57 protein-coding genes and 1 pseudogene (2 of these 58 cut by a window edge) are annotated in these 57,244 nt (G+C 58.6%); 31 read left to right on the top strand and 27 right to left on the bottom strand.

Going from position 1 to position 57,244, the window contains the following annotated elements; all coding sequences use genetic code 11:
* The 5 genes from M8997_RS17765 to M8997_RS17745 all read right to left on the bottom strand — a co-directional run.
* Nucleotides 1-1,115, bottom strand: partial view of a type VI secretion system Vgr family protein gene (locus M8997_RS17765; RefSeq protein WP_250015588.1) — the 5' portion only. Its footprint begins 1,021 nt before the window's first position; 1,115 of the gene's 2,136 nt are visible here — the first part of the coding sequence; the start codon lies at nt 1,113-1,115; its stop codon lies off the left edge, out of view.
* Between the two features lie 403 nt (nt 1,116-1,518).
* Nucleotides 1,519-2,340, bottom strand: coding sequence for a hypothetical protein (locus tag M8997_RS17760; protein WP_250015587.1), 822 nt, complete (start codon nt 2,338-2,340; stop codon nt 1,519-1,521).
* Between the two features lie 10 nt (nt 2,341-2,350).
* Entirely contained in the window at nt 2,351-3,013 is a 663-nt protein-coding gene (locus M8997_RS17755; RefSeq protein WP_250015586.1) for a hypothetical protein, read from the bottom strand.
* A 1-nt stretch (nt 3,014) separates the two neighbouring features.
* Complete coding sequence (locus M8997_RS17750; RefSeq protein ID WP_250015585.1) at nt 3,015-4,037, bottom strand: hypothetical protein; 1,023 nt, start codon at nt 4,035-4,037, stop codon at nt 3,015-3,017.
* Between the two features lie 6 nt (nt 4,038-4,043).
* On the bottom strand, nt 4,044-4,409 hold the full coding sequence (locus M8997_RS17745; protein ID WP_371929599.1) for a PAAR domain-containing protein: 366 nt from the start codon (nt 4,407-4,409) through the stop codon (nt 4,044-4,046).
* Nucleotides 4,410-4,774: 365 nt separating this feature from the next.
* On the opposite strand from M8997_RS17745, the gene M8997_RS17740 reads away from it, so the two are divergent.
* The 3 genes from M8997_RS17740 (at nt 4,775) to M8997_RS17730 (ending at nt 7,643) form a co-directional block, all read left to right on the top strand.
* The gene (locus tag M8997_RS17740; protein ID WP_371929607.1) at nt 4,775-5,665 is read left to right on the top strand and encodes an alpha/beta fold hydrolase; all 891 of its coding nucleotides are present in this window, start codon (nt 4,775-4,777) and stop codon (nt 5,663-5,665) included.
* Nucleotides 5,666-5,851: 186 nt separating this feature from the next.
* Nucleotides 5,852-6,598: a DUF899 family protein gene (locus tag M8997_RS17735; protein WP_250015583.1), complete on the top strand. Its 747-nt coding sequence runs from the start codon at nt 5,852-5,854 to the stop codon at nt 6,596-6,598.
* Between the two features lie 52 nt (nt 6,599-6,650).
* Nucleotides 6,651-7,643, top strand: a complete 993-nt coding sequence (locus M8997_RS17730) for an acetylserotonin O-methyltransferase (RefSeq protein WP_256473361.1) — start codon at nt 6,651-6,653, stop codon at nt 7,641-7,643.
* Between the two features lie 116 nt (nt 7,644-7,759).
* Here M8997_RS17730 and M8997_RS17725 read toward each other — a convergent pair whose 3' ends face one another.
* The 6 genes from M8997_RS17725 to M8997_RS17700 all read right to left on the bottom strand — a co-directional run bounded on the left by M8997_RS17725 (nt 7,760) and on the right by M8997_RS17700 (nt 11,678).
* Nucleotides 7,760-8,221, bottom strand: a complete 462-nt coding sequence (locus tag M8997_RS17725; protein WP_250015578.1) for a cupin domain-containing protein — start codon at nt 8,219-8,221, stop codon at nt 7,760-7,762.
* Nucleotides 8,222-8,274: 53 nt separating this feature from the next.
* Nucleotides 8,275-9,342 carry a sorbosone dehydrogenase family protein gene (locus tag M8997_RS17720; protein WP_371929598.1) on the bottom strand — a complete coding sequence of 356 codons (1,068 nt, stop codon included), beginning with the start codon at nt 9,340-9,342 and terminating at the stop codon, nt 8,275-8,277.
* A 66-nt stretch (nt 9,343-9,408) separates the two neighbouring features.
* Nucleotides 9,409-9,783, bottom strand: coding sequence for a DUF2255 family protein (locus M8997_RS17715; RefSeq protein ID WP_250015576.1), 375 nt, complete (start codon nt 9,781-9,783; stop codon nt 9,409-9,411).
* A gap of 58 nt (nt 9,784-9,841) precedes the next feature.
* Nucleotides 9,842-10,195, bottom strand: a complete 354-nt coding sequence (locus M8997_RS17710; RefSeq protein ID WP_250015574.1) for a cyclophilin-like fold protein — start codon at nt 10,193-10,195, stop codon at nt 9,842-9,844.
* Nucleotides 10,196-10,359: 164 nt separating this feature from the next.
* Nucleotides 10,360-11,139, bottom strand: a complete 780-nt coding sequence (locus tag M8997_RS17705; protein WP_250015572.1) for a carboxymuconolactone decarboxylase family protein — start codon at nt 11,137-11,139, stop codon at nt 10,360-10,362.
* 146 nt (nt 11,140-11,285) lie between these two features.
* Nucleotides 11,286-11,678, bottom strand: coding sequence for a putative quinol monooxygenase (locus tag M8997_RS17700; protein WP_250015569.1), 393 nt, complete (start codon nt 11,676-11,678; stop codon nt 11,286-11,288).
* 132 nt (nt 11,679-11,810) lie between these two features.
* On the opposite strand from M8997_RS17700, the gene M8997_RS17695 reads away from it, so the two are divergent.
* The gene (locus tag M8997_RS17695; protein WP_250015567.1) at nt 11,811-12,698 is read left to right on the top strand and encodes a LysR family transcriptional regulator; all 888 of its coding nucleotides are present in this window, start codon (nt 11,811-11,813) and stop codon (nt 12,696-12,698) included.
* Between the two features lie 96 nt (nt 12,699-12,794).
* Here M8997_RS17695 and M8997_RS17690 read toward each other — a convergent pair whose 3' ends face one another.
* The 4 genes from M8997_RS17690 to M8997_RS17675 form a co-directional block, all read right to left on the bottom strand.
* The gene (locus tag M8997_RS17690; protein WP_250015565.1) at nt 12,795-12,953 is read right to left on the bottom strand and encodes a hypothetical protein; all 159 of its coding nucleotides are present in this window, start codon (nt 12,951-12,953) and stop codon (nt 12,795-12,797) included.
* Nucleotides 12,950-13,240, bottom strand: a complete 291-nt coding sequence (locus tag M8997_RS17685; protein WP_250015563.1) for a hypothetical protein — start codon at nt 13,238-13,240, stop codon at nt 12,950-12,952. The genes M8997_RS17690 and M8997_RS17685 overlap by 4 nt, the downstream gene beginning before the upstream one ends.
* Before the next feature lie 108 nt (nt 13,241-13,348).
* On the bottom strand, nt 13,349-14,275 hold the full coding sequence (locus M8997_RS17680; protein ID WP_250015561.1) for an FAD:protein FMN transferase: 927 nt from the start codon (nt 14,273-14,275) through the stop codon (nt 13,349-13,351).
* A 6-nt stretch (nt 14,276-14,281) separates the two neighbouring features.
* On the bottom strand, nt 14,282-14,896 hold the full coding sequence (locus M8997_RS17675) for an aldo/keto reductase (RefSeq protein ID WP_250015559.1): 615 nt from the start codon (nt 14,894-14,896) through the stop codon (nt 14,282-14,284).
* On the opposite strand from M8997_RS17675, the gene M8997_RS17670 reads away from it, so the two are divergent.
* From M8997_RS17670 to M8997_RS17620, 11 genes and pseudogenes are all read left to right on the top strand, one after another.
* Nucleotides 14,886-15,176: an SDR family oxidoreductase gene (locus tag M8997_RS17670; protein WP_250015557.1), complete on the top strand. Its 291-nt coding sequence runs from the start codon at nt 14,886-14,888 to the stop codon at nt 15,174-15,176. The two genes, M8997_RS17675 and M8997_RS17670, sit on opposite strands and share 11 nt — an antisense overlap.
* 11 nt (nt 15,177-15,187) lie before the next feature.
* A complete protein-coding gene (locus tag M8997_RS17665; protein ID WP_250015555.1) occupies nt 15,188-15,928 on the top strand; it encodes an SDR family oxidoreductase in 741 nt (246 codons plus the stop codon).
* Between the two features lie 239 nt (nt 15,929-16,167).
* Nucleotides 16,168-17,304: a transporter substrate-binding domain-containing protein gene (locus tag M8997_RS17660; protein ID WP_371929606.1), complete on the top strand. Its 1,137-nt coding sequence runs from the start codon at nt 16,168-16,170 to the stop codon at nt 17,302-17,304.
* Nucleotides 17,301-17,882, top strand: a complete 582-nt coding sequence (locus M8997_RS17655; RefSeq protein ID WP_250015552.1) for an ANTAR domain-containing response regulator — start codon at nt 17,301-17,303, stop codon at nt 17,880-17,882. The genes M8997_RS17660 and M8997_RS17655 overlap by 4 nt, the downstream gene beginning before the upstream one ends.
* The gene (locus M8997_RS17650) at nt 17,882-18,730 is read left to right on the top strand and encodes an ABC transporter permease (protein WP_250015551.1); all 849 of its coding nucleotides are present in this window, start codon (nt 17,882-17,884) and stop codon (nt 18,728-18,730) included. Before M8997_RS17655 ends, M8997_RS17650 begins: the two co-directional genes overlap by 1 nt.
* Before the next feature lies 1 nt (nt 18,731).
* Nucleotides 18,732-19,652 carry an ABC transporter permease gene (locus M8997_RS17645; RefSeq protein ID WP_250015550.1) on the top strand — a complete coding sequence of 307 codons (921 nt, stop codon included), beginning with the start codon at nt 18,732-18,734 and terminating at the stop codon, nt 19,650-19,652.
* A 28-nt stretch (nt 19,653-19,680) separates the two neighbouring features.
* Entirely contained in the window at nt 19,681-21,300 is a 1,620-nt protein-coding gene (locus M8997_RS17640) for an ABC transporter substrate-binding protein (RefSeq protein WP_250015549.1), read from the top strand.
* A 68-nt stretch (nt 21,301-21,368) separates the two neighbouring features.
* Nucleotides 21,369-22,313: an acetamidase/formamidase family protein gene (locus tag M8997_RS17635; protein ID WP_250015548.1), complete on the top strand. Its 945-nt coding sequence runs from the start codon at nt 21,369-21,371 to the stop codon at nt 22,311-22,313.
* Nucleotides 22,310-23,992 carry a dipeptide ABC transporter ATP-binding protein gene (locus M8997_RS17630; RefSeq protein WP_250015547.1) on the top strand — a complete coding sequence of 561 codons (1,683 nt, stop codon included), beginning with the start codon at nt 22,310-22,312 and terminating at the stop codon, nt 23,990-23,992. The genes M8997_RS17635 and M8997_RS17630 overlap by 4 nt, the downstream gene beginning before the upstream one ends.
* 159 nt (nt 23,993-24,151) lie before the next feature.
* Nucleotides 24,152-24,364, top strand: a pseudogene (locus M8997_RS17625) (transporter substrate-binding domain-containing protein); the annotation flags it as partial.
* Between the two features lie 397 nt (nt 24,365-24,761).
* A complete protein-coding gene (locus M8997_RS17620; RefSeq protein ID WP_250015546.1) occupies nt 24,762-25,160 on the top strand; it encodes a VOC family protein in 399 nt (132 codons plus the stop codon).
* 62 nt (nt 25,161-25,222) lie between these two features.
* Here the strand turns inward: M8997_RS17620 and M8997_RS17615 are convergent, their stop codons facing one another.
* Nucleotides 25,223-25,786 (bottom strand): class I SAM-dependent methyltransferase, encoded by a 564-nt coding sequence (locus M8997_RS17615; protein ID WP_250015544.1) that lies wholly within the window; start codon nt 25,784-25,786, stop codon nt 25,223-25,225.
* A 93-nt stretch (nt 25,787-25,879) separates the two neighbouring features.
* On the bottom strand, nt 25,880-27,196 hold the full coding sequence (locus M8997_RS17610) for an MFS transporter (protein WP_371929605.1): 1,317 nt from the start codon (nt 27,194-27,196) through the stop codon (nt 25,880-25,882).
* A gap of 164 nt (nt 27,197-27,360) precedes the next feature.
* Here M8997_RS17610 and M8997_RS17605 point away from each other — a divergent pair, with 164 nt between their 5' ends.
* Nucleotides 27,361-28,284, top strand: coding sequence for an AraC family transcriptional regulator (locus M8997_RS17605; protein ID WP_250016034.1), 924 nt, complete (start codon nt 27,361-27,363; stop codon nt 28,282-28,284).
* A 72-nt stretch (nt 28,285-28,356) separates the two neighbouring features.
* Here the strand turns inward: M8997_RS17605 and M8997_RS17600 are convergent, their stop codons facing one another.
* A complete protein-coding gene (locus M8997_RS17600) occupies nt 28,357-29,172 on the bottom strand; it encodes an NAD(P)-dependent oxidoreductase (RefSeq protein ID WP_250015540.1) in 816 nt (271 codons plus the stop codon).
* Nucleotides 29,169-29,624 (bottom strand): MarR family transcriptional regulator, encoded by a 456-nt coding sequence (locus M8997_RS17595; RefSeq protein WP_250015538.1) that lies wholly within the window; start codon nt 29,622-29,624, stop codon nt 29,169-29,171. The genes M8997_RS17600 and M8997_RS17595 overlap by 4 nt, the downstream gene beginning before the upstream one ends.
* A 369-nt stretch (nt 29,625-29,993) precedes the next feature.
* On the opposite strand from M8997_RS17595, the gene M8997_RS17590 reads away from it, so the two are divergent.
* From M8997_RS17590 to M8997_RS17555, 8 genes are all read left to right on the top strand, one after another.
* Nucleotides 29,994-30,464, top strand: coding sequence for a DUF2147 domain-containing protein (locus M8997_RS17590; protein WP_250015536.1), 471 nt, complete (start codon nt 29,994-29,996; stop codon nt 30,462-30,464).
* Between the two features lie 58 nt (nt 30,465-30,522).
* Nucleotides 30,523-31,512: an SDR family oxidoreductase gene (locus M8997_RS17585; protein WP_250015534.1), complete on the top strand. Its 990-nt coding sequence runs from the start codon at nt 30,523-30,525 to the stop codon at nt 31,510-31,512.
* 136 nt (nt 31,513-31,648) lie between these two features.
* Nucleotides 31,649-32,563, top strand: coding sequence for an SDR family oxidoreductase (locus tag M8997_RS17580; RefSeq protein WP_250015532.1), 915 nt, complete (start codon nt 31,649-31,651; stop codon nt 32,561-32,563).
* A 132-nt stretch (nt 32,564-32,695) separates the two neighbouring features.
* Nucleotides 32,696-33,679, top strand: coding sequence for an AraC family transcriptional regulator (locus tag M8997_RS17575; RefSeq protein WP_250015530.1), 984 nt, complete (start codon nt 32,696-32,698; stop codon nt 33,677-33,679).
* 233 nt (nt 33,680-33,912) lie between these two features.
* The gene (locus M8997_RS17570; protein ID WP_250015528.1) at nt 33,913-35,544 is read left to right on the top strand and encodes a class I SAM-dependent methyltransferase; all 1,632 of its coding nucleotides are present in this window, start codon (nt 33,913-33,915) and stop codon (nt 35,542-35,544) included.
* Nucleotides 35,545-36,095: 551 nt separating this feature from the next.
* Nucleotides 36,096-37,169, top strand: a complete 1,074-nt coding sequence (locus M8997_RS17565; protein ID WP_250015526.1) for a porin — start codon at nt 36,096-36,098, stop codon at nt 37,167-37,169.
* Nucleotides 37,170-37,579: 410 nt separating this feature from the next.
* Nucleotides 37,580-38,212, top strand: coding sequence for a DedA family protein (locus tag M8997_RS17560; RefSeq protein WP_250015524.1), 633 nt, complete (start codon nt 37,580-37,582; stop codon nt 38,210-38,212).
* Nucleotides 38,209-39,621 (top strand): HlyD family type I secretion periplasmic adaptor subunit, encoded by a 1,413-nt coding sequence (locus tag M8997_RS17555; protein WP_250015521.1) that lies wholly within the window; start codon nt 38,209-38,211, stop codon nt 39,619-39,621. The genes M8997_RS17560 and M8997_RS17555 overlap by 4 nt, the downstream gene beginning before the upstream one ends.
* A gap of 69 nt (nt 39,622-39,690) precedes the next feature.
* Here the strand turns inward: M8997_RS17555 and M8997_RS17550 are convergent, their stop codons facing one another.
* From M8997_RS17550 to M8997_RS17525, 6 genes are all read right to left on the bottom strand, one after another.
* Nucleotides 39,691-41,952, bottom strand: coding sequence for a molybdopterin cofactor-binding domain-containing protein (locus M8997_RS17550; RefSeq protein WP_250015519.1), 2,262 nt, complete (start codon nt 41,950-41,952; stop codon nt 39,691-39,693).
* Nucleotides 41,924-42,616: an Isoquinoline 1-oxidoreductase subunit gene (locus M8997_RS17545; protein ID WP_250015516.1), complete on the bottom strand. Its 693-nt coding sequence runs from the start codon at nt 42,614-42,616 to the stop codon at nt 41,924-41,926. The genes M8997_RS17550 and M8997_RS17545 overlap by 29 nt, the downstream gene beginning before the upstream one ends.
* Nucleotides 42,613-43,080, bottom strand: coding sequence for a (2Fe-2S)-binding protein (locus M8997_RS17540; protein WP_250015514.1), 468 nt, complete (start codon nt 43,078-43,080; stop codon nt 42,613-42,615). Before M8997_RS17540 ends, M8997_RS17545 begins: the two co-directional genes overlap by 4 nt.
* A 128-nt stretch (nt 43,081-43,208) precedes the next feature.
* Complete coding sequence (locus M8997_RS17535; protein ID WP_250015512.1) at nt 43,209-45,428, bottom strand: xanthine dehydrogenase family protein molybdopterin-binding subunit; 2,220 nt, start codon at nt 45,426-45,428, stop codon at nt 43,209-43,211.
* A 3-nt stretch (nt 45,429-45,431) separates the two neighbouring features.
* On the bottom strand, nt 45,432-45,884 hold the full coding sequence (locus M8997_RS17530) for a (2Fe-2S)-binding protein (protein WP_250015510.1): 453 nt from the start codon (nt 45,882-45,884) through the stop codon (nt 45,432-45,434).
* A gap of 11 nt (nt 45,885-45,895) precedes the next feature.
* Complete coding sequence (locus tag M8997_RS17525) at nt 45,896-46,321, bottom strand: c-type cytochrome (protein ID WP_250015508.1); 426 nt, start codon at nt 46,319-46,321, stop codon at nt 45,896-45,898.
* A 204-nt stretch (nt 46,322-46,525) separates the two neighbouring features.
* On the opposite strand from M8997_RS17525, the gene M8997_RS17520 reads away from it, so the two are divergent.
* From M8997_RS17520 to M8997_RS17495, 6 genes are all read left to right on the top strand, one after another.
* Entirely contained in the window at nt 46,526-46,783 is a 258-nt protein-coding gene (locus M8997_RS17520; RefSeq protein WP_250015506.1) for a hypothetical protein, read from the top strand.
* Nucleotides 46,784-46,908: 125 nt separating this feature from the next.
* Nucleotides 46,909-48,156 (top strand): efflux RND transporter periplasmic adaptor subunit, encoded by a 1,248-nt coding sequence (locus M8997_RS17515; protein WP_371929597.1) that lies wholly within the window; start codon nt 46,909-46,911, stop codon nt 48,154-48,156.
* Between the two features lie 12 nt (nt 48,157-48,168).
* The gene (locus M8997_RS17510) at nt 48,169-51,315 is read left to right on the top strand and encodes an efflux RND transporter permease subunit (RefSeq protein ID WP_250015503.1); all 3,147 of its coding nucleotides are present in this window, start codon (nt 48,169-48,171) and stop codon (nt 51,313-51,315) included.
* A gap of 140 nt (nt 51,316-51,455) precedes the next feature.
* Nucleotides 51,456-52,175 (top strand): response regulator, encoded by a 720-nt coding sequence (locus M8997_RS17505; RefSeq protein ID WP_250015502.1) that lies wholly within the window; start codon nt 51,456-51,458, stop codon nt 52,173-52,175.
* Complete coding sequence (locus tag M8997_RS17500) at nt 52,172-53,686, top strand: ATP-binding protein (protein ID WP_250015501.1); 1,515 nt, start codon at nt 52,172-52,174, stop codon at nt 53,684-53,686. The genes M8997_RS17505 and M8997_RS17500 overlap by 4 nt, the downstream gene beginning before the upstream one ends.
* A gap of 303 nt (nt 53,687-53,989) precedes the next feature.
* Nucleotides 53,990-54,127, top strand: coding sequence for a hypothetical protein (locus M8997_RS17495; RefSeq protein ID WP_250015500.1), 138 nt, complete (start codon nt 53,990-53,992; stop codon nt 54,125-54,127).
* Nucleotides 54,128-54,195: 68 nt separating this feature from the next.
* On the opposite strand, the gene M8997_RS17490 is transcribed toward M8997_RS17495, so the two are convergent.
* Nucleotides 54,196-55,086, bottom strand: coding sequence for a fatty acid desaturase family protein (locus M8997_RS17490; protein ID WP_250015499.1), 891 nt, complete (start codon nt 55,084-55,086; stop codon nt 54,196-54,198).
* A gap of 113 nt (nt 55,087-55,199) precedes the next feature.
* Between M8997_RS17490 and M8997_RS17485 the strand changes: the two genes are divergently transcribed.
* Nucleotides 55,200-56,123, top strand: coding sequence for a LysR substrate-binding domain-containing protein (locus M8997_RS17485; RefSeq protein ID WP_250015497.1), 924 nt, complete (start codon nt 55,200-55,202; stop codon nt 56,121-56,123).
* Between the two features lie 184 nt (nt 56,124-56,307).
* Here the strand turns inward: M8997_RS17485 and M8997_RS17480 are convergent, their stop codons facing one another.
* A protein-coding gene (locus M8997_RS17480; protein WP_371929596.1) for a LysR family transcriptional regulator crosses the window boundary here: on the bottom strand, nt 56,308-57,244 show its 3' portion. Its footprint extends 26 nt past the window's final position; the window shows 937 of its 963 coding nt (coding positions 27-963); the start codon falls outside the window, past its right edge; it ends in the stop codon at nt 56,308-56,310.

The raw sequence follows: 57,244 nt of genomic DNA, 5'->3' as shown, positions 1-57,244 counted from the left end.
AGCGGTACGCGCGAGGGGATCGCCTCGAAGCTATTACGGTATTCCGGTTCCGAGTCGCTCGTTTCGTAGGAGCGGTCCACGATCAGGTGCTCGGCGGAAATAATGACGTGCTCTTCGTATTTCGCGTCGGGATTGGCCGCATCATAGGGCTGGAAGCGTCGTCCCGCTTCAAGCGTGCGCACGTTCGATGTGCCGGTGACACGCTCGTGATCCGCCTCGGTTGCCTGCATCCGCAGCTTCTCAACGCGTTCTACTTCCTCATTGGTTATCGCTTGAGCCGGCCACTCGAATATTTCGCGCTTGTGATTGTCGGGCAGATCGACCAGAGTTGGTGTCGTGCTGCGCGGAATGGTGCCAAACGTCTTGTAGTTCCAGTCCGCGCCTGTCCTGACACCTGGCACATAGGCAAAGCGCCGCGACCATTCGCGGATATGATTGTGATCCGAGCTTCCCTGGGCAAGCCGCACTCTACTCTCGCCCCTTGCTGCAGCCGACGGTTTCAGCCAACCCGAGGCATGATCCGCCACATGCAGCGTGTGCGCTCCATCGTCAAAGCTGAACCACCAATGCAATCCATCCTGTTCGAGACGGCGCATCAGATAGTTGAAATCGCTTTCATTGAACTGGGTTGAGTAATGGATAGGGGGAAGTGGATTGATCACGGCGGAACTATCCGCATGCTTGAGGCCATGCTCCTTCAGTAGGGTATCGAGCACATCGAGACTGGTTTGATCCATCCAGATCCTCGAATCCCGCGTCTGTGACAGCAGCCAGAGACTGGGTCGGAGGATGATATGATAGGAGCGTAGGCTGCGTGTTACTGCCGGTCCTTCGTGCAGTTCGGTCACGATACCACTGAAGGGCCTGTAGATTGACTCTTCCTTGTCTTCGTCCTGGCCAATGTCGACTTCGACACCAACGAGGTGACCGATCAACTCCTCGGGCTTGATCGTCTGTTTGGAGCGCACCGCGATCTCGATCTCGAAGAGCCGGTTAACGCCTTCGCTGATCCGCGCGCGTTCGGGCAGCAGAACGTCCTTGCCCAAAGGTGACGTTATACGCAGTACGCGCGAAGCTTGGACAACTTCCGTGGAAAAGCTGGGCATCTCGTTCATCGGCAACTTCCTGGGCGCATACCGTCGGCCGTTCGGCTGAACCTCAGTTCAGGTTCAGCTGGAACGTGCGGCGACCGTAACTAATACAACTAGAGTTGGCAACCCGGCTCGAAACGATTACAGATTGCCCTTCTGATCTACGTGTTCGGTTCCAACATGTGACGGCGTAGCTTGACGATAACGACCTTCAATTTCGCTGCCTCTGGAAGCAACCGCACCATATTGCGTCCGCACTGTTCTTCTCAGCGTACGATTTCAGCAGAGCCTGTTCCGACCTAAATAATATCTCAGCCGGGCAGGGATTGCCGCATACGATCAGTACGGCTAAGCCGGGCATTGCTGGTGATGGCGCCGACAAGTCTCAACGATATCTATAATGCGATAGGCAAGCCGACGGCAGCATTTACCAGTCTCGCTTAAGCTTATCGAAATCAGGGATGTTGTCGATGTCGATGGCCTCGTCGATAGGTTGTACATCATTCCAATCTACAAATTCAAACCAGCCTCTATCATCGGCTTGAATGTGGTCCGTTAAATCGGAAAACAGCGTTTCCTTCTCGGGTGCCGTCAGGAAATCGTGATGAGCTCGCCACCAACGACGGAAATAGACGACGTCCATATCGAGGCCGAAGAAGAGGGAAGGGGCGGCTTCCTGATTTACGAAGTACACATCCCAGAGATAGTCATCCCATCTGGTGCGCTTGCCGGCAAGCCACTGTTCCTCGGAAGCTTCGACGCGCTGTTTGAATGCCTGGGAGGGTCGGGCAACATGGTCACGGTAAGTGGCGATGAAAGCATCAAACCGGTTGGAGGGTAGACGTGTGGATTTTTTCCCCGATCCTCGCACCCAATCGTGCAGGGTATCCCTCCATTTCAGGTATGGTCCGATATTCTGCTTCTCACGTGGCTGGTCTACCGGAGTAAGGTGCTCCTGCATGGCCGCATGCCAAAGGATCAGACGCTCCGGATCTTCGCCGCCCTTCCGAAGCGCCTCGAGGAAGCCATCGAAAGCTTGAAAGGACAGTTTTTCATCCGCATCCGGGGGAATTGTGGCGCGCACCTCGAAATAGTGCTTTGCCTGAGATTGCATGAAGGCTCGGTTCCGAACCGGCATGCACAGCTCGTCATCAAATTCGACCGCCTGATCGCTGACGACCCAATGCAGTTCGATTTGAAAGGCAAATTCTTTCGTAAGGTACTGCGGATAAGGATAGGGATCAGACATAGTTTTCTCCTCAGAGCCCCGGTCGGATGATACGCAGGAGATCGCCCAGATTGCCGGTGTCGCGCAAGTTGGTAAAATTCAGACAATCGGGATGGTCGCGACCCTTCCACGAGATGGTCTCAGGGGTCCAGCCTATTCTTCGGCTCAATATGTTATTGATCACCAGCCGCTCCTTGCGACTCAGCAACTGCGCGGGATTGCAGCGCGCCCTGTTCATCTTTTCCACGCCGCCTTTCACTCTGTTAAAAGCGCCTTGAAGGCCCTGAATGTGATTGTTAAACCCAACAGTTCCCGGGCCATGGGCTCCGCACATCTGCTCTACCATGCGATTGAGATAACCATGAAAGCCGCCTGATGCACCCGGCAGGCGCTTGTTCTGGTATAGCCCTTCCTTGACATCGCCGGCTGCCTCCTGACACTCCGGCGGGGGATCGCAGGTCGTACACGCGTCAACGGCATCGCCTTGAGCCGCATTCTCTTCTGCACCTTCATTGGCTTGCTCCATCATGGCGGCATCATCGCGGCCAATGCCGGCGATGGCATTGCCGAGCTGGCGCATGCTTTCCTCGCGCTCCTCTCTGCCCGGCGTTACAACATGAGCAGTTCCGACAACTGCTGTACCTATGAGGCCCTCAACAATCCAGGGAATGGCCGGAAGAAACCAAGCAACCATATTATAGCTCCTTCAATTGCTTGGTGGTTTCACGCATAAGAATATCTACCCGTTCGTTGGGGTCAGGACTGGATTTCTGTGCCATGATAAAATCACGTAGTCCCGGCACGGTTTCCAGGTTTCCCTGTGTGAAGAGCTGCATGTAGCACCATTTGCGCAGCTGCGGCTCTCGGGTTACTCGGTATCCGAGAGCCGATTTCAGCCAGACGCGTACCATGGTCTCCAGTTGCTTCTCCGAGATGGCAGAAGCCCTCTCCTTACCGTATTTGCGTAGATATTCGACGGTTCGTGCCGTGAGCCAGTTGAATCGGCTTTGCTCGATATCAGCAACATTTCGTGTATCAAGGGCCAACGGACCAACGGACGCGGTGGCATCCCGCGGCCTGTCGACCCGCTTCAAACCGCCGCCCCACTCCTCATGGGGGGTGAATAGGATGGAGCGGGCCGGGCCGAGGAGGCGTGCACATTGATCCGTCCGTATTGCCGCCGTTACCTGTGCCATAACATTGGCATCGGCATGGCGGAAAGTGACGCGTTCTGGCGCCGTCTCTTCGGACTTGCTGCGAGGAATGAGTATTTGATTGATCGTGCGCAGATGTCGATAAAGGGCGACTTCCGTCAAATCAGCATCGCCGACCCAAAAGACGGCAGCGCGGCTATCTGTGACGATCTGCATTAGAGATGCGAGTTGTACGTTGGGATCGGCAGGTCGTCCAATGACGTCATCTTTCATCCGAACAGAATCTTCGCCGAACGGCTCATAAAGATCATCATCGTTGGGATGGAGGTAATAGAGATCAGCCAGCCAGGGGCCGCCGACCTTCAAGCCATAGTCGTCGCCGCGGTAAAGCGACCGATGCGCTATCGTAGCTGCAGCGAGTCGCGATGGCAGGTCATCAAAGAGGGCTCCTTCCAGGCCAGCATAGACACGCATTTCAGGGTTCGCAGCAAGCCATGACAGAACCTGATCCAGCCGTGCACGACTCTCCGGATTGACTTTGGCTTTCTCGGCTTCTTCCGTCACGCGCGATCAGCTTTTCAAGGAGGGAGATGCTGCTACCGTCGAGCCAGATTGACAGGGGGTGGATTTTGCACCCGCATCGCCGATGAAAACGTTCGGCGATCCCTGTGCGGCCTTACCGCCACAGTCTATAGCATCGCCAATCCGACCAGCCGGTTGTCCATTGATAAATACGGTCGACGAGCCCTTGGCCAGCGCACGGCCGTGAGAGGGCTCTGGACAAGATGAGCACCCATGTGCCTGATAGCTGTCGCCGACACGCATCAGCGGCTTGCCGTTAACAAAGACATTCGGGCTTCCTCCCGTGGCGGCGGAGGGGGGGAAATGGCAGGCATGGCCGGAACCGATATCTCCGCGACGATGGGCTGGCGGCAAGTTGCTGTCTCCTGATCATTCTGAAAACAAAGATCTGCACGAATGAATAGCAACGCTAAACAATCAAACTAGAGTTTGCAACTACTGCTCGACATCTGCCCCTAGCAAGTGAGCTATGGGACGACAGCGGCATCTCGGACAGCCAATCCTTACGTTGTGCGATCGCTCCCGCCAGCGCTTCCTTTGCGTCATCTTCATATCACTGCATCGATGGGCGGGTCCGCTCTCACGGCTGCCGTGCATCCGGCTTTCATTGCCCGCGTCGGAAATCGTTATTCAGTCCAAAGGCCGCAACGGGCGGGGAACTCTAGGGCGCGACTTCGTTTATCGTACCTGGCAAGATAGGCTTCGACCCGGTCGGGGTGCTGACCCTGGAAGAACGATATGTGCGCGCCGCTTTCCGGATACCGGATAGGTTTCAGCAGGTCGGCGAGGTCAATGTTTTCTACCGCGAGGCGGGAGCAAAGGATGCACCGGTCCTTTTGCTGCTGCACGGCTTCCCGACGTCGAGCCACATGTTCCGGGACCTCATACCGCAACTGGCTGACAATTATCATGTGATTGCGCCAGATCTCCCCGGTTTCGGATATACGTCGGCCCCGCCGCGTGGAATGTTCGAATACACATTCGACAACTTGGCTAAGGTCATCGGCGGTTTTGTCGACGCGTTGGGATTGAAAGAATATGCGCTTTACATCTTCGATTATGGTGCGCCGGTAGGGCTGAGGCTTGCAGTTGCTCATCCTGAGCGCGTGACCGCTCTGATCAGTCAGAATGGCAACGCCTACCTCGAGGGGTTCAGCGATGAGTGGGATGCCTGGCGGGCCTATTGGCAGGATGATACGCCGGAAAATCGCGAGGCGTGCCGCTCAGCGCTTTCGGCCGAAGTCATCGAAAACTGGCAGTACCGAACCGGCGCGAACCCACGCCTGCTCAGCCCCGATGGATATATGCTGGACATTGCCCTCATGGCCCGTCCTGGTGCAGAAGAGATCCAGCTGGACCTCATTCACGACTATGCCAGCAATATCGAGCGGTACCCGGAATTCCAGTCGTATTTTCGCGAACATCAACCACCCTTTCTCGCCGTATGGGGCCGGCATGATCCTGCGTTCATACCCGCAGGCGCCGAAGCCTACAAACGTGACCTTCCTGACGGGCAGGTCCATTTCCTGGATACAGGTCATTTTGCGCTCGAAACCCATTCAACGGAGGTCGCAAGTATCATCAGGAGCTTTCTAAGACAGCACCTTTGAAGGGTCCGAGTTGAACCCATCGTTGGGTTAGCCGTTAATGCACCGGAGTTTCGAGACTGGATTGGATCGGCTGTGCTTGTGAACGGCATTGGCATCAGAATGCCGTCACACTTGTAACTCTCACCCTTCGATTTCGTGTTCTAATCTATACTCACGGTTATCTGCAGGTCATAGGAGGAGACGATCATGCCTAGTAGGAAACGTGATAACGGAATTCCAAAGATCGTAGAGCGCGCCACGTTCCAGGCAGAACTGGACGCATTGCGTGTTCGAGAGAAGTCCCACATGAGAGCAGGTGATGCCATCGCGGCCTCCCGCCGCCGACTTCCCATGGTGGCGGTGGACGGGGCGACGCCGCTTGTCGGGGAGCGCGGAACGATGACGCTGCTGGACGCCTTCGAGGGACGCCAGTTGCTCATTGCCTACTACTATATGTGGTTCAACGGCCGACCCGCGCCGGAGCAATGCGAGGGCTGTACCTTCTTCACCGCCCAGGTTCGTGAGCTTTCCCATATCCATTCGCGCGACGTTACCTACGCTACCTTCTGCCAGGGTTCCTATGACGAAAGTGTCCTCTATCGCGACTTCATGGGCTGGAAAATGCCATGGTATTCGGTAGAGATTTCGGCCGACACGCTGCTCGCCGGCCGCCGGCCAGGCATGATGTACCTCATCTGCTATCTCCGGCAGGGATCGGACGTATTCGAGACCTATTGGACGACCCGTCGCGGCGTCGAGGCGATGGACAACACTTACCGCCTGCTCGACCTGGCGGTCTATGGACGGCAGGAGGATTGGGAAGACTCGCCCGCCGGTTGGCCACAGCATTGGGGCGAAAACAACCATCCTTTTCGTCGCGACGGCCGGCCAATCTCTCAATGGCAGCGCTTGGAGGCTGGGCATTCCGATGATCTGGGCACGCGCAGCTCATGACATCGCCTGAGCGATTTCCGCGCGAGCTTGGTGAACCGGTCCGCGAAAGTAGATGATCATGAATTCTGATCGCATCGACAATCTGATGGCGTCCGTGCCTCGCGCTCTGGCGGTTCGCGCCGCGCTGGACCTTGGCATCTTCACCCTGCTCGGAGACAGGGCGATGACCGCCAAAGGCCTTGGAGCAGCGCTCGAGATTGATCCGGATCGTCTGTCACGGCTTCTATACGCATTGGCCAGCATCGATCTTCTCGAGATCAGCGCTGATCAGTTTCGCAACGGGGTCGAAGCCTCTGCCTATCTTGATGCGACCAAGCCGACCTATCGCGGCGCCGATCATGCGCTGCTGCGGGAGCTCTGGGGAGCAGACCTTTTGACGGCCGACTCTCTGCGCCAGAACGGACCCGCCGCCCTGCATGATTTTTCCGACGCGGACCCCGCGGCCGCAGCGGCCTTCAACCGCAAGCTGGCACCTGGTGCGCTGAATTTCGGCCGACAATTGGCGAGCGCAATGGACTTCTCTCGCGTCCGTTCGGTCATAGACATCGGTGGGGGTCCCGGAACAATTCTCGTCGGCCTTCGCGAATCCTGGCCGCATATCGTCGCAACAGTAATGGAGCTAACGACCGTCGCGGCGATAACGGCGGACATCCTGGCGGAATATGGCGCCCGCGACATCGCTGTCGAAGTGGGGGACATATGTGCGGCACCCTCCACCGGCCGACACGATCTGGCGATCCTGAAGGCCGTCGTGCAGGTTCTTCCGCCCGACCGGGCGCGAAGTTCGATTTTGAATGCGGCGCGCTGCCTCACACCCGGGGGTGAGATTATGATTGCGGGATGGGGGGTCGTTGATGATGATCGACTTGGACCGCCCGAGGGAGTCTTTCTGAACCTGACCTTTCTGAACCTCTATCGTCATGGCGAAGCCTATGCCGAAGCTCAGTATCGCGCGTGGATGACAGAAGCCGGATTCAGGGACATTACGAGGTCACGCCTCGGCGACGGCTCTACATTGTTTCGCGCGCACCTTGGTCGCGACTGATCAGGATCCCACGTCGCGACGATTGCAGATCAGGTCATGCTGCAACATCAGTCACACGCGATCGAAGTCGTCGACTCCGGGTTTCGATCAGCGCTTCGGTGTACTATTGCTAATAGCTACGGTGCGAACTCTTCATCTGTGACGAGCTTGCCCCATTCGACGTTCTTGCCGTCCTTCATGTAGGAAATCGCGATGTGGCCCATGCCGGTCTTGTCGGTTGCCCCATGCCAATGATTGACGCCGACCGGAATCCAGACGACATCTCCCGGATTGATCTCCCGCTTTTCACTTCCCTCCTGCTGAACCCACCCCTTGCCCGAAGTGACGATCAGCATCTGGCCGGCGGGATGCGTGTGCCAAGCGGTACGAGCGCCTGGAGCGAAGGTTACATGACCGCCTGTGCCATGCGTGAACTCGTTCGCCGGAAACAGCGAGTTGACGACGACGTGCCCACTGAACAAATTGGCGTCGCCTAGCGCGGATGGTGCCGACGCATTCGGTGTGATCTCGATGGCCTGCGCATGGGCAATCGCCGTCGACAGCGTGACAAGCGATGCGGCTGCAATCAGCTTCTTCATTTCGGTTCCTTTCCCATGGTGGTCGAAGACTTCGGGGGTTGCCGCAGCTGTGGTCATCGCTGCGCAGATAGTCTGACCAGCCGATCCTTTGAAGGTCCTTGCCCTCGTGGAGATCGATTGGTGGTAATGATGAGGAGATCGTCGCCGACCGGCAGCACATGCCGGACACGCTCACCCAGGTTGACTACGGGCTGGAGCGCTCGGTTTTGCCGATCGAGCACATAAAGCCCGCGGCCCTGCAGGGCCGTTACCAGCAGCTCGTTGCCGGCGAAAGCAATCCCCGATGGCGCCCAGGTGTCATCTCCCGAATGGAGGAACGGCTTCTGCATTCCCTCCTGGGCTTCGTCGCCCGAGATGACAGGCCAGCCGTAATTGGCGCCGGGCGTAATCAAATTGATCTCATCGAGAGCGGCCTGACCGTGTTCGGCGACAAACAACTCACCGTCGGCATTCCACGCCAATCCTTGCGCATTGCGGTGGCCATAGGAATAGACAAACGAGCCTTGAAACGGGTTGTCTTCTGGAATGCCGCCGTCGAGCGTCAGGCGGAGAACCTTGCCAGCGAGGCTTTTGAGGTCCTGGGGGCGCTCATAGTTTTCGGTCCAGCCTGTCGTGACATAGAGATGGCCGTCGGGGCCGATGGCAATTCGACCGCCATTGTAAAGCCGGTGGCCAGGAATGGCGTCAACGAGCACAGCGGTTTCACGCCACGTATTCCCGTCAAATTTGGCAGCAACGACCCGGTTGGCTGGCTCCAACCCGGATGAATAGGAATAATAGAAAAAGGCCCGACCGCTGTCGGCGAAATCCGGCGCAAGCGCTATGCCAAGCAGTCCCGCACCGCCTTCGGTTCTCAACGGATCGGTTGTTTCGAGAGCGGACCGCTGAACTTTCCCGTTCTCGATAATCACAACGGACCCGGCTTTTTCGGTGAGGATCAGCCGTTTGCCATCGCGAACAATGTCCCAGGGGTAATCCAGACCATCGGCGAGGACGCTGGACGTCCACGCACTCTCACTATGATTCAGAATTGGCGTAGAGGCATCCTGCGCCATCGAAGAGCCAGGCGCGCAGCTTCCTGCCAGCAAGACCAAAAGAGTTGCGTAAAAGTGCTTAGTCATGCCTGTCCTTCTGTTCTCCGCAATGGGCGTACCCTTGTGCTTCGTCAGCCCGTACGCCGTTGACCCTCAACCCTTTGGGGTAATTTTTACGGTTGCCGCGCGGGCGCGTTCACCGATCATCGGCGCGAGATAGCGGCTCGTGGCGTATTTGCGGCGGTATGCTTCGTCGATGCGATCGTTGAGAGCGCCATCGCCCGGTTCGAAGGCCACTTCCCTGGTCATGCCGGCGGCTGTGATGCGGCCTGCCTTCTGACGGATCGCGGCCTGATACCAGCGCGATTTCTGGCCATTATAGCCGCGAACATAGAGCCCGCCGTCCACGACAACCGACCAGATCCAGGTCAGCGTGCCGTAGGTGGTGCCGTCTTCGCGGAGCGGCGCGATATGCAGGTCGTCGCTTTCAGCTATCTTGTGCAGTTCATCTTCGGGCCATGTGTTCATTGCAAGTACTCCCTGAATTTGGGCGCTTGATCGCGTGTGTCCATGTCCGTCGTGCGCGCTAGTCTTTCGCTTGTTCGACGGTGACTGCGGCAGAGCCGGTAATGCGTAGTGCCTCGATGCCCTGGTCGATATGCCCGAGTTTCACGAGACCGGGCGAATGGCGGAAATCCTTGTGAAACAGAGCAAGATTGCCCCACGGCGCGTAATAGGTGACGTCACCGGCCTTGGGATCGATTCCCGACGGAGCTCCCTGCGTGCTGAGCTTCCGTGGCAAATAGGCGATCTTCTCGGTCGCTGCAAAATCCTCAAGCGTGACAGTCAGCGGCAGCATGGCGATGAAATCGCGCGTTGTAGCATTGTCTTCGAGGGTTGCCGTCACGACCGTCCCGTTGAGCGTGAATCTGACCTTCATGGCTGCCTCATTGGTCTGGGCGTGAGCTGCGTGGGCGACGAGTGTCTGCAGCGTCGCTGCGAAGAGGATTCCGCGAGCAAGTGACACCGCAGCACCCGGCATTGTGCTCGTTCGAGGTATGTTTGAACCAGTCCACGACTTTACCATCCTTTGGCCGCCCCGGATTAGCTGCGGCGCTTTTCAAAGATGGCCTTGGCAACCGGCAGCGCCGACATCGCGTTAGGCCAGCCGGCGTAGAATGCCAGATGGGTGATGACTTCGGCGGCTTGCTCTTCGGTCAGCCCGTTGTCCATGGCTTTGTTCAGGTGGAAGGCGATCTGTTCAACCTGACCGACCGAGATCAGCGCGGCGACCGTGACAAGGCTGCGATCCCGCGGCGCCAGATCGGGGCGCAGCCATAGGTCACGGAAGAGATAGTCGGTCGTGTACTGAACGAGGCCGGGAGCAACGCTGCCGAACTGGTTGCCGACAGTGGTGGCGCGTTGTGCTTCCACCTGTTCGTCCAGCGGCAGAGGCGGAGATTCGACGGCTGCGAGCTGATCCGGGCCGATGCCTCGCTTGGCAAAAGCTTCGCTCACGGGACCGACCGTGGCCATCGCCTTTCCCCAGCCGGAATAATAGGCGAGATGCGTGATCGCCTCCGAAATCTCGGATGGCTTCACGCCGTTCTCAAGCGCCTGATCGGCGTAGTAGGTGAGAGCCGGGGCTTCTCCTCGCGCGATCAGCGCGGCAATCGTAACGAGGCTGCGATCGCGCCGATCGAGACCGGGACGCTGCCAGACGTCGCCGTAGAGGCGTTGCTGCGTGTACTCTTCGAGAGCGGGCGCCACTGAACGAACCTGATCGGGCGAGAAACGGCGGCCTTCGAGATTGGGCTGTTGAGCTCCTGCATCCGAGGCAGTCATCATAACAACTCCCATGAGTGGTGCGATTAGATGTTTCATCCGGGTCTCCTGAAATTCCTGGCCGGCAGTTGCTATGAGAGATACATTCAACTGTGGTCGAACTGGTTTTCGGTGATGGGATCACTCCGGGCCAAAGCTTTGACAGGGGAGATCGCTTCATTACGCACACCCTCCGCTTCTCTCGTTCAACGCTGCCTGGCACTGAGCTGGAAATTGTCTGTGTCGAAAAGCTTGCGGGAGGTGATCATGTCCTTGGTGGTCTCGACATATTTCCTGAAATGCGGAGATTCGCGGTGGGAATCGTAGGCAGCCTCGTCCGTATACATCTCGAAGAACCTGAGGTGGTTGGGTTTGCCTTTGATCGACACCGCGTAGAGCGCAAGGACGCCTGGCTCGACGCGGATGGATGCTTCCATCTCCTCCTTCACGGCAGCCGAGTAGGCGGCCATCTGCGCCGGATCGATTTCCAGCTCCGCGATCCGGATCACCGGACCCTCGGCCTCTTGTGCCATCGCCGGCTGGACGGCAAGCGGAGCGATGATCGAAGCGGCGATGACGAGAAGGCCTTTCAAGCTCATAAAACGGCTCCAATTGCTGCTTTTGGTTTGCGAAGAGGCCAGTGCCTCTTCTGTGTGAGGAGACATATAGACCTTGTCGTTTGTTTCGATTAGACGCTAATATGAGATTGAACTTATACCTAAGGTCAATGAATGCAGCGGGAAGAACTTGGAGACCTGATGGCCTTCCTGGCGGTGGCCGAGGAGAAAAGCTTCACCAAGGCCGCCGCCCGGCTTGGCACGTCCCAGTCATCGCTCAGTTTGATTATTAAACGTCTGGAGGCACGGCTCGGAGTTCGGCTGCTGACCCGAACGACGCGGAGCGTTGCCCCAACGGCTGCGGGAGAACAGTTGTTTTCCACCCTTGCGCCCGCGTTCGGCACTATCGATGCCCAACTATCGGCGCTCAGCGAATTCAGGGACAAGCCGGCGGGAAGCTTCAGGATTACCGCCGGCCAGCATGCAATCGACACCATACTTTGGCCCAAGCTTTCCGCATTCCTCCTCGAGTATCCTGACATCAAGGTCGAACTCATCGCAGAGTCTGCATTGACCGACATCGTGGCCGAGCGCTTCGATGCCGGGGTTCGGCTAGGCGACCAGGTCGAGAAAGACATGATTGCAGTCCGCATCGGGCCGCTGGCGCGAATGATCGTCGTTGGTGCGCCGTCCTGCTTTAGGGACCAGCCGCCGCCGAAGTCGCCGCAGGAACTGACGGCGCACCGCTGCATCAACCTGCGGCTGCCGAGCTATGGCGGATTCTATGCTTGGGAGTTCGAACGAGACGGAGGCGAAATTCGGGTGAGGGTGGACGGTCAGGTGGCATTCAACGGGGTTCCCCAGATTGTGAAAGCTGCCCTGGACGGATATGGCCTCACCTACGTTCACGAAGACGTCGTTCGGGAGTATCTTGATGACGGGCGGCTTGTGCAGGTCCTCGACGATTGGACGCCGCCGTTTCCCGGATACCATCTCTATTACCCCTCGCGCCGGCACCATTCGCCCGCGTTCACCTTGCTGGTCGAGGCATTGAAAGAGTGATCGAACGGCACCAGGTCAGCCTTTCAGTTGACCTCTTTGAGCGTCTTTTTTGAGATTCCGCGAAGGCGCACTCTAAATGCCTTGGGCCTGGCTTACCTACTCCTCCAAACGGCGACGCTTTGCGCCACCGCGGCCAACTTCGCCAGCAGCAACGGCGGCAAGATTGGCGCGAATTTCGGCTTCCGTACTCCTGTTGTGTTTTTTCGCTCGGGCGGCATGGAAGCCGTCACGGATGACGATCGTCATCGCCGTCATCTACGTGCAGCCTGTTCCTTTATCTTCCGGATGGCATCATTGAACCCCTTCGGCGTGCCACTGGAACCAGCCAGCTTGCCGACCTTGACCTGATCGATGCGCTTGCCGATCACGACCTTCGGCACCGCGACGGCGAAGGCGCGCTGCAGCTCGAGAGAGCGGCGAACGTAGGCATGTGGAGTCACGGTCACGGCAGTGATGATACCGTCCTTGAGCCACGCCCTGACGGTGATGTGCGATGGTTGGCCGCCGTAATCTCCTGTCGCCGTGTAGACCCCCGTCGGCATATTGGGCGGGCCTGGCGCTTTGTGCTTCCGCTGCTCCGGCAAGCGTCATCGTCAGGGCGGTCGTCACGAGAATGTTCCTTGTCTGGTGTCGCATCGTGTTTCCTTGTCTCAAGTAAAGACTTCGCCATCGAAGTTGTCCGAAACCTCGACGCGCCCGTCGGCGAACATACGGACAAAGGAGAAGTCGAACGTCGTCATCAGTTGTGTGGGCGAGCCGAAGAACAGTGCCGTAGCGAGCCCGTCGGCAGTTGCCGTGTCGGCCGCGATGGCCCAAGTGGCGATGACATCCATCGTCGGCCGTCCGGTTCGACCATCAAGGACATGATGGAGGCCTTTGCCCCACCGCCGGCGATTTGATGCGGACGCGCAGATCGAGGCATTTCTCAGGTTGGCGACTCCGATCACCATGCTTGGATCGAAAGGATGTTCGAGGCCGACATCGAGTGCGGTGCTTCCGCGATGGCGCATATCCCCGCTGCCATCGACGATGAAGCCTTCGATACCCTCGGATGCGAGAAGCCCGGTGACGAGATCGATGAGGCTCCCTTTACCTACGGCTCCTACATCGACGACGAGCGGAGCTCGTGTCGTTATCGTCCTGCCCGAGCGCATAACGTCCTGGCACCAGACCAGGCGGTGTCTCGATATCAACTCCACCGCATCTTCGTCAGGCGTTAGCGAGTAACTAGCGTCATATCCGAGAAGCTCGAGGTCGCGACCGACGAGCGGATCGACCGCCCGATCCGTCGCGGCATGAAGTTGGTCGTAAATCTCGAACATCGGGACTGCATCAGCCGGGAAGCTGAACGTTCCGCCATCGACAGCTTTCGCAATTCGCGTGACGATGGAGTCATGGGGGAACCGCGAATAGACGCTGTCGAAACGCTCGACCAGATCGAGGATTTGGTCCTTCGTCGCCGGCTCCAGTGGCGCAGGCGTGTCGATCTCCCAGGACGTGCCTATGGCATCGAACTCGAAACGGGAGGTCAGCAGCCCGGCACACGGCGGCCTTGTTTTAGAGCTTGCGCGTGCCAAGCCACTTCACCATTGCCGATCGCGATGATCGAAGAAGCTACTGGCGTTCTCGTCAAGCGAACCAATTGCGGCGACGTCTTCCTGATCGAGCTCGAAGTTGAATATCGAAAAGTTCTCGGCCATCCGCTCTTTGCGCACGGACTTCGGGATAGCCACGATGTTGCGTTGGATCAGCCACCGGAGCACGACCTGCGCGATGCTTTTGCCATGCTTCTTACCAATCGACCCCAAGAGTTCGTTCGTGAACAGCCCGTTCTTTCCCTCCGCGAAAGGACCCCATGCTTCGGGCTGAACGTTGTATTCCTGAAGCAGCTTCTGCGCCTCGTCCTGGTGATGGAACGGATGGATTTCGATCTGATTGACCGCGGGGACGACCTCATTGTGGAGCACGAAATCCAGCAGGCGGTCGGGATAGAAGTTGCCAACGCCGATGGCGCGGACGCGGCCTGCCTTGTACAGCTCTTCCATTGCCCGCCATGCCCCGTAGACGTCGCCGTAAGGCTGGTGGATGAGCCAGAGGTCCAGATAGTCGAGCTGCAGCTTGTTCAAGGAACGTTCGAAAGCGGCCTTGGCACCCTCATAGGTCGCGTCCTCGATCCAGAGCTTGGTCGTGACAAACAATTCGCTTCGATCAATGCCGACAAAGGTGATCGCTGTCGAGTATGGCGACCGCGGCGTTCGTGCCAATGCCGTCGCGCCGGGCGTGATCGAGACAGATATCCTGGAGGGAATTGTAGCCGACAGTCGCACCACCCTGGCGAGCTATGGCCCATCCCATCCACTAGGTCGCGTCGGTCAGCCACAAGACATTGCCGAGATCATCGCCTTCCTCGCCTCTCCAGCTTCTGCCTTCATGACCGGCACCATGGTCATGGCCGATGGCGGCTACACCGCACTGTGAAAGGACTATCGATGCCATCAATTCTCATCATTGGGGCCGAACGTGGCCTTGGTCTCGGCCTCGCCGAAACACTAAACGCCATGGGCTGGGCCGTCACCGGAACTGCACGTGCAGGCGCTGATACAACCGCATTGCAGTCGGTTGCGCGAGTTGCTCATGTGGACGTAACACAGGCGGATCAGGTCAAGGTATTGCGCAGCGAAATTGGAGACTCGTTTGACGTCATCTTTCTGGTCGCAGGCATTTTCGGGCCGCTACACAATTCAGTGACTGAAGCGACGGACGCCGAGTTCTCAGAGATCATGCTGACCAACTGCTTCGGTCCGATCCGGTTGGCGCACCGACTGCTGGACCGCTTGTCTCCTAACGGTACGTTGGCGGTGATGTCATCACACCGTGCCAGTATCACGCTGAATACCGAGCCCGGCTTAAAGCTGGACCTATACCGGGCCAGCAAGGCGGCACTGAATATACTCGCCCGCACCATTCATGCGGATCATCCCGAGCTGACCGTGCTGTCAATCCATCCTGGCTGGGCAGCCACCGCTATGGGCACGCTGGACGGCACCGTCGACGCGGAGATATCCGTCGAGGAAAGTGTAAAAGGTATGGCGCAGGTTCTTACCAACCACGCAGGAACACGACAGAACCTGTATCTGGACTGGCAGGGAAACGTCCTGCCCTGGTCGCCAGGCAGACCCTTAGTGCGGATTGGGCTTTGGTCTCAATATAAACACTCCCCCACGGTTTAACCCACATTGAAATCAAACGAAGGGAGATGCCATGACTCGTATCGAATACCAGTTGCATGCGAGGCCGCGCACCGATCGATTCACACTTGACAAGAATTGCTTGCCCGTATTTTAATCATGCCTGCAGATTGAGCAAATCGTCTGTAATCACATGACTTCGATGGTCGAAGGGCAGTTTCGCCCCATGACGCCCCATCCTTGATGGGATACTGCGTCGTGGGGCTTTTGGTATTGGCAGGCTGATGGACGCGGTAAAAATCGGCATACTCTATTCGACAACCGGCCCGTACGGGGCGATGGGGCGCGAATCGCGTGACGGCGCCGAATTTGCCATCGGAGAGTTGCGCGCTGCGCATGGCAATCTGGTCCAGCCGGTATTCATCGATCCGCATGGCGCAATCCCAGAATATCTCGAAGGCGCGCGTTCAATGCTGCGCGATTCCGATTGTCGCCACATTGTTGGAACGATCACGTCTCTGGCGCGCAAAGAAGTCATTCCGCTCGTGGAAAAACACGACGGTCTGCTTTGGTATATGTGCCCCTATGAGGGCTTCGAGGCCAACGAGAATGTCATCTATACCGGCGCTTGTCCCAATCAGCATCTTATTCCTCTTTTCGAATATCTCCTTCCCCGTTATGGCAAGCGGCCTTACCTCCTCGGCGCCAATTATGTCTGGGGCTGGGAGATGAACAGGCTCTCGCGTGAACTGATCAACGAGTCGGGGGGTGAGATTCTTGGCGAGCGTTATTTGCCATTCGAAGAAACCGCGGTCGAGCGCATCGTCAATGACATCGAACAGCGCAGGCCAAGTTTCGTCCTCAGCAATCTTATTGGTCCGGCAAGCTATGCGTTCCTGAAAGCCTTCAAGCTGCTTGGAGATCGCGACCCGGCCTTCAAGCCCGAAAACTGCCCCGTTGTCAGTTGCGACCTGACGGAATGCGAACTCGGCGAAGTCGGTCGTGGCGTCGCAACGGGACAATTGTCGGTAGCTTCGTACTTCGACAGCCTCAACACACCTGAAAATCTGGCATTCAAGGCGCGCCTCGCAAAGCGCTTCGGAACGGAGCGGCGTATTTCCAATTTCTTCGCCAGCGCTTATTCGGCCGTAAAAATGTGCGGTGAAGCCATCCTGGCCTCCGGAACGGACGACCCGCAAATAGTTCTTCGCCGATTGTCGGGAGCGCCCCTATCGACAGTGCATGGCGATATTCGCATCGATGGCGAAACCAATCATGCAGCGTTGCCATTTCATCTGGGCCGGATCACCACCGACAATGGGTTTGATATCATCGCATCACGGCCCGCAATTGCGGCCGATCCCTATCTAACTGGACGCAGGAAGCGCCCAGCACCAAAATTACGGATCGTGTCATGAGGGAAACGCCGAATTTTACGGGATGGCGCGTCACGGTCTTGCATCGTCCGGAGGCTGCAACAGAGCGGTTATCGCGCCAGCTGAAGCTGTTGGGTTTTCACGTGACAATCCAGTGGACCCCTCTCGATGTCGACGAACTCCCGGACATGATTCTCGTTGATGCGGATCAGGGATGGGACAACCTTCTGCCATGGAGTGGAGCCAGCGCACCCCGGCCAGTTGTCGCACTTCTCGGGTCGGAAGCGCCGGGCCGCATCGCCTGGCTCATGGAACACGGCTCTTGCACAATCATATCCAAGCCGATCACTGCGTCGGCCATCTACCCTGCACTGGTTATGGCAGTGAGCATCCACACGGAGCGTGAAACGGTTCGCAACAGGCTCCTGCATCTCGAAGAGCGTATTCGCCTCCGCCCGTTGGTTCATGCCGCGGTACAGAAAATCATGGCGGCGCGCCAAACTGACGAAGAGCATGCCTACAGCATCTTGCGCAACTGCGCGATGCAGAGACGGCTGCCAATGGAACAGGTCGCCGCCTCGATTATCGGCGGCGCAGAGCCCCTCCCGGAGGCCGGTTGATGGACGTACTAAAAGCCATGTTGCGCCAACCTGCAGCGCTTTTCGGATTCATTGTCGTTGTGACGGTCGTGGCAATGGCGATCGCAGCGCCTCTTATTGCGCCCTATAGCCCTGACAATCAGATGTTCGACGGCCTGACGCTTGAAGGAGCTCCGATGCCGCCGAGCGGCCAATTTCTACTCGGAACCGATACGCTTGGGCGTGATTTGTTTTCTCGGATGCTTTTCGGTGCTCGCACATCTTTGGTCATCGGTCTCGTCGCCAACGGAATCGCCGTCGCGATCGGATTGTTCATCGGTATTCTCTCCGGGTATCTGCGCGGCATCGTTGGCGGGCTACTCATGCGCTTTACAGATTTGATGATGGCATTTCCCGCCCTTCTTCTCGCTATCGTACTCGCGGCATTGCTTCGACCCAGCCTGTGGATCGTCGCGATGGTTATAGCATTGGTGAACTGGGTGCAGGTAGCGCGGATCGTCTATACGGAGACGCGAGGCCTGGTCGAACGGGATTTCATACTCGCAGAACGGTCGCTCGGTGCGGGACATTTGCGCATTTTGTTCATGCACATTCTCCCACATCTGATCCCGACAGCAATTGTCTGGGGAACGCTTGGCATTGCAACGACCGTGCTGCTGGAAGCAACGTTGTCATTTCTCGGCATCGGGGTGCAGCCGCCGCAGCCGTCCTGGGGCAATATCATTTTCGAAAGCCAGAGTTATTTTCAAGCGGCACCGTGGCTTGTGTTCTTTCCTGGCGCGATCATTCTTTTGACGGCACTTTCATTCAATCTCGTCGGCGATGCATTGCGCGACATCCTCGATCCGACGCAGCGAGGGCGCGGTTGATATGGTACTCCTCGTTCTGCGCCGCCTTGTGCAAACCGCGTTGATCTTGCTTGGTGTTGCGGCGATCACGTTCCTGCTGCTTTATGCCCTGCCAGCCGACCCGGCACGGATGATCGCCGGTCGCAGTGCGACCGCACAGACGGTTGCCAATATCCGGCGTGAGCTTGGTCTTGACCAACCATTGCTGGTTCAATTCTGGGCCTATCTGCAGGGTATCGCACATGGTGATCTTGGCCGCTCCTATGCGCAGAAAACAGATGTAGGCTCTTTGATAGCGGCCCGTATCCCAGCCACACTTGTTTTGATGGCGGCAGGCATTCTGCTGGAAGTCGTCCTTGGGCTCACATTCGGCATCATTGCAGCGCTTCGCCGCGGAGGCGTGATCGACAGGGCCGTCATGATGGCATCGTTTATTGGTGTTTCCGCTCCCCAATTCGTCGTTGCCCTGCTCCTTCTTTATGTATTTGCAGTGACACTTGGCTGGTTCCCGATGAGCGGGTTCGGTACGCCAGCGCATGTGGTTTTGCCGGCAATGACACTTGGTATTCTTGGCGCGGGCTGGTACGCACGCATGGTACGCTCGGCCATGATCGACGTCCTCAATCAGGATTACGTCAGGACCGCCCGCGCCAAGGGTCTATCGTCCGCGCGGATTATCCTGCGGCATGCCCTCCCGAATGCCATGCTGCCCATCATTGCGATGATCGGAATTGATATTGGCCAGTTCATGGGCGGCGTTGTGGTTGTCGAAGCCGTTTATGGATGGCCCGGTATCGGTCAGCTCGCCTGGCAGGCGATACAGCAGGTCGATATCCCGATCATCATGGGCGTGACGCTCGTTTCAGCGCTCGCCATCGTCCTCGGCAATCTTGTAGCGGACACTATTGCACCGCTTATCGATCCGCGCATTCGCGCACGCTAAATTCTGACAATCAAAAAAGGGGAACAAAATGTTCAAAAGCTGGCTTCGAAACACAACAATTGCGACGGTACTCGCGCTTGCGCCATTGCCTTCGTTTGCGCAGGATACGCCACAACAAGGCGGCGATATCATCGTTACCTATAAGGACGACATCGCCACCCTTGATCCAGCGATCGGGTACGACTGGGTCAACTGGTCGATGATCAAGAGTCTCTATTCGCGGCTGATGGATTATGAACCGGGGACGGCCAATCTGGTTCCATCGCTCGCCGAAACGTTCGAGGTTTCGGATGATGGCCTCACTTACACCTTCAAGCTTCGCAAGGGTGTGAAGTTTACGAACGGCCGGGAAGTCGTGGCCTCCGATGTGAAGTATTCGATCGAACGGGCTGTAAATCCAAAGACTCAAGGACCAGGCGCCGGTTTTTTCGGGGCGATCAAGGGGTTTGAAGACGTCACAGCTGGCAAGACGACGACGTTGGAGGGTATTACAGCGCCAGATGATTCGACGGTAACCTTCCACCTGTCCCGGCCAGACGCCACGTTCCTCCACGTCCTCGCAATCAATTTTGCTTCCGTTGTTCCGCATGAGGCAGTCGAGGCCGCGGGCGGGGATTTTGGCAAGAAACCAGTCGGTTCTGGTACGTTTATCCTTAAGGATTGGACAATTGGCCAGCACCTCGTCTTTGAACGCAATCCGGATTATTTCGTCAAGGACATGCCTCACATCGACAAGTTTACGGTCGAAGTGGGCCAAGAGCCGCTTGTGGCACTGTTACGGCTGCAGAAGGGCGAAGTTGACATCGCCGGCGACGGCATACCTCCAGCCAAGTTTCTCGAGATCAAGAACTCTGCCGACGGTCCGAAGATGATTGTGGACGGGCAACAACTTCAAACCGGATACATTACGTTGAACACGAAGGTGAAGCCTCTCGACAACCTTAAGGTTCGCCAGGCGCTCAACATGGCAATCAATAAGGATCGCATTACGCGCATCCTGAATGGTCGTGCAACGGCGGCGAGCCAGCCGCTTCCGCCGCTGATGCCGGGCTATGACAAGAGCTTTACCGGCTATGCCTATGATGTTGAAAAGGCCAAGGCGCTGTTGGCGGAAGCGGGGTTCCCAACCGGCTTCGAAACCGTGCTCTACTCCACCAACACAGATCCCCAGCCGCGGATAGCACAGGCAGTTCAGCAAGATTTGGCGGCTGTCGGCGTGAAGGCCGAAGTTCGCGCCTTGGCGCAAGCCAACGTTATCGCTGCAGGCGGGACCGAGGGTGAAGCACCAATGATCTGGTCCGGCGGTATGGCCTGGATCGCAGACTTTCCGGACCCGTCGAATTTCTACGGACCAATCCTCGGCTGCTCCGGCGCCGTAGCTGGTGGGTGGAATTGGTCCTGGTATTGCAATCAGGATATCGACAAGCGGGCCGTTGCTGCGGATTCGATGTCTGATCCGGCCAAGGTGGCCGAACGCTCGGCCACATGGGGCAAGATATTCACGGATATCATGGCCGATGCTCCCTGGATTCCGCTTATCAACGAGCGTCGCGTCGTTGCCAAGTCGCTGCGCATGGGCGGGGCCGATAACATCTATATCGATCCAACACGCGTCATCAACTACGACGCCATCTACGTGAAGCAGTAATCGCATTTCGCGTGATCCCCGGGCGGAAAAGGTCCGGGGATTGAGACTCAATCATCTGGAGAACTGCCATGTGCGTTGCCTGCACCCACACCATCCATCGCGCGAGACATCATTTCGGTTGGAACCGCGACTTCGAGCCTGCTCTTGTCGCCAAGGCCGGCGAGACAATCCATTTTGAATGTCTGGACTCCTCCGGTGGACAACTCGGCAAGGGTGCAACGCTTGAAACGCTTGCCAATCTCGACTTCGGCAAGATCAATCCCGTTACGGGTCCAGTCTACGTGGAGGGAGCCGTACCAGGTGATGCGCTAAAGGTTACACTTCGCCGCTTCGTTCCTTCAGGTCTCGGCTGGACCGCTAATATTCCAGGATTCGGCCTGCTTGCAGATCAGTTTGAGGAACCAGCTTTGCATATGTGGACGTATGACCCTGTCGCCATGACACCGGCGCTTTATGGTCCGGGTGGGCGCGTTCCCCTGAAGCCCTTTGCCGGCACTATCGGCGTTGCTCCCGCCGAACCTGGATTGCACTCGGTGGTGCCACCGCGGCAGGTTGGTGGCAATCTCGATATCCGAGATCTGACGGCCGGCGTAACGCTTTATCTTCCAGTGGAAGTCGAAGGCGCGCTGTTTTCGATTGGCGACACGCATGCGGCGCAGGGCGATGGCGAAGTTTGCGGAACGGCCATCGAAAGCCAAATGGAAGTCGAGGCCACTATCGAACTCGTCAAGGACGCCAGGTTGAAAAGTCCACGGTTTACGACGACAGAGCCTGTCACCCGCCATCTTGATGGTGCGGGCTATGAGGTGACGACAGGTATTGGACCTGATCTTATGACAGGGGCCCGCGAAAGCCTGATGCGTATGATCGATCTGCTGGGTGCCGAGCACGATCTGAACCCGATCGACGCCTATCTGCTCTGCTCGGCCTGCGGCGATCTGCGGATCAGCGAAATCGTTGACGCGCCCAACTGGGTGGTTTCGTTCTACTTCCCGAGGATCGTGTTCGCGTGAAACCTGTTGCACCAGTACCTGTGCCAATCCTGTCAGTACGTGATCTGTGTGTGGACGCCCGCACGCCGGAAGGTCGACGGCATGTTCTTCAGGACGTCAGTTTTGATCTCATTCTCGGCGAGACATTGTGTATTGCCGGAGAATCCGGCTCCGGCAAATCCGTAACATCGCTGTCGATCATGCAATTGCTGCCCAAGGCCTCGCTCCAAATCGCCTCGGGCAGCATCAAACTTGCCGACCGCGAATTGACCAACCTTTCAAACCACGCGATGAGGAGCATACGCGGCGGCGATGTCGCCATGGTTTTTCAGGAGCCGATGACGTCGCTCAATCCTGTGCTTTCAATCGGAGCGCAACTTACCGAAGCGATCCGTGAGCATCAGGGGACCGAGGGCGACAAGGCTGAAACGATAGCACGGCAAATGCTCGACGCGGTTCATATCACCGAGCCGGGCCGCCGCCTGAAGCAATATCCGCATGAACTCTCCGGTGGCATGCGCCAACGGGTCATGATCGCGATGGCTCTTTCATGCAGACCAAAGGTCCTGATTGCCGACGAGCCGACGACAGCGCTCGATGTCACTGTACAGGCGCAGATCCTCAAATTGATGCGGGAATTGAAGCGGGAATTCGGGGCGTCGATCATTCTGATTACCCATGATATGGGTGTGGTCGCCGAGATGGCTGACCGCGTTGCAATCATGCAGAACGGACGGATCATTGAGCAAGGCAGTGCCCTGACGGTGTTCGAACGTCCGACGGAGCTGTACACGAGACAACTGCTTGCCGCCGTTCCTCACCTTGGCGCCCATGCCGGGACGGACGGACCACCTCGCGTCGGTTCTGATGTTGCACACGGGGAAGTGCCAGACCGTTCGCCAATCCTCCTTGTACGCAATCTTAACGTTACTTATGGGACTCCGACGCGTTGGCTATTCAAGGGCAAGCCACCAGTGTCCGCTGTTACAGACGTATCATTCGAGCTTCGTCCAGGCGAAACGCTTGGCCTTGTTGGAGAAAGCGGCTCAGGCAAATCGACGACCGGCAAGGCCGTACTCGGCCTGATCCCATTCACCGGCGATGTGGTGATCGATGGAAAGCATATTGGCGGCCTGAGCGCGCGCCAGATGCAGCCCATCCGCCGCTCCGCGCAGATGATCTTTCAGGATCCATACGCGTCGCTGGACCCGCGTATGGCTGTCGGTGCTGCGATAGCGGAACCTTTGATTATTCATGGTCTCGCCAACAAGAGCGAGCGAGAGGATCGCATCGCTGAACTGCTCCGCCGTGTCGGCCTGCAGGCTGATGCCGCCAGCCGCTATCCGCACGAATTTTCCGGTGGTCAACGCCAGCGTATCTGCATTGCGCGCGCCCTTGCCCTGGAGCCAAAGCTCATCATTGCAGACGAAAGCGTGGCCGCGCTCGATGTATCGGTGCGGGCTCGCGTTCTCGATCTGATGCTCGAATTGCAGGAAACGATGGGATTGGCCTACCTCTTCATCTCGCATGACATGGCCGTGATTGAGCGCATGTCGCATAATGTCGTCGTCATGAGAGCGGGCCGGATAGTTGAGACGGGCAAGCGGCGCGAGGTTTTCGAAACGCCAAAGGACGAATACACCCGCGCGTTGATGGCAGCCGTGCCCATTCCCGACCCGCGTGCCCGCAAGATAATCTGATCTTACCCTGGACCTTGAGTCTAAGAACCGCGCGATACCCTTCGCTCGCCGGTAGTCGGACTGAGGAGCAGGACAAATCTGAAAAATCTCTGGGCAAGTCCGCGACTTTCGCTACGCTGGCGAGGAAGCACAAGATGCTTCACCAAAAGAGGATGGAACATGAAGAAACGAATATTGGTAACTGCTTTGGCCGCTGTCGCTTTTGCATCATGTGCTGGCGCTCAGGAGATCCGCATCGCAACCGAGGGTGCTTACCCGCCATTCAATTCCCTTAAAGCCGATGGTACGCTCGAGGGGTTCGACGTCGACATTGCCAATGCGCTGTGTGCGGAAATGAAATCGACGTGCACCATAGTTGCGCAAGATTGGGACGAACTCACTGCATAATTGCGTCCGGCGGTAAGCGGAGCTTCCTCCTAACCGATATTTGCAACACATCCGTCCAAACAGGCCGGCATCTTCCCGACGGAACTGGTTCGGGCTTTCGTATCCCACGCCATAGGCAATCGAAGTTGCGGAATCCTGACCGGCTATCAGTTGGGAGCGCGCGTGAGCGTCATCGGGTTCATCGGCCTGATGGCGGGATGTCGAGCGACTTTTGATCGGTGAGGATGACTGCTGCTTCCCGCCGGCAAGCGTGCTGAGGGGAGCGGCCATCATGTCGCTGGCCGTGTGACACCTGCTGACATCATGGTGGCAACTTGATTGCGCTACAAGCGGGCCATGCACAAGCTGTCATCAACGCTCCGGCGATATCAAAGGAAAAATCATGAAATTCGCGTCCGTCCGTCTCATCGCCGCCGATATCAAAGCCATGGTGGCGTTCTATGAGATGATGACAGAAACAGCTGCCACCTGGCTCGCGCCGCAGTTCGCCGAAATTGTCACCGCTGGTGGCACCTTGGCAATCGGCAGTGCGGAGACAGTGGCACTGTTCAGCCCGGGGAGTTCGGAGCCGTGCGCTAACCGCACCGCGATCCTCGAATTCATGGTCGACGACATCGACGCTGCGTTCGAAAGGCTCAAAGATAAGGCTGATATAGTGCATGAGCCCAAGCTTTTGCCCTGGGGCAATCGCACATTCCAGGTCCGCGATCCCGAAGGCTCCGCCGTCAGCCTGTTTATGCCTTTTACCGATGCTGCAAAAGCGCGGTTCGGATCGCGCTAAGCCTGGCATACGCGATTGGCTTGCAACAGAGCCCGAGAATGTTGGGTTCTCGCACCGCGAGCTCAATGTCTGCGCCTGATCCTGTAAACCGCCGCGGGCGGAAGGTTGGCCAGCGTACCGCCGATCCGCACCGCCTCGAGGCCGAGATGATCAAGCAATCTGCGTGGAACCGGGCAACGGGGGCCATAGGTGAATTGATAGAAGGCGCCGTCCGGCGTCATCTTGCGGAACGCGCCTGTCAAAATCGCCATCACCTTCCGGGGCGGCATTGACAGCAAGGGCAGTCCGCTGACGACGGCGCCGGCCGGCCTCCCGCCGAAGATATCGATGGTCCTCAGGCGGGCGGCGTCCATCTGGAGCATGCGTGCTCGCGGATAATGGAGTTCGAGTGCGGCGGCGAATTCGGACCCGAACTCGACCAGGGCGAGGTCTTCCTGCCTGACGCCCCGAGCGATCAGGGCACGCGTGAACGCGCCGGTTCCAGGGCCCAATTCAATTACCGGCCCAGTATCATGAGAGATTTCGGAGGTAATCAGCTTGGCAAGCGTGCTCGATGATGGCGCAATGGCGGCGACGCGCATCGGGTTTTTAAGCCACGCCCGGAAGAAGCCGGCAGTTTCCGTCATGCGCTGGCAATGAGGCATGGACGCGGCTGTTGGGGCGTAGCTGTCAGGTGTTGGATCTTGCATGGAGTGATCTTTCTATTGCGGCCGTGGCCATCATTTATTGCCGAACACGGCAGCAATCCGCTGGTTTGCAATCAGCATGGCGATTCCGGTCAGGATGCTCGCCATCGGGACGATGAGCAAACCGATCCCAAGACCGTTCGGCACTTGCGCTGCTGTCGCGGAGTCGCTGATGATTCCAACGATCAGGGGACCGAGTGCTGGGCCGAGAAGGCCGGAGCCGACCATTGCGAGGCTCGTCGCCATCGCCTCCTTGCCCTTGCCGGCCACCATATGTGCGGCGCCGAAGCACCAGGGCAGCAGAAACGCGAAGGAGAGCATGCCGGGTACGAAGAGGAGGATGGAAAGCCAGCCGACCGGCGCGAACAAAGCGGCAGACGTCGTCAAGCTTGCGATCATGAAGAGGATGGCGGGCGGCCCAAGGACCCGGCCGGTACCGGAGTGCACCGCGCGATCGAACAAGCGCCCGCCCACCAGCGTCCCGACTATCCCCATCAGGCCTTGCAGCAGCCCGAACGCCAGTCCGGCCTCGCTGGCGCTGAAGCCGTGGGTGCGGATGAGAAAGGGAACGGCAAATGCATAGAACGGAGCCGCAGCGAAACCGAGTGCGATCGACCCGATGAACAGCCAACGGAATGCCGGGGAGGAAAGCAATTGCAGGCTCGCCCGCAGGAAGGGCTCGCTATTGGCCGCCGGGCGCCTGAGCGGCGGGGTCGGTCCTATGACGATGAGCGCCAGCAGGGCGATCAGCAGCCCAAGGGCGCCGGCGCCGACGAGTGCTGTGCGCCAGCCGAGGGCGTCGCCGATCGCACCGCCTGCTCCGAAGCCCACCATGGTGCCGAGCGGAATGCCCATGGAGAAAATGCCCAGTGCCAGGCCGCGGCGCTCGGGCGCGACTTTGCGAGCAATGATCGCGTGGCTGGAGGGCGTGCCGCCGGCCTCGCCAAAGGCGACGCCGAAGCGTGTAAAAGCGAGGAACAAGAAACTCATGGCGAGCCCGCCGAGCGCCGTCATCGCGGTCCAGAGCACGATGCACAGGATCAGGACGAAGCGCGGCGAGCCTCGATCGGCAGCACGGGCGAGCGGCATCGACAAGAGCGTATAGCACACCGCAAAGGCGATGCCTGTCAGCAAGCCCACCTGCGTATCGCTCAGGTTTAGATCCTTCTTGATTGACTCGGCCAGGACGAAAGGAAGCATCCGATCGACCTGCGACGTAACGCTGACAAGAAACAGTGCGACAAGCAGCACAACGACCCGTCGCCCCTGGACATATTCATCGCCGTCGGCAGTAGACATAGTGGTCGGCACGTCTCGACTGTCTATTGACGACGCGGCAATTTCTGTCATGTTTGACGCTTCCCTGGCTGTGATTGGCATCATCAAGCTAGAGGAAGTCTTCAATGACCAAAATGCCCGATACAGCAAGAAATTTGCCTATTCCTACAGGCCGCGATATGTTGCCTATGGCAGGGCAAGTGATGCGCTGGCCTCGAACGCAGTCGGAGGTTCGCGTGTCGTCATCGCTCCTTGGCGGAGTAACCGCTTATATCGAAAGCCAGGGCGGCGGTGAGGGCCTGTTCCCGACACAGATCGACAGCGTCAACATCACCCGTTCATACGAGCAGCGGATGCCGATGCGGATGATCTACCGTCCGTCGCTGTGTGTCGTCGTCCAGGGAGCAAAGGAAATCCACTTTGGTGAGGACACGCTTCGCTACGGCGCCATGGAATGTCTGGTCGTCAGCATGGAAATGCCGGCGAGTGGTCGGGTCGTCGATGCAAGCCCGCAGCTGCCCTATATTGGCGTCACCATAGATCTGGACGTTTCGATGCTGCGCGAGGTGCTGGAGCAGTTGGAGACGCCTCCGGCTCCGCCTGCCACTCCCGGTGCATGCGTGTTCGTCGGAACGGTCGATGAACCATTGGCGGAATGCGTGCTGCGGCTGATACGGATGTCGCAAACGCCGAAGGCAATCCCGATCCTCTATCCATCTGTCATGCGCGAGATCTGCTACTGGCTTCTCACGGGCCCGCACGGCGCCGAACTATGCAGTCTCGCGGTGCCGGAATCGAATTTCATGCGGGTTGCCAAAGCCATCTATTTCCTGCGGGCCAACTTCACCCAATCCCTGCGGGTGGAGCAACTTGCCGAAGTTGCGCGCATGAGCCCGTCCTCGTTCCATCAGCACTTCAAGCAACTGACTTCGGTGACGCCGCTTCAGTTCCAGAAGCAGCTGCGCCTGCTGGAGGCGCGGCGCATCATGGTTGCGGACGCGGCGAGTGTCGAGGAGACCGCCTACAAGGTCGGTTACGAAAGTCCGTCGCAGTTCAGCCGAGAATATTCCCGAATGTTCGGCGTGGCTCCGAAGCAGGACGCGCTGAACCACCAGCGGATGTACAGCCAGTATGCCAGCCGCAAGGCCCGTTCCGCCTGAACGCGTTCTGCAGGAGGCCGCTCCGTGTCACTTCGGCTCGGAGCGGTCTTTTAGAATACGATACGAAGCCAATCACATCAGATTTTGCCGCGCAGCCTGATGAACGGTTCTGACGATCGGTTGAAAACCGAGGCTGCGAGCAAGCGAGACATCCATGTGGAGGTGCCAAGGATTTCCGAGCGGCGTCGCCGACGGTTCCATTGTGCCGCCGACCAGGGTGACGAGTTCGTAGATCGAAGTCGGGGCCTCATCGGCGATGTTGACGATACGCCCATCCATCGCCCCGGTCAGGGCGATGTTGATGGCCGTGGCGATATCGCGGTGATGTACCAGGCTCATTCTCTGGGCAGGATGCATTTTGTAATTGGCGACAAGTCGGGGCAGTTCCTGGAGATGTCCGTCATTGTCGCCATAGACGAAGCCAAACCGCTGGATGGCCCAGTTCAGCCCGCTATTGCGCAATGCGTTCTCGGCAGCCAGTTTGCTGGCGGGATAGGCCTGTTGCGGGTTCGCCGCATCGTCCTCGCGGCCAGGATGCGGGCTGTCCGCGTGATAGATATTGGACGTGCTTGCCATGATGAAACGCGCCTCGGGCGCACGCGCCTTCGCCGCCGCGATGAGATTGCACGTGCCTTCGAGATTGCTCTTCCAAATGAGATCGGTGTCGGGCGTACGGAAAACCGCTGCGAGATGGATGATCGCCGAAACGCCCTCCATTGCCGGCATGAGCGAAACGGGATCGAGGAGATCGGCTTCCACCGCTTCCACGCCGGCGGGTGCCTTCTTGCTGTTGCGCATGAGCGCGCGGCAGGTCAGCCCTGCTTCGACGAGGCGCGGAAGAAGACGGGCTCCGACGAGCCCCGTTGCGCCGGTTATCAGCACTGTCATGGATGGGTTCCTTTCTGCAGAATGGTTTCGAGCCGATCAGTCGCGCTCTGGAGAACTCGGATCGCGATCGCAATGTCGGCATCGTCGATGCCGTCGAACGCGGCTGCGCGAATGAAGGACAAATCAGGTAGCTCGCCCCATAGCTTCGTTCCGGTGGCGGTGATGCGTAGAAGCTTCTGGCGCTGATCAACCTTGTCTGGCTCCTGCTCGATCAACCCCTTGCGTACAAGCGTTGCAACGATGCCAGTCATTGTCGCGCGTTCGATCGCGAGCAACCGCACGAGATCACGCTGCATGGTCGGCCCTGCCGTTGCGAGCTGGTGGAGCACGTACCACTGCACGGAGCCGAGATCGTAAGGACGCAAGGCTGAATCCATGACCGCCCGACCGGCGAAGTAACATCGCTTGGCCCAAGCTCCAATGATGTCACGATCTGTGTCTTTCCCGATCACCGATGCATACTCCAATGTTGCTAGCTACCTAGCAAATATGCAAGGTACCAAACAAATGTCAAGGGCTGCGCCTTGCTCTGATCGCGGGCTGGAATAGGAGAGCGCATCAGCGGGCGGATTGAGGCCCACGCTCTTCACAAACTGCTGCGCGGGCGGGCAAGGCCCCTATTCAGCTGCAGGATCGGGCAGGAAATTTGCGGTTCTTGGCATTCGTCGCTCGGCAGCCGCCGTGTAATTTCCGCAGCACAATGTCCGGCAATCGTCCCGGCCGGATCCAAGGCCGCGCTGATTTGGGATTGGGCAGCCATCGAACTCAGGGCGGCACGACTCTCGACGTGACATCCACCTAACCGGCAAAAGGAACGTAGAATGTTGAAATCAGTAACCGGGCCCATGCTGGCCGCAACGCTCCTGGCGGGCGTGATAGGCCTTTCGGCTGGAGGTGCATTCGCACAGGCTTCTTCACCGGATCAGATCGTCGGCGTCTGGGAATCCGAAGACGGCAACATCAAACTCGAGATGTTTGACGCCGGAGGAAGTTATGCGGCCCGGGTCCTCTACGGAAAACTTCTGATGGAGGCTGACGACAAGACCTTCAAGAAGGACACGCTCAATCCGGACCCGAACCTCAGGAGCCGTTCCCTGGAGCGAGCCGTTCTCGTGACGAACCTCAAATGGGACGCCGCTGACGGTCGCTGGGAAGACGGAAGTTTCTACAGCGGGGCAACTGGCCAGACGCACTCCGCTCGAGCCACGCTGGTGAGCGGAAAACTCGAACTTCGCGCCTATATGGGCACCGCCATACTTGGCCGAACCATGGTGCTTCGCCGCGCGCAGTGAAGCCCCATGACGCGCCGGCGTTAGCCTGTGCGAGCAGGCGGAAGACAAGGATGATGAGATGACGAAATGGACATCCGGGGACATTCCATTGCAGCTAGGCCGCTCAGCGGTCGTCACCGGTACGGGCGGGCTAGGCTTCGAGACTGCGCTGGCATTGGCGCGAGCCGGCGCTGATGTGGTGATCGCCGGGCGCAATCCCGGCAAGGGCGCGAAAGCCGTGGACGCAATCAGGGAAACCGTCCCCGGCGCACAGGTGCGGTTCGGCAAGGTCGATCTCGCAAATCTCGCTTCGATCGCGGAATTCGCCACGCAGATCGGACGGGAGCAGGACAGTATCGACCTTTTGGTGAACAATGCAGGAGTCATGAGAACGCCAACGTGGCGCGAGACCAGTGATGGCTTCGAGTTGCAGTTGGGGACCAATTATCTTGGTCATTTCGCCCTTACCATGCATTTGCTGCCGCTCCTGAAGCGGGGGCAAAGGCCCCGCGTGGTGACTTTGGGCAGTGTGGCAGCACGATGGGGAACCATGAACTTTGAAGACCTGCAAGCCGAACGCGGTTACAAGCCGATGCAAGTCTACAGCCAGTCGAAACTGGCCTGCATCATGTTCGCCTTCGAACTGAACCGACGCAGCAAGGCTGAAGGATGGGGCATCGATAGCTTGGCGGCGCATCCCGGCATCTCGCGCACGGACCTCATTCCGAACGGTCCGGGCTGGTCGAGCCTGCCTGGATTTGCGCGGCGCTATTTATGGTTTCTCTATCAGCCCGCATGGCAGGGCGCCTTGCCAACACTCTTTGCTGCGACCGATCCGGCGGCGCAGGCCGGCCACTATTACGGACCTGACCGGCTGGCTGGAACCCGGGGCTATCCAATCGAGGAGAAGCCTCCTAGCCAGGCGCTGGACACTACCGTCGCGGCTCGCCTCTGGGAGATTTCGCTGCAACTGACCGGGTTGGGCACGGATGCGGTGCGGTCCCGGATCCGGCATGGCAGGACGGATATTTCCCCTCCTTTGGATATCGTGCCAACTGAAGTAATGTAGGAATAGGCATGTTTATTGTTGGTTTGGACATGGAGGTGGAGCGCCGGCGTTTCTATTAGGAGGGCAAAAGCGGGCGCGTCGCGACATTCGTCACTCATAGCCTCGCTAAACTTTTGGAAAGACGTGGATCTCCTAAATGACCAAGTGGACGAGCAAGAATATTCCATCGCAACAGGGTCGCACGGCTGTCGTGACCGGCACTGGGGGATTAGGCTACGAGGACGCACTTGCCCTGGTTGGGGCCGGAGCGAATGTCGTGATCGCCGGGCGCAATCCCCAGAAGGGTGCTGAAGCGGTGGCCGCGATCAGACAAACCGTACCCGACGGGCAAGTGCGGTTTGGCAAGGTGGATCTCGCCAACCTCGCGTCGATCGCCGAATTCGCCGCGCAACTGGCGCGCGAGCAGGACAGCCTCGATCTCCTGATCAACAATGCCGGCGTCATGACGCCGCCGAAGCGTCGTGAGACCAGTGACGGCTTCGAGTTGCAGTTCGGCACCAATTATCTCGGCCATTTCGCGCTCACGGCGCATCTGCTGCCGCTCCTGAAGAAAGCGCAGAACCCCCGGGTCGTGACCCTCGGCAGCATTGCAGCGCGACAAGGCGCGATCAACTTCGATGACCTGCAGGCAGAGCGCGGCTATGAGCCGGGACCGGTCTACAGCCAGTCGAAGCTTGCCTGCGTCATGTTCGCCCTGGAATTGAGCCGGCGCAGCAAGGCGTCCGGATGGGGCATCGAGAGCCTCGCCGCCCATCCGGGCGTCACCCGCACCGACCTGCTTCCGAACGGAGCGGGCCGGTGGAGCGCGGCTGGGATGGCGCGCCGCTTCCTGCCATTTCTGTTCCAGCCCGTGTGGCAGGGCGCGCTACCGACGCTCTATGCAGCGACCGACCCGGCGGCGCGCGACGGCGCCTATTATGGGCCTGACAGGTTGAGTGGGACGCGCGGCTATCCGACCGAGGAGACGCCGCCAAAGGCGGCGCTCGATTCCTCAGTGGCGGCACGCCTCTGGGACGCGTCTCTTAAATTGACGAACGTGACATTCGTGTGAGACCGGGGCCCGCGCTGCGCCCAACTCCCGCACACGTTGAGGCTGGTTAGTTTAAGGCGCAAAGTGCCGAGTTGCGACAGGCGATCTGCCCTGTATGATCGGGTTATCTTTGCAATCGTCCGGGATGAGCCCATGGATCCGCTGTCCGACGTCCTTTCGCTGCTGAAACCCCATGCCTATGTATCGTCCGGTTTCGACGCCGGCGGCGAATGGGCTGTTCAGTTCGGCGATCAGCACAAGCTCATCAAATGCTATGCTGTCATGTCGGGTGGCTGCTGGCTCACCGTCGACGGAGTCAGTGATGCAGTGCGGCTTGAGGCCGGCGATTGCTTCGTGCTGCCGACGGGTCGCCGCTTCCGTCTTGGCAGCAGCATCAATGGACCAGCGGTCGGGGCCGCTGAGATATTTCCGGTGGCGCGAAGGGGTGGTGTCGTCACGCTTAACGGCGGCGGCGGCCTGTTTCTCATTGGAAGCCGTTTCGGCGTGAAGGGCAATCACGCCGACATGCTGCTGGGACTGCTTCCGCCGATCGTCCATATTCGCCAGCAGCCCGAACAGGCAACCCTGCGTTGGTCGGTCGAACAGATGATGAAGGAACTGCGCGAACAGCAGCCGGGGAACGCTCTTGTCGTGCAGCACCTGGCCCACCTGATGCTGATGCAGGCTCTGCGTATACATCTCGACACGGATGGCGGCGAGCGCGTCGGCTGGTTCTTTTCTCTGGCGGACGGACAACTCGGCGCCGCGATCAAGGCGATCCATGCCGATCCGGCATATCAATGGACGCTGCAAGAGCTGGGCGAGATAGCCGGAATGTCGCGTTCGACATTCGCGCTCAGGTTCAGGGAGCGGGTGGGCGAGCCGCCAATGCAATATGTGGCGCGGTGGCGGATGCTGCTCGCCTCCGACAGGCTCGAAAATTCAAGTGATCCCGTCTCGGCGATAGCCGCTTCGCTCGGCTATGAATCGGAAAGCGCGTTCAGCACGGCCTTCAAACGCGTCATGGGCTGCTCGCCTCGCCAGTATGGGCGTGGGCACAAGGTAGACGCGGAGGTCAGACCAGCCATGACGAACCGGCGCGATACCGTTGCCGGCTCTGGCGCGATCACAGCCTGACTGAGGTCGCTTGTCGATTAAGCGATCAACGCAGGAATGGGCAAGTTTTTCGCGCGTTCAGGCATGGAGCTCCAGCTTACCTGACCCTATTGATATGAAAATGCCAAGCGGACCGTGTCGGGACAGATATTGAGGTCCCGCCGGTCCCGGCGCGCGGCGATACCGATATCGCCTTCAATCCAGCAACAACGGACGGCGGGGCCCAGCCCTGAACGCGTCGTGGAGTCTCACCGATGGCATGGTCCTACGGGTACTATACTGATCTGAACTATTCCTATGGTTACTACTCGGAAATGAACTCGGCAATGCTGCGCCTTGCCTGTCTCGGCCAAGCGGCTGAGCCGCAGCTGCGCGAGAAGCCGATCTATCTCGAACTTGGTTTCGGACAAGGCGTCTCAATCAACATGCATGCGGCGGGATCCGCTGGATCCTATTGGGGAACTGATTTCAACCCCACCCAGACGGTCGAGGCCCGCAGGCTCGCCGCAGCTTCCGGCGCCGACCTTCATCTGTTCGATGACTCCTTCGAAGAGCTGTCGAGCCGGAACGATCTTCCAGACTTTGATATCATCGCGCTTCACGGCATCTGGAGCTGGATTTCTGAAGCGAACCGAAAAATCATCGTGGATATTATCAGGCGGAAGCTTCGCCCGGGCGGAATTGCCTACATAAGCTACAACTGCCTGCCCGGGTGGGCCCCGGTTATTCCCATCCGGGAGCTGTTGTCCCTCTATCAGGACTATGGCGACGGCAGAATGTCGGGACCTGTGGGAATGATCGAAGGTGCGCTCAAGTTCTCCGCAGACATCGCGAAGGCCGGTTCCATCTATTTTCAGGAGAATCCTGTCGCTGGACAGCATCTCGAACATCTGATGAAGCAAGGCCGCAACTATCTGGCACATGAATTTCTGAACGCCGACTGGCATCTGGGGCATTTTTCCGACATGGTCCGCAGCCTTGAGGACGCCAAGCTCTCCTTCGTTGGATCTGCCAGTCTTTTGAGCGGCGTCGATGCGCTCAGGCTCAGCGAAACGGGCCGCAAGCTCGTCGCGCAAATCGGCCATCCGATCATGCGGGAGACGGTGCGCGACTATCTGCTGAACAGACGGTTCAGAAGCGACATCTTCATCAAGGGACCTCGGAAACTGTCGGACTCAGAACATCGCGATGCGTGGCACGCGCAGGTCTTCGTCCTGTTGAAGCCAATAGCCGATATTCCAAAGAAGATCCCGTGCGGTCGCGGGGAAGTGGAACTGCCGACCGAAAAATATGATCCTGTCATCGAGGCCTTGTCCGATGACGGATATAGGCCAAAGCGCGTCGATGAACTATTGAGGCATCCGAAACTTCAACGGCTTGAACCCAAAGACGTCGTTGAAGTGCTGACGGTTCTCACCGGTGCAGGGTTCATGGGTCCAGCACAGCAACCCTCCCAAAAGGTAATAGAGCAATGCAGGGCTTTGAACAGGCATATCCTGGAACGCGCCCTCGTCGGCATGGATCTGCATCACATGGCGTCACCGGTGACCGGCGGCGGGATCGCGATGCCGCACATGACGCAACTATTTATTCGCGCCTGGAACGAAGGGCGGGTCAGTCCCGATCTATTGGCTGATTATGTCTGGGACTTTCTGGACAGAATTGGCGAACGCTTGCTGAATGAAGGCAGCAGGATTGAATCCAAGGATGAAAACCTCAAGCAGATCGGGATCGCGGCCAGCAAATTTCTAAAGTTCGAGCTGCCGCTGCTGGAAGCCCTGCAGATCGTCGAGCCTTCCTTAAGCGGCGAAATCGCCATGCGAGGAGCGATGGACGGTGGCGCGGGAGCTCCACGAATGGTCGGAGAAGCTATGCGCCTCTCATGACGGCAAAGGCAGGGCGCGGTCTGTTACGGCAGCGGCGCAACAATGTGTAACCGGGGACCCATTCTGGCACATTTGGCTACAATTCAATCATTCGCCGGGACAACTGTGGGACAACCTTGGTTTAGGTTAGTTCCAGCCGTTTCTGATGCGTCAGACAATGAAATGCATCGAGAGCTGAGGAGCACAGTCTGCAGTAGATCACAACAGCGTTAAACATGACGGCAGGGTTCGAGAAGCCATGTCGCTATCAAAACATAATGGGCGAGAACAGCTCGCAGAATAATCTTTGACGAAGCCGCGCGTTATTAATGCAGTCGGCTAAAGATTATTCGAGCCTGTTCTTGTCGAAATGCGAAGTCGTGTTCAAATGACAACTATAAAAATCGTGTAAAAACAATTAGTTATTGCTATACCAGATTGCCATTGGATTGGCTGTTGCTGAACTGCAACGCGGTGAAAGTGAAGAGCTGTGGGTGCAAAAAATAGCTTTGACACTGTTGAATATTGCGAGCTTATTCATGGCGTAAACAGAACATCATTGGAGATTTATGATGAACATTAAGAGCTTGCTAATGGGCTCCGCTGCCGCGCTTGTCGTGGTATCGGGCGCTCGTGCCGCAGATGCAGTTATCGTTGCGGAACCGGAACCGGCGGAATATGTCCGCGTTTGCGACACCTATGGTGCTGGCTTCTTCTACATTCCAGGTTCGGAGACCTGCCTGAAGATCAGCGGTTACATGCGTTACGACGCGCGTGCCGGTGACAGTGCGTATAATGGCGAAGAGCGTGACACTTATTCCCAGCGCTCGCGTGTTTCCCTTCGTGTTGACGCACGCAACGAAACGGAACTCGGCACGTTGCGTTCCTATGTCGAGCTACGGTTCAATTTCAACAACGGCAATGACGACGAATCTGTCGAGTTGAACAACGGCTTCATCGAACTCGGTGGCTTCCGTGTCGGTGCCACTGACTCGCAGTTCATGGCATGGACTGGCTATATGGGCGACATCATAAACGATGACGTCATCCTGGCGGGTCAGTATGTGACCAATCAGATCAGCTATACCTGGGCTGGTGGCAACGGTTTCTCAGCGATGATCGGTGCAGAACAGGGCATGGAGGCTGACCAGGGTTACGGCGATGTCGACTACCGCATCGATGACTACATGCCTCACATTGTTGTCGGTGCGCGATACGAACAGGCCTGGGGCAAAGTCTCCGGTGTTGCCGGGTATGATTCGGTTTCCGAAGAATGGGCCGGCAAGGTCCGTTTGGATGTGAGCTTCACCGATACAATCTCGGCTTGGGTCATGGGCGGCTACAAGTCCAATGGCGATGAGTTTGAGAACAACTATTTCGGTGCATGGCACGGCGACTATGCCGTGTGGGGCGGTCTTGCGGCCAAACTTTCCGAGAAGGCAACTTTCAACGTGCAGGGCGCCTATGAAGAGGACGGTACATTCAATGCTGCCGCCAACGTCGCCTATGAACTGGTTCCCGGCTTCATGATCACGCCGGAAATCAGCTATACGTCTTTCGGTGGCGAACGCCAGGATCGGAACGATTTCGACGGCAACGGAGACGATGCCTTCGAGGGGATCATCCGCTTCCAAAGGAACTTCTGAGCACACGCGAAGCAGGATTCCGGGACCAAGCCCCGGAATATTGAGCCGATTCCCACATTGGGAAATGGCCCATCCTCATGCCGTAGAAGGACTGCGGCGTGAGAAAATGATGATCCGATCTCCAGTCAGGTCATTGTTCATGGAACGGTGGGCTTCGCCCGGCCCACCGTTCTTTTCGAGCCTAGCCGGGGCCTTGAAGATGGCTTGCAGGAATAGGCAAATTCATCGCGGTTTCGGGCATTCTAGCCATTGGAATCTTCCATTAGTTTGATGGGACCAGCCAACCGGCACAGCCAGCGGCGAAACTTCGTAACTCAATCCGAGAAGGGGGCATCACCAATGTCCGAACCCGATGCGCTGCCAACAATCGGCGATTCAGATGCGCAAGCAGCCAAAGGCGAGGCCTGAGCATGGACCCGCTTGGAAGCCTCATCAACTGGATAGCTGCTTATGGCATGTTCGGCCTGTTCGCGCTCGGCCTCGCGGAGCGTTTCGTGCCCGTTCTGCCATCTTACGGCGTCCTGGTCGCAATCGGCATTGCGGCCGTGGACAGCGCCTGGTCACTCCCGGATGCGATCATCTTCACGACCGCCGGAAGCTTTAGTGGAGGGCTGGCCTTTTACCTGCTTGTTCGAGCCACAGGGCGGAGCCGATCTACCCGGCTGCTGTACTGGCTTGGCAGGTTGCTCGGTTTGTCATCAGCGCGCATCGATAACACCTTGTCATCATTCCGGGCGCGTGAGCGAAGCCTGATCTTCATCTCCCAGCTCATCCCCGCCGTGCGCCTGATCGCGCCGTTGGTCGCCGGGCTTATTCCCGCGAACTTCCGGCGATTTGCTGGCGGAACAATATTGGGCATCGCTCTTTGGAATGGCCTGTTCGTCGCCGTCGGCTACTTTGCCGTGCTGGCGGTTCCGGGGATGAATGCATCGGCCCTGGCGATCAAGGTGCTTGTTCTCCTCATCACAGTGGAGGTGCTGCTTGCGCTGGGATGGCGATTTGCCGCCCGTTGCGCATGGCGCGCGGCCGAAAACCGATCATGACAAGCGACCGCCCCAGACATGTCGTGGAACTGCTTGCGCCGCGAACGGCTTCAACAGGCAGCAGTCTGCCGACCAGGTTTGGCACGGTCCGCCCTGAGTGGGTGACGGATCTTGAGCAGGAAGACGAAAAGTCGCCGTTGCGCAGGCTTGTCATCGCCGGAATAACCACGATCGGCATCGCGTTTGGCGGGTTCTTCAGCTGGGCCTACTCAGCCGAACTGGGCAGCGCCGCGATTGCAATTGGAACGGTGATCGTCGATTCGAAGCGCAAGACCATCAGCCATTTCGAGGGTGGTATTCTGGATAGCCTGCTGGTGCGCGAAGGCGATGTTGTAACAGCGGGGCAGCCGCTCCTCCGGTTGGACAATACGAGGGCCCGCTCGGACCTGCGGGCATTGCAGAGCCGCCGGGTCGGTTTGATTGCCAGACTTGCCCGCCTGCATGCGGAACAAGCCACCGCAGCCAAGATCCAGTTTCCGGAGGATTTTGGTGCTGGGGATGATGTTACCGTCCGGAACGCCATGAAGGCAGAGCAGATATTCTTCGAAAAGCGCTCTTTTCAGAAGATAAGCCGTATCGACGTGCAGCGGAAAACCATCGAGCAACATACCGAGCAGGCGAAAGCGTCAGAGGCGCAAATAGCTGCAGCCGATCGGCAGATCGCCCTGATCACAGAACAGCGCGCCGCTGTCGCCGGTCTGGTCGATAAAGGGTTCGCAGAGAAATCCAGGCTCACCGAGATCGATGCAAGATTGAGCGAACTGGCCGGAAACCGCGGTGAATATGCCGGCGACAAGGCAGTAGCAGAACAGGCGAAAGCCGGTGCGGAGTTTGCTCTTCATGGCATTGAAAGCGACTTGCAGTCCGAAATTGCCGGCGAGATCACGACGAACCAGATCGAGCTTGCCGATACGGAAGAGCGGATTGTTGCGGCCAAGGATGTCTTGCGCCGGGTTGAGATAGCATCGCCGCAAGCAGGTATCGTTGACAATATCCGGTTGCGTACACCTGGCGGCGTTGTTGCGGCTGGAGAAGCAATTCTCGATATTGTGCCTGAGAACGAGCCGATGATCGTCGAGATGATGATCAGTCCGCGCGATATTGATGGCGTGGCGGTCGATTCGGCTGTTCAGGTCAGATTGACTGCATTCAATCAGCGTTCCCTCTCACCGCTCGACGGCAAAGTCACCTATGTTGCCGCCGACCAGCTCATCAATGAGAGAAACGATACGGCTTATTTCGTCGCACGCGCCGAAATCTCCGCCCGATCATTGGCCGCCAATCCATCCATCAGGCTCTACCCCGGCATGCCGGCCGAAATTCTCATCGTCCATAAACCGCGCCGCGCCATCGACTATCTTGCCGGCCCGATTACCGACACGTTCAATCGGGCGTTCAGAGAAGACTAGCGACATGAAAGTCAATCTGTTCCGGGGGGTTCCAGCATTCGTGCACAACAGCTACGCCGGGCACAATAGCTACGATTGTGCAGATATGTCGCTGTTGCCGAGCGCGTTGCCGCTCAGGAACGGCAGGCTTGTCGTTGGAGTTCCCGTCAATGCCAGCATCGCATTCGCCACCGCCGGTGCGATGGGCGGTACGCCGGGTTCGCCCATGCCGGTCGGCCGGTTGGCGGATTTGATGATATGCGTTTCCACCGCCGGCATCTCGTTCATCCGCAAAATCGGATAACGATCGAAATTGGTTTCCTGGACGATGCCGTCCTTGAGGGTTACCGCGCCATAGAGAGCGGCCGTGAGACCAAAGGCGATCCCTCCCTCCATCTGCGCCGCGATCTGGTCGTTTGCGATGGAGATGCCGCAATCGACAACGGCAACGACGCGGCGGACGATAGGCCGGCCATCGACCAACCGAACCTCGGCGACCTGGCCGACGATGGTGCCGAACGCTTCGTGAATGGCGAGCCCGCGCGCCCAGCCGGGCTCGATCGGACTGTCCCAACCCGCCTTGAGGCAAAGCTCTTCAAGCACCGCCAGCCGTCGCTTATCCCCCGCCTTCTCGTAGAGTACACGCCGGTACGCTGCCGGGTCGAGACCGGCCCGCCGGGCAAGTTGATCGACGATATGCTCCATCACCAGGGCGGTATGGGAATGACCGACCGAGCGCCACAGGCCGACCACTACCGGGAAATCCGGGGTAAAGATCTTCCCATCGACGGTTGTGGCGGTCGAGAAGTACGGCGAGTTGGTAATACCTTCGGTCGCCAGATTGTTCGGCCCAATGGGAAACAGCGCCTGACAAACGCTATGGACGCGCCAACGCGTGGGGAAGCCGTCAACTCCGATTTCAACCCAGGCACGATGATGCGACATTGGCCGGAAATAACCCGACATCATCTCATCCTCACGGCTCCACATCAGCTTGACCGGGCGCCCGGCAGTCCGCTTTGCGATCCGTACACATTCGACGAGATAGTCGGAGCTCATGTTGCTGCGGCGACCAAACGATCCGCCGGCCGGCACAATCTCGATGTCGACCTTTCCGGGGATGGTCCGTGCCGCGAGCGCGCCCAGAACCTGATCGATCGTCGCAGCATGGGCTCCCGACGTAATCGCGACGTCCCAGCCATTCACCTGGGCGACACAGTCGAGCGTCTCCATGGGCGCATGCGCGAGATAGGGAAAGTCGAAGACGAACTCCGCGACGTCGCCGCCATTGAACGCGATCTCTGGATTCTCGCCCTTGGAAAAGAACGTACTCGGTTCCACATCGCCGCGTCCTGCCGCCAGGTCGTGATAGTGGTCGACAAGCTCTTCGGTTGAACGTTTTTCGGCTTCGCCATCGTCCCATTCGATGCGAAGTGCATCGCGCCCCCGCCAGGCGGCATAGGTCGTTTCGGCAACCACCGCAACGCCGGTCTCGATCGCGAAAACGTCAACAACCCCCTTCACCTTCCGCGCGTCGGCCGCGTCGAATCGCGACAGCTTGCCGCCGAAGCGTGGGCTATGCGCGACCATCGCAACGAGCATGTCCGGGCGTTGGATGTCCTGCGTGTAAACCTGGAGACCGGTGCTTTTCGGAAGGCTGTCCTTGCGCCGCACCTTGTCGGTACCGATCAGGCGATAGTCCCCTGGCTGTTTGAGCACCGGCGATTCCGGCGGCGTCTGGCGCGATGCGTCGGCAAGGAGTGCGGCGAAGGTGGCCGTGCGGCTCGACGCCGGGTGTGACACGATACCGTCGCGCACGTCGATCGAGCCACTCGGAACGCCCCAGCGAAGCGCGGCCGCGCCCACGAACATGGCACGTGCCGCGGCACCGGCATTGCGCATCAGATCCCAATTGGATGCAATACCGTTAGATGCACCTGTGACCTGTGGGCCATAGGCACGAAAATTGCTGCGTGAATCGATGACGCGTATCTTGTCCCAATCCGCGTCGAGCTCCTCTGCGACCAGTGCAGCCAGCCCGGCATGGATACCCTGGCCCAATTCCTGCTGCCTGCTGACGATCGTTACCCAACCGTCCTCGGTTATGCGAATGAATGGACCGAAGGCACTTGGCTCCGGGTCGCTGCCGCCGCCCTGCAGGATGGCGCCCAGCGCCTGCATCGGATTGGTGGCAGCATAGCCGACGATCAGCGCACCGCCGACCAGCGATCCGCCCAGGATCAAGCGGCGGCGAGACATCCGGAAACGCTGGTTCCCGGCGGGGGTATCGGTCATGGACATTCTCCTATCGGGCGCAATCGGCTCACTGAGGGCACGCTGCGCCGGTTTCAAGCCAGGCTTTGATCAGCTCTCCGAACTGCTCCTGAGTGCCGGGTGCGGGTTTGCGGTCTGCGCCGGGGTGCCAGGCCCAGCCGACCAGTCCGTCCTCCGTCACGTGATGAAGCAGTTGTTCGCGCGTCATGTGCGACCGTGCCGGATCGAGAAGCTGCCGGCAGATATCGCCAAGGCTTTTGCCTTGCCAGGCCATTTCGATAGGCGCGAGCGTCCAAACTGGATTGCCGGGCACGCCGGATGGCTCGAAATTCGTGTCCCCGTGGCAGGTCGAACAGCGCAGCGTCGGTTCGCCACCCCCATCCGGGCCCCGTGATACCCACGGCATATGCGGACGCAGCGTATCCGTCTGCGTTGGCCGATCGGTTGCCGCATGGCAGTTCATGCAGCGAGGGTGCTGGACAACGCGCCCGGCTTCCTCGAATAGCGCGACAGAACGTTCACCCTGATCGGCGATCACAGCGAAGTCGGCGGCCAGGCGCAGGCGTTCGATCTCGACCGGGTGCAGTCTGGTTTCGATAGGCTGCGTCAGCGGCATGGTTCTGGGATACAGCGCATAAGCAAGACCGCCCGCACCCGCCACCACGATCAGACCAAATATGGACAAGAGGCCAACTTTAAGTCGGCGACGCCAGGTCCGGAATGCGGATGCACGCCGGCTCATGTGGCGGTTCCCAATTTCAGTGCTGCGTCATGGATCGCGGCACGAATCCGGTTATAGGTGGCGCAGCGACAGATGTTGCCGCTCATCGCCAGATCGATATCGCGGTCCGTGGGCTTTGGGATGGTCCGAAGCAACGCGATCGCGCTCATGATCTGCCCGGATTGACAGAAGCCGCATTGCGGGACGTCGTGCGCAACCCAGGCCTCCTGGATCGCCCCGGCCTCGGCGCCATCTACGGCCTCGATCGTAGTGATCCTTGCGGACGAGGCCGCCTCTAGCGACAGCGTGCAAGAGCGCGCCGGAACACCGTCGACGTGCACGGTGCATGCACCGCACTGCGCCATCCCACAGCCATATTTGGTGCCGGTCAGCTTCAGCGTGTCGCGCAGCACCCAGAGAAGCGGCGTATCTCCGTCATCGTCGACGCGGTAATCTTGGCCATTGACGGAAAGCGTGTAAGGCATGAGCAACTCTCAGGATTTCAGCGATTGCCCGAGAGTAATCTCTTCTCCTCCAGACGAACACGCGCGATCCTTCAGAAAAGCTGCCCATTCCTACGAGTACGCGCATGGTCCGTTCGTGGCCTGAAGGGTCAAGTGCCCAGCGCCGCCTTCACTCGTTCCTGAGTGAACGGATAGTGACGAAGCCGCACGCCCCCGGTGAGCCGCGCCACGGCGTTGGCGATGGCCGGGCCGGTGGGAGGAAGGCCTGCCTGACCAATGCCGCCAAAAGGGCTCCCGGGCGTCGGCACCACGGCTACCTCTATTTCGGGCGCCTCGGACATGCGGATTACCCGGTACGTGTCGAAATTCTGCTCTTGCACCACACCGCCGACGACGTTGATCTGCTCAAACAGCGCATGGCCGGTGCCGTTAGTGATGCCGGTGATCATCATTGCCTCGATATGGACGGGTTGGATCGCGACACCAGGATCGATCGCGCACCAGACTTTATGCACCCGGATTGCCCCGGTGTCGCGATCGAGCGAAACCTCGGCAACCTGCGCGCAATGCGAGCCGAAGGCATCGGAGTAAGCCAAGCCGAGCCCCCGGCCGTCACGCGCCCGGTCCCACTCAGCCATCCGGGCCACAGTCTCTACCACCTTGCGTGCGCGGGGCTGGTCCTTGAGCAGTTCCAGCCGTAATGCGACGGGATCGACCCCTCGGGCGGCAGCAATCTCGTCAATGACGCATTCGATCGCGAATCTCGTGTAGCCGACGCCCACCGCGAACCAGAATCCGATTGCGAGACCCTTGTCCTGCCTTAGATATTCGATCTGATGTGCTGGCACGGCGTAGTTGAACTTTGCGCCCTCGGTTACGACATCGTCGTGGCCCCCTGCCTGCGCGAAGACAGGCGGCAACGTACGTGCAAAGATCGAGTCCGCTACGATGCGATGACGCCAGCCGACGATATTCCCCTCCGCATCGAGCCCCACCCGGACATGCTGTGCTTCGAGTGGCCGGAACGTGTCGTGCTGGAGGTCGTCCTCGCGGCTCCAGATCATCTTGACGGGGCGGCCCTCCACGGCTTTCGCCAGCGACACGGCGTCGACGATGAAATCGGCCTCCGCCTTGCGACCAAATCCACCGCCGAGCAGCGTTGTATGCACCTTGACCTTGTCGGGCGTGGTGCCGACCACCTCAGCCGCGAAGCCCTGTGTGCCCGTCGGACCCTGGGTAGGCGCCCAGATTTCCACCGTATCGCCGTTGACGAGTGCGGTGGCATTCATCGGCTCCATGGTCGCATGGGCAACATGGTCGCTCATATAATCGACCTCGATCACGGTCGCGGCACCGGTGATCGCTGCCTCTGCGTCACCATTGGTGTGCGCAGGAACTCCTTGCATCCGGAGGTCGCGGCCGATAGCGCGGTATTCGTCGATCAGGCCTTGACTGTTGTAGTCGCGGACCCGTGACGTCTGGCTCCAGGTAACCCTGAGGAGGTCTTTCGCGCGCTTCGTCGCCTCCACCGTTTCGCCGATGATGCCGACGCCGTAAGACAGAGGCACGATATGGGTGATGCCCGCCACGTCCCGCGCTTCGGCATCGTCGATTGTTTCGGGCCGCTCGCCTTGCACCGGCGCACGCAGTACTGCTCCGTAGAGCATGTTCGGAAGCTGGACGTCGATACCGAAGACTGCTGTCCCATTGGTCTTCGAGGGCACATCGATGCGCTGGATTGCTCTGCTTCCAATATAGCGCCACCTGTCGCTTGGCTTCAGGTCGGCCTCCGTCGCCTGCGGCAGCGGATCAGGGAGTACCGCCCTGGCGGCGATCTCGCCGTAGTCCAATGAGCGGCCCGAGGACGGATGCACAACCCTGTGCGGCTCGGTCTCGAGTTCCCCTACCGGCACGTTCAGGATGCCGGCCGCGCCGGCCAGCAGGATCAACCGCGTCTGGGCGCCGGTCAAGCGAAGCAGTGCATTGTAGCCGCGCGTCGACTCGCTGCCGCCGGTGAGCTGAATTCCGTAGAATCCGGGGTTGCCATAGGTCTCGGCGTCGGAAGGCGCCTGGACGATCCGTACGCGGTTCCAATCGGCATCCAGTTCTTCGGCAACAAGCAGCGGGAGCGTCGTTGTAATACCCTGACCCATCTCGACGGCCGGCGAGACGATGCTGACCGTGCCATCCGCCGCGATCGTGATCCAGGCGTTGGGACGGAAGTTGCCTTCGGCGGCGGCGACCATGGCCGCACCGTAGGCGAGATCGGGCAGTCCTCCGAACGCCACTGCGATACCGACGCCACCGACCGTCATCAGGAAGCTGCGCCGCGAAAGTATGCGGGATTGGGGATTCAATATCCGATTCATGGCTCAGCCCTCCCGCGCGGCGCGTTCAATGGCGCTGATGATGCGCACATAGGTCCCGCAACGGCAGATATTGCCGTCCATATGAGCGATAATCTGTTCGCGCGTGGGGTCGGGATTGTGCTCGAGGAGTGCTGCCGCCTGCATGATCTGTCCGGACTGGCAGTAGCCGCATTGCGGCACCTGCTCGACAATCCAGGCCCTTTGCAGCGGATGGCTGGCGTTCGGGGACAGGCCCTCGATGGTGGTCACCTGCCGCCCCGCCACGTCCTCCAGGAAAGTCTGGCAGGAACGCGCCGGCTCTCCGTCAATATGGACAGTGCAGGCGCCGCATTGCGCAACTCCGCAGCCGAACTTGGTACCGGTGAGCTTCAGATGCTCGCGGATTATCCAAAGCAGCGGCGTATCCGGTTCGGCGGTGACATCGACCGCGTTCCCGTTGATCGTGAAGGCTGTCATCTATGTTCTCCTCAATCTGGTGATTGACTTTCGAGGTAATCGATAATGGCGGCTCGTTGCGCCGCATCGGGGATGCTGACGGTCATCCGTGTGCCGCGTATCATTTGGCGCGGCGCGGTAAGGAAGGTGTCGAGCGACTGGCGGTCCCAGACGATGCCTGAAGACTGCATCGCGCCGGAATAATTTGCACCTTCGACACTGCCGGCGGTCCGGCCGACGATGCCGAGAAGCTGGGGACCCATTTTGCGCTGCCCCGGTTCCATGCTGTGGCAGGTGGCACAACGTTGCTGGAACAGGCGCTGTCCATCCGCCTCCTGCGCAGCGCCGGAAACCGGATAAAATAGTCCGGCAAAAGGCACGAGGATCGCAAGCAGCGCCGGTGCTGTGATGCGGCCGGCCGCATTCGCCGCTGTGGCATGGATCATGTTGCTAATCACTGTGTCGCCTCCAAATTCAAGCGACACGATAATTATGCCCGCTGAAACGATCTATGCTTGGAAATCCGTCATATCTTTTCGATCGTCCGAGTTTGGACCCGAAACGCCCAGTAATCTGGTCGTCACCAATCGTTACATCTTCGGCACAACCAGGGGACATCACGATGGCAATATGCGGCCAGTGAAGCGACTTGGAGAAGGCAGATGCAGATCGGACTTTGGGAACTCCGCGAGCTCAAAAAAGCACTCACCAGTTTCTGTGAAGACAATGGACTTGAGCTGGGCGACGAGGCCGCGCTCAGGGCAGCGCACCAACTGCTCCAACTGGCCCAACAGCAATCGCTAAGCGCCGATCGGTTGCTTCGCCAACTGCGCACCCAGAACGCGGGTCCAACTGTGGAAGTCCGGTCGCAACAACCCGCGGAGCGCCGAAAAGAGGCTGGCCAGGTTCTCCGGCCATAGCTCGATTACACATTGATACACTTTTGGCGATCTGCGGCACACCCGCGCGACAACTCCCCGCTACGTTCCGTTGATCGCCATGGCGCAACGGTTGCGTGGTGTGCCTCCTGGAACAACTTTTTCACATGGTGTCTAGAATGATCCGACGTTACCGACGCGTCCTGCTCCAAATGAGTCTCGTCCTAAGCTGCGCCCTTGCCTTGCCCGGGTCCAGCATCGAGGCAGCCGCCCAGCAGCCGGCCGAAGATCCGGAAGTAAGCGTTCAGACACTGCAGCAAAGGAACGTGACGCTCACGCGCGAATTGCCAGGAAGGACAAGCGCCCATCTTGTCTCCGAGGTCCGACCCCGGGTGACGGGTACCATCCTGCGGCGCGTTTTCAGAGAGGGCAGTCTCGTCGAGGCCGGCGACGTGCTCTACGAACTCGATCCGACGCCCTTCGAGGCCAATTATCGAAACGCGCAAGCGGCCCTTCAGCGGGCAGAGAGCGCGGTTCCAAGCGCTCGCGCGCGGTTCGATCGCTACCAGAGTCTGAGCACCACCAATGTGGTCAGCCAGCAGGAGCTTGATGAGGCGCGAACCCAGTTGCTGCAGTTTGAGGCGGACGTTGCAGCGGCAACAGCAGCGGTGGAGACGGCTCGGATCGAGCTCGCCTACACAAAGATCGTGGCGCCGATCAGTGGACGCGTCGATGGTTCGACCGTCACGCAAGGCGCCTTGGTCACCCAGAACCAGGCGCAGCCCCTGACGACAATTCGCCAGCACGATATCATCAATGTCGATCTAGTGCGGTCGAGCGCCAGCCTCCTGGCGCTGAAGGCGCTCACATCCAACAACGCCAGGTCAGCCGAAGAATTTGTAACAGTCGAGCTCAAGCTCGAGGATGGTTCGCGCTACCCCATTCCGGGCAAGCTGCAGTTCATTGGATCTTCCGTCTCGCAATCGACAGGGATGGTCTCGTTGCGCGCCGAGTTTCCCAATCCCGACGGCATCCTGATGCCGGGGATGTATGTGCGTGCGCTGATCGAAGAAGGCTCTGTCGAGAACAGTTTCCTCGTGCCGCAGCGCGCCGTTTCCCGCAATCCCCGCGGTCAGGCAACGGCAAGGTTCGTCAATGGCGAGATGAAGATCGAGGAGCGAATTCTGACTGTCGATCGCACCATCGGCAATAGCTGGCTCGTCACTGCCGGCGTGGCCGAAGGCGACCGCGTCATTGTCGAGGGATTTCAGCGAGCGGGAGTGGGGCGGCAGGTCCGCACAAAGGATGTGATCGTTGAAGATCAGACGGGGGAATTGAGAGATGTGCAGCAAGCTTCTGCACCGCCGCGCGAGGCCCAGGACGTCGCGAGATCGCCTGCTCCGTCGCTTCAATAGGATTCTACATTCATGTCCCGCTTCTTCATCGAACGACCGATCTTTGCCTTCGTCCTCGCCATAGCGATCATGATGGCTGGCGCTTTGTCGATCCCGACGCTGTCGATATCCCAATACCCTCAAATCGCACCGCCCGCTGTCCGGATTACAGCAAATTATCCTGGAGCTGATGCGAAAACGGTCGAGGATTCGGTTACCAAGGTAATCGAGCAAGGCATGACCGGGATCGACAATGTCGATTACATCTCATCGAACTCCGCAGCCACCGGGGAAGCTTCGATCACGCTCACATTCACCAATGACGCCGATCCCGACGTGGCGCAAATGCAGGTCCAGAACAACCTTCAGCTCGTCGAGGCGCGGTTGCCGCAAGCCGTGCTGGACAGCGGTTTGACGGTCTCGAAATCGACGGCGAGCTTTTTCCTGATTGCCGCTTTCGCATCTTCCGACGGCAGTCTCAACGGGAACGATATTGCCGACTTCATCGATACGTCGCTAATGGACACGTTGAGAAGGGTGCCGGGCGTTGGCGAGGCGCGGCTTCTGGGCTCCGACCGTTACGCCATGCGTATCTGGCTCGATCCCGACAAACTGGCGCAGCACGGTCTGATGGCCAGCGATGTGACGCAGGCGGTGCGAGCGCAAAATACCCAGGTCTCCGCCGGACAGCTTGGTGCCCTGCCACAACGACGTGGCCAGCAACTCAATGCGACGGTCACGGCAGGGAGCCGCCTGCAAACGGTAGAACAGTTCGAGGAGATCATATTGGATAGCGCCGCAGATGGCTCCGTTATCCGCCTGAACGATGTTGCAAAGGTTGAGCTCGGTGCCGAGAGCTACAACAATTCGAGCACATATAGCGGCACGCCGGCTGCCGGGATTGGTTTCAGACTGACAGCCGGGGCCAATGCGTTGGAGACGGCCGAGGGCATACGCGCCGAGATCGAGCGGCAACGCGTCAATTTTCCATCGAGTGTGGACGTCCATTATCCGTTCGACACATCGCCTTTCGTCCGATTGTCGATCGAAGGTGTGGTGGTGACCCTCATCGAGGCCGTCGTCCTCGTCTTTCTGGTCATGTATCTGTTCCTGCAGAACATCCGGGCAACGATCATTCCAACATTGGCCATTCCGGTCGTATTGCTCGGAACGTTCGCTGTCCTGGGGCTGTTCGGCTATTCCATCAATACGCTCACAATGTTCGGCATGGTGCTCGCTATCGGCCTCCTGGTGGATGATGCCATCGTCGTTGTCGAGAATGTCGAGCGGGTAATGGAGGAAGAGGATCTCGGCCCGCGTGAAGCGACGATCAAGTCGATGGGCGAGATCAGCAGCGCTTTGATCGGCATAACGACGGTTCTGGCTGCGGTGTTCATCCCGATGGCGTTTTTCTCGGGTTCCGTCGGCATCATCTACCGGCAATTCTCAGTTACGATTGTTACGGCGATGGTCCTGTCGGTTCTTGTGGCGCTGGTTCTCACGCCAGCTCTTTGCGTATCGCTCCTCAGGAAACCGAAACATGGGGGCGCCAAGGCCGCACCATTCCGATGGTTCAATGCCGGCTTTGCCAGCTTCACTGGCATGTACCAGCGAACGACCCAGGCCCTTCTTCGCCGCATGGCGATTGGTGTCATCCTGTTTATCGCAATTGCAGCTGGAGTTGGCGCTCTGTTCACCAGCCTGCCTTCTGCGTTTCTACCTGAAGAGGACCAAGGGCGCCTCGTCACGGCGGTTCAGCTGCCGCCCGGTGCGACGGCCGATCGAACGCGGAGGGTCCTCGATCAAGTGATCGAGCACTACATGACCAACGAGGCTGATTACGTCGAGGGAATTTTCGGATCGGTTGGCTTCAGTTTCGGCGGGCAAGGGCAGAACGTTGCGACCGTGTTCGTGGCTCTCAAGGACTTCGAGCAAAGACGAACACCGGAGTCCACGGCGGCGGCGATTGCACAACGAGCCATGGCCGCTTTCAGGAGTATATCAGATGGCCGCGTGGTCGCGCTTGCTCCCCCGGCGATCCCCGGCTTCGGAAACAATAGCGGCTTCGATTTCTTTCTCCGCGACACGGGCAATGCCGGGCACGAGGCCCTCATGGCTGCACGGAACCAGCTCCTGGGCACTGCCACGCAGAATGAGAGATTGACCGGCACGCGTCCGAACGGACAGGACGATACGCCGCAATTTTTCGTATCCATAGATCGTGACCGCGCAAGTGCCTTGGGCATCGAGCTGTCGGATATCGACTCGACGCTGTCTACCGCGTGGGGCGGCACATACGTCAATGATTTCCTGGACCGTGGCCGCGTGAAGCGCGTATATGTGCAGTCCGGCGCGGAATTTCGCATGCAGCCCGAGGATTTCGAGCGCTGGCATATCCGAAATAATGCAGGTGAGATGGTCCCGCTTTCGTCGTTCTCGACCGGGGATTGGAGCTTCGGGTCGCCGAGGCTGGAGCGCTATAATGGTGTCTCTGCCGTGCAATTGCAGGGTTCACCCGCGGCGGGAGTGAGTTCTGGACAATCGATGGAAGAGGTCGACCGCATGGTCGACGATCTGCCGGAGGGTTTTTCACACCAATGGACCGGATTGTCGGCAGAGGAACGGCTTGCAGGGAACCAGGCGCTCCAGCTCTACATCATCTCGGTGATTGTCGTTTTCCTGGCACTGGCGGCACTTTACGAAAGCTGGACGATACCTTTCTCCGTCATGCTTTCGGTTCCAGTGGGCATTTTGGGAGCCTTGGCCGCGGCAAGCTATTTTGGCCAGTTGAACGACGTCTACTTCAAGGTGGGCTTGCTTACGACGATCGGGCTTACGGCCAAGAACGCGATCCTTATCGTTGAATTTGCGACGGTGGAGGAGTCGAAGGGCAAGACACTCATCGAAGCGACGATAGAGGCGGCGCGTCAACGCCTGCGACCCATTCTCATGACCTCATTCGCCTTCATCCTCGGCGTCTTGCCACTGGCGACCGCGTCGGGTGCAGGCGCTGGCAGCCAGAATTCGATTGGCATCGGCGTGATGGGCGGGATGATTTCCGCTACGCTTCTCGGCATATTCATGATCCCGGCGGTGTATGTTGCAACACGGGCGTTGACCAGCATCGGATCATCGAGGTCACCCCGCTCTCGGCCGCTGGCCGATGCGCCGGCGGAGTAGCAGCCAGCTTCGCATCGCGCCGCGTGCGGCAGCTATGCGGAACCGACTCCAAGGACAAAGGCTGTGAAACTTTGATACACTTTTTCGACTGCGAAACCCCGCCTTTTTAATGTATCGTTCATCGAGAAAAGGGTACCAGCATGGACGAAGCCGCACATATCGTGGTCGTTGACGATCACGGCGATATTCGAGATCTTGTTCAACAATATCTTGAACAGCAGGGTTACAAAGTCAGCGCCATGGAAGGCGGCGCTGCGCTGCGACGTCTTCTGGAAAAGCAGGTCGTCGACCTGATCGTCCTTGATGTGATGATGCCAGGTGAAGATGGACTCTCGGTCTGTCGGCATCTGCGTGCATCGAGCGGGACGCCCATAATTTTCCTGACCGCGATGGCGGACGACACGGACCGGATCATCGGACTGGAACTCGGTGCGGACGATTATCTGGTGAAGCCGTTCAATCCGAGGGAGCTGTTGGCCCGCATTCGGGCGGTATTGCGCAGATCCAGCAATACGCCTTTGCAGTTCACGGGAGCAAACCCGAAGAATGTCCGCGTCGGACCCTGGCGCGTCAATCTGGGGCGCCAGGAGATTTCCGGTGACGATGGCGTCGGAATTCCTCTCAGTTCAGCCGAGTTCCGTCTGTTGAAGGTTTTCATCGGGCGGCCGGGTCTTGTCCTGAGCCGGGAGCAGCTTCTCGATCTTACGGTCGGTCGAACCGCCGATATCTTCGATCGCAGCATCGACAATCAGGTCAGCCGCCTGAGAAAGAAGATCGAGGACAATCCCAAAAACCCGACGATCATCAAGACGCACTGGGGTGGCGGATACAGCCTTTCGGCAGAGGTATCCCTGGAATGATAAGAATCTGGACGAGAAGCCTTGCTGCGCAGTTCATCGGGTTCACGCTCGCGGCTTTGCTTATAGCCCAGGCCATAACATTCGTAATCTCGTGGAAAGAGCATTCGAAGGCGCTGGATGCGGCCGCAAAAAGCGAATTCTTCAGTCGCGCGCGCACGATGACCCTTCTCGTCAATGAGGCTGTTCCCCAGTTTCGGCAGCAGGTCCTTTCTGCCAGTGAAACCGGCGATTCGCGATTCTGGATCAGCGATAGCGACGCTGCAGACGCGCCCTCATGGCGAATGGAAGCAGTCAGGCAATATACCCGTCCGCTCGATAATTATATCGATCTCGTCCGGCTCTTCGAAGGTGGCACGGCAGTAGCACAAATACCCAGCGCCAAGAAGGTCGCATCTTCCAATCACGGCGAAGACTGGAAAACTCCGTATCAAGACATATGGGCGCTGCCCCAACCCGTCAAATATACCTACTTCGACGGAGCGCGTGGATACGGCATGGTCGTGAAACTGGATGACGGACGGTACTTGAATGCGGCCTTCTACATGAAACAGGATAGCTGGTGGACGTCGACATCCTTCAGCTCGCTTGCTCTCACCGCCGTCGTGCTCGCGATAATCGGTATCCTGATAGGAAATCGCATTGCCCATCCACTCAAGAGTCTGGCGAGAGCCGCGGAGGCACTGGGGCGCGGGGAGAACCTGCCTCCGTTGGAAGAGAAGGGACCCGAGGAAATTCGGCGGACGGCATCTGCCTTCAACCAGATGCAAGCGCGCCTGCACCGGTTCATCGATGACAGGACGAAGATGCTCGCGGCGATTGGTCATGACCTGCGCACTCCGCTGACCTCTCTCAGGCTGAGGACGGAGTTCGTCAAGGACGTGGAGATACAGCAAAAGATGCTGATGACGATCGAAGAGCTCCAGAGCATGACCGAGGCCGCGATCGCGTTTGCTCGAGGCGAATCGACAGAGGAAGAAACCCGTCCGATCCAGCTGGAGGCGTTGATCGGCAGCATATGCGACGATCAGGAGGAACTGGGCCGACCTGTAACCCTGATCCCTGCCGACAAGATCGCTTATCGGTGCCGGCCGGATGGGCTTAGACGTGCGATACGCAATGTCATCGAGAACGCAGTCCGATACGGTGATGAAGCCAAGGTACTCATTCTTCAAACGGCAAACAGCGTCGATATTGTCGTCGAGGATCGTGGCCCAGGCATCCCGGAAGAGATGAGAGAAAAGGTCTTTGCTCCCTTCTTCCGATTGGAGACATCCCGCAACAAGGAGACTGGCGGAATCGGGCTTGGCCTTGCGATTGCACGAGCAGTCGCTCGTCAACATGGCGGCGATATCATCTTCGTTTCCAAGGATGTCGGAATGCAGACGATTATTTCTCTGCCGCGTCACGACGAAGGCGAGGGCGGGCATGCCATCGACCCCAAGCGCTGGAGATTTGCGACGGCGGCAACGAGGTTCCGCCGCGGACGACAGGCAAGCCCAATCTCGTCCTGATCGATTTCTCGGCTCCTTGTTCCAAAGAGCCGAAGACGACAGCGCTTATCTGTTGTCCATATCCTGCACTGCGCCCCATCCTGAGGGCGGACAGGTTATTCGTCAGGACTCAACCTCCGATAGTTTCCACTTCGCTACCGCCGCCGCGACATCTCGTTACACTTGATTACAGTTCAAACCGCCCCGGGGACATTCCTGGGACAGGGTTGCGGTAGGCTTGCCTCAAGTCGAAACCGAGGTAGGCAACGCGCGACAGGCCCAGCCGTCGTGCCGATGAAGACCCAAGAAATAAGAGGTAACGTCATGGAAAATTACCGCGAGGATTATGTGAGCCGCGTGCAAAGCAGAGCTTACGGCGGTGTTCGCAAACTGCTTGTCGATGTACTGCTCCTGGCCTTGATCGTCGGGTTTGGCCTGGCGATGAATTCCCTGGTGGCCTGATCGACCGGAAACCGTCGGATGAGGCGCTCCGGAACGGCCGTGGTCTCTAGACCCCAGCAAGCGCTTTCCTATGGTGTCCGCGTCAGGTATTTGGTGTGGAACCGTACGTACCCGGCCTCGGTTTGCTTAAGGTGGCCTTTGATGAGTGCATGGAATTCCGGCAACCGATAGAATGGCACCCCTGGATATGCGTGATGCTCGGCATGGTATGGCATGTTCCACGCGAGCTTACGGACCAGCCATGTCGTCGTTGTCGTCCTGCTGTTCTCCAGCATGTTGGCGACATAGGGGCAACGACCATGCTCGGCAAGCAAGTAAAGGCGCAGGAAAGGCTGCCCCAATATTGCGGGTATGATCCAGACATAGATGAGGGCAGCCGTCTGCAGATATATGGACGTTCCAGTCACAACGGCGTAGCCGAGGATCATCATCTGTGCCTCGCGGCGGACCTTGTTGCGCCCCTTTGCCGGTACGAATGGTTCGCTGCCATATCCCATGGCATTTACTCCGAGCGTCTTCAACTGGCTGTACCAAACCTGAATCCCGCTTATGTGGACAAGATATTCCCGCACGGTTTCAGGCTTTGGTTCCGCTAGCTCTGGATCATTGTCCGGATCCTGAGTAAAGCGGTGATGAGCAAAATGAAAGTAGCGGAACCAGTCCGCCGGCAGGACAATCATGAAGCTGCACACCCGCGCGACAATGTCGCTCAGCCACTGCGTCCTGAAAGGCGTACGGTGCACAGATTCGTGTAGAAGGGTGAACAAGAACACGATCAAAATGCCCTGCGGCAGAACAAGCAAGGGCCACAAGGGCACACGCACGGCAATTAGCCAGCCGAGGACAATGATAGCGCCCCAATGTCCCGCCAGTTGAACAATACCCGCAATATTTGACCTGGCGGTCAGATGGTTGCGTTCCTCCGGCGTCAATGATGCGATAATGGTTCGGTGATCCATCGGACTTTCCCAGGTTGAACAGATCGAGAGATTGGACCCTACGCAACGAGGTGCCTTTTCCAAAACGACGTTTTATGCGATTATGATAAGATGAACTTATCTATTTCTCTCGTATGAGCGCCTTTTCTCTCCGTAGTTTAGAAGCCTTCGAGGCTGCGGCTCGCTGCGGCAGTTTCGTGGCGGCCGCGAAGGAGCTTTCGGTCTCGCCAGCCGCCATCAGCCAGCTTATTCGTGCGCTTGAGGACCAGGTGGCTCGAAAACTGTTTCACAGGATCAATCGGAGCGCCGTACTCACGGAAGCGGGCAGGGAAATTCTGCCGCGGCTGGCGATAGCCTTTGACGAATTAAGGAGTGTTTCTCGCGAATTGAGTGGTGGTGAACGACGACCCTCGCTGGTCGTGTCGGTACCACCGTCTGTCGCAATGGGCTGGCTTTCAACCCGGTTGCCAGACTTCATTGCGGTACATGGTTTGGTCGACATTTCACTCAGAGGTGAGGAGGATCCGGTCCCTTTCGAGCGTGATCTGATCGATATCCGGTTGTCCTATGGACGCTTTCATTATCGGGACCACGATTCGGAAGAGATTATGACAGATTCCGTCTATCCCGTCTGTTCACCAGGTTTCCTGGCCGAGCATGGATCATTGGACACGCCTGCGAGCCTGTTGACGGTGCCGCTCATCCATACGGATTGGGGACCTGCCGCGGCAAGTTTTCCGTCGTGGCGCAGTTGGTTTGATACGGCATTGGTAGTGCCGACTGGGGATGTACGCAAAGGCCTAACGACAAACTCGTCAAGGGCAGCCCTTGATCTAGCCCTGGGCGGACTGGGCGTAGCGTTAGCGCAAGGCATGTTTGCTGCGAGGCCAATCGAAGCCGGCACGCTTATCAAACCCGTCAATCACGCGCTTGAACTTGCTCAACCCTATTTCCTGACGATACCGCGACGGAGTGTCAAGAAGATGGTGGTGACGGCCTTCAAGGCATGGTTTTTGGAAGAATGTACGAGATCGATAAAATCGCCAGTGCTGCAATGAAAGGCACGAACTGCGAAACATCACATTGGCGTTGTCACGTTGGTTTTCCGTGGCAACGCGCTTCCCTCCGGCCACCAGATGGTACCAATTCTCCAGGACTATTGCCCGCCTTTTGCGGGCTTCGATCGGCGCTGACTTCACCCAATCGAATGATGCTGATGGGCACCTAGCCATCACTTCTCGATTACGGCCATTTATGATGGCGGACATAGTCGAGGAAGACCCGCATGGCCGCACTGGTGTGCCGCCGGCTCGGATAGTAGAGATACCAGCTCGGCAGTTCCTGCTTCCAGTCGCCGAGCAATTCGACGAGCCGACCCTGTTCGACGTCGGCGCGGGCATAATCCTCAAAAAGATGGGCAATGCCAGATCCCGCGCGGGCTGCCTGCAATTCCTGATGGGCCGAACTCAGCGTCAGCCGGCCTTTCGGCGTGATCTCCACCTCTTCACCGTTCTGCCCGAATCTCCACGTCGCCATGGTCCCGCCGGGGAAACGGCGACGGATGCAGTCATGCTGCAAGAGATCGCCCGGCACTTCTGGATGGCCGCGCCCGCGCAGATATTCGGGCGAGGCGACGATGGCGTAGCGCAGCGCAGGGCCGAGCGGCATGGCGATCATGTCCTGTGCAAGCTGGTTGCCAAAGCGCACGCCGGCGTCGAAACCCTGTTCGACAATATCGATGATGGCGGCATCGCTGATGATTTCGACATTGATGTCGGGGTAGATCTCCATGAAGGCGAAGGCGAGGGGGCACAGGATATGGTCGGCCGCCGGCCCCGGTGCATTGATGCGCACCGTGCCGGATGGGCGCTCGCGCAGCTGGTTCAGATCGTCGATCGCGGTCCGGATATCGTGGAGAGCGGGCCGCAGGCGCTCGAGCAACTGCTCACCGGCTTCAGTGGGCGCGACGCTGCGCGTTGTCCGGTTCAGCAGGCGGATGCCCAGCGCCTCCTCGAGAACGCTGATCGACTGGCTGACCGCCGACGACGATACGCCCCGTGAAAGCGCTGCGGCCCTGAAGCCGCCACGGCGCACCACATCCTCGAATATTTCCAGACTGTCCAGGCGTAGTGGCCGCATTGCAAAGCCTTGCTTAATAAGCTGATCTATTTTGATTAGC

The organism is Phyllobacterium sp. 21LDTY02-6 (assembly GCF_023554255.2).
Classification (GTDB): domain Bacteria; phylum Pseudomonadota; class Alphaproteobacteria; order Rhizobiales; family Rhizobiaceae; genus Phyllobacterium.
This window is presented reverse-complemented; position numbering and strand designations above follow the sequence as displayed.

What these genes read in the sequence shown, in the direction of transcription:
- M8997_RS17760 (WP_250015587.1), bottom strand. Translation starts at nt 2,340, where the DNA reads ATGTCTGATCCCTATCCTTATCCGCAGTACCTTACGAAAGAATTTGCC.
- M8997_RS17755 (WP_250015586.1), bottom strand. Translation starts at nt 3,013, where the DNA reads ATGGTTGCTTGGTTTCTTCCGGCCATTCCCTGGATTGTTGAGGGCCTC.
- M8997_RS17735 (WP_250015583.1), top strand. Translation starts at nt 5,852, where the DNA reads ATGCCTAGTAGGAAACGTGATAACGGAATTCCAAAGATCGTAGAGCGC.
- M8997_RS17730 (WP_256473361.1), top strand. Translation starts at nt 6,651, where the DNA reads ATGATCATGAATTCTGATCGCATCGACAATCTGATGGCGTCCGTGCCT.
- M8997_RS17725 (WP_250015578.1), bottom strand. Translation starts at nt 8,221, where the DNA reads ATGAAGAAGCTGATTGCAGCCGCATCGCTTGTCACGCTGTCGACGGCG.
- M8997_RS17720 (WP_371929598.1), bottom strand. Translation starts at nt 9,342, where the DNA reads ATGACTAAGCACTTTTACGCAACTCTTTTGGTCTTGCTGGCAGGAAGC.
- M8997_RS17715 (WP_250015576.1), bottom strand. Translation starts at nt 9,783, where the DNA reads ATGAACACATGGCCCGAAGATGAACTGCACAAGATAGCTGAAAGCGAC.
- M8997_RS17710 (WP_250015574.1), bottom strand. Translation starts at nt 10,195, where the DNA reads ATGAAGGTCAGATTCACGCTCAACGGGACGGTCGTGACGGCAACCCTC.
- M8997_RS17705 (WP_250015572.1), bottom strand. Translation starts at nt 11,139, where the DNA reads ATGAAACATCTAATCGCACCACTCATGGGAGTTGTTATGATGACTGCC.
- M8997_RS17700 (WP_250015569.1), bottom strand. Translation starts at nt 11,678, where the DNA reads ATGAGCTTGAAAGGCCTTCTCGTCATCGCCGCTTCGATCATCGCTCCG.
- M8997_RS17695 (WP_250015567.1), top strand. Translation starts at nt 11,811, where the DNA reads ATGCAGCGGGAAGAACTTGGAGACCTGATGGCCTTCCTGGCGGTGGCC.
- M8997_RS17690 (WP_250015565.1), bottom strand. Translation starts at nt 12,953, where the DNA reads ATGACGGCGATGACGATCGTCATCCGTGACGGCTTCCATGCCGCCCGA.
- M8997_RS17685 (WP_250015563.1), bottom strand. Translation starts at nt 13,240, where the DNA reads ATGCCGACGGGGGTCTACACGGCGACAGGAGATTACGGCGGCCAACCA.
- M8997_RS17665 (WP_250015555.1), top strand. Translation starts at nt 15,188, where the DNA reads ATGCCATCAATTCTCATCATTGGGGCCGAACGTGGCCTTGGTCTCGGC.
- M8997_RS17655 (WP_250015552.1), top strand. Translation starts at nt 17,301, where the DNA reads ATGAGGGAAACGCCGAATTTTACGGGATGGCGCGTCACGGTCTTGCAT.
- M8997_RS17650 (WP_250015551.1), top strand. Translation starts at nt 17,882, where the DNA reads ATGGACGTACTAAAAGCCATGTTGCGCCAACCTGCAGCGCTTTTCGGA.
- M8997_RS17645 (WP_250015550.1), top strand. Translation starts at nt 18,732, where the DNA reads ATGGTACTCCTCGTTCTGCGCCGCCTTGTGCAAACCGCGTTGATCTTG.
- M8997_RS17640 (WP_250015549.1), top strand. Translation starts at nt 19,681, where the DNA reads ATGTTCAAAAGCTGGCTTCGAAACACAACAATTGCGACGGTACTCGCG.
- M8997_RS17635 (WP_250015548.1), top strand. Translation starts at nt 21,369, where the DNA reads ATGTGCGTTGCCTGCACCCACACCATCCATCGCGCGAGACATCATTTC.
- M8997_RS17620 (WP_250015546.1), top strand. Translation starts at nt 24,762, where the DNA reads ATGAAATTCGCGTCCGTCCGTCTCATCGCCGCCGATATCAAAGCCATG.
- M8997_RS17615 (WP_250015544.1), bottom strand. Translation starts at nt 25,786, where the DNA reads ATGACGGAAACTGCCGGCTTCTTCCGGGCGTGGCTTAAAAACCCGATG.
- M8997_RS17610 (WP_371929605.1), bottom strand. Translation starts at nt 27,196, where the DNA reads ATGACAGAAATTGCCGCGTCGTCAATAGACAGTCGAGACGTGCCGACC.
- M8997_RS17600 (WP_250015540.1), bottom strand. Translation starts at nt 29,172, where the DNA reads ATGACAGTGCTGATAACCGGCGCAACGGGGCTCGTCGGAGCCCGTCTT.
- M8997_RS17590 (WP_250015536.1), top strand. Translation starts at nt 29,994, where the DNA reads ATGTTGAAATCAGTAACCGGGCCCATGCTGGCCGCAACGCTCCTGGCG.
- M8997_RS17585 (WP_250015534.1), top strand. Translation starts at nt 30,523, where the DNA reads ATGACGAAATGGACATCCGGGGACATTCCATTGCAGCTAGGCCGCTCA.
- M8997_RS17580 (WP_250015532.1), top strand. Translation starts at nt 31,649, where the DNA reads ATGACCAAGTGGACGAGCAAGAATATTCCATCGCAACAGGGTCGCACG.
- M8997_RS17575 (WP_250015530.1), top strand. Translation starts at nt 32,696, where the DNA reads ATGGATCCGCTGTCCGACGTCCTTTCGCTGCTGAAACCCCATGCCTAT.
- M8997_RS17570 (WP_250015528.1), top strand. Translation starts at nt 33,913, where the DNA reads ATGGCATGGTCCTACGGGTACTATACTGATCTGAACTATTCCTATGGT.
- M8997_RS17565 (WP_250015526.1), top strand. Translation starts at nt 36,096, where the DNA reads ATGAACATTAAGAGCTTGCTAATGGGCTCCGCTGCCGCGCTTGTCGTG.
- M8997_RS17560 (WP_250015524.1), top strand. Translation starts at nt 37,580, where the DNA reads ATGGACCCGCTTGGAAGCCTCATCAACTGGATAGCTGCTTATGGCATG.
- M8997_RS17555 (WP_250015521.1), top strand. Translation starts at nt 38,209, where the DNA reads ATGACAAGCGACCGCCCCAGACATGTCGTGGAACTGCTTGCGCCGCGA.
- M8997_RS17545 (WP_250015516.1), bottom strand. Translation starts at nt 42,616, where the DNA reads ATGAGCCGGCGTGCATCCGCATTCCGGACCTGGCGTCGCCGACTTAAA.
- M8997_RS17540 (WP_250015514.1), bottom strand. Translation starts at nt 43,080, where the DNA reads ATGCCTTACACGCTTTCCGTCAATGGCCAAGATTACCGCGTCGACGAT.
- M8997_RS17535 (WP_250015512.1), bottom strand. Translation starts at nt 45,428, where the DNA reads ATGAATCGGATATTGAATCCCCAATCCCGCATACTTTCGCGGCGCAGC.
- M8997_RS17530 (WP_250015510.1), bottom strand. Translation starts at nt 45,884, where the DNA reads ATGACAGCCTTCACGATCAACGGGAACGCGGTCGATGTCACCGCCGAA.
- M8997_RS17520 (WP_250015506.1), top strand. Translation starts at nt 46,526, where the DNA reads ATGCAGATCGGACTTTGGGAACTCCGCGAGCTCAAAAAAGCACTCACC.
- M8997_RS17515 (WP_371929597.1), top strand. Translation starts at nt 46,909, where the DNA reads ATGGTGTCTAGAATGATCCGACGTTACCGACGCGTCCTGCTCCAAATG.
- M8997_RS17510 (WP_250015503.1), top strand. Translation starts at nt 48,169, where the DNA reads ATGTCCCGCTTCTTCATCGAACGACCGATCTTTGCCTTCGTCCTCGCC.
- M8997_RS17505 (WP_250015502.1), top strand. Translation starts at nt 51,456, where the DNA reads ATGGACGAAGCCGCACATATCGTGGTCGTTGACGATCACGGCGATATT.
- M8997_RS17500 (WP_250015501.1), top strand. Translation starts at nt 52,172, where the DNA reads ATGATAAGAATCTGGACGAGAAGCCTTGCTGCGCAGTTCATCGGGTTC.
- M8997_RS17495 (WP_250015500.1), top strand. Translation starts at nt 53,990, where the DNA reads ATGGAAAATTACCGCGAGGATTATGTGAGCCGCGTGCAAAGCAGAGCT.
- M8997_RS17490 (WP_250015499.1), bottom strand. Translation starts at nt 55,086, where the DNA reads ATGGATCACCGAACCATTATCGCATCATTGACGCCGGAGGAACGCAAC.
- M8997_RS17485 (WP_250015497.1), top strand. Translation starts at nt 55,200, where the DNA reads ATGAGCGCCTTTTCTCTCCGTAGTTTAGAAGCCTTCGAGGCTGCGGCT.